Annotated in this window: 45 protein-coding genes and 1 tRNA gene (2 of these 46 cut by a window edge); 16 read left to right on the top strand and 30 right to left on the bottom strand. The window is 45.8% G+C overall.

Translation table 11 applies throughout. The features are described from left to right. The 3 genes from NBH16_RS04270 to NBH16_RS04280 all read right to left on the bottom strand — a co-directional run. Positions 1-451: the 5' portion of an oligosaccharide flippase family protein gene (locus tag NBH16_RS04270; protein ID WP_250788162.1), read on the bottom strand. It extends 812 nt beyond the left edge of the window; the window shows 451 of its 1263 coding nt (coding positions 1-451); the start codon lies at positions 449-451; its stop codon lies off the left edge, out of view. A 17-nt stretch (positions 452-468) separates the two neighbouring features. Next, a complete protein-coding gene (locus NBH16_RS04275; protein WP_250788163.1) occupies positions 469-2286 on the bottom strand; it encodes an aminotransferase class I/II-fold pyridoxal phosphate-dependent enzyme in 1818 nt (605 codons plus the stop codon). Positions 2287-2431: 145 nt separating this feature from the next. Continuing rightward, entirely contained in the window at positions 2432-3379 is a 948-nt protein-coding gene (locus NBH16_RS04280) for an ornithine cyclodeaminase (RefSeq protein WP_036629485.1), read from the bottom strand. 123 nt (positions 3380-3502) lie between these two features. Here NBH16_RS04280 and NBH16_RS04285 point away from each other — a divergent pair, with 123 nt between their 5' ends. Then, positions 3503-4819, top strand: a complete 1317-nt coding sequence (locus tag NBH16_RS04285) for a UDP-glucose dehydrogenase family protein (RefSeq protein ID WP_250788164.1) — start codon at positions 3503-3505, stop codon at positions 4817-4819. A 3-nt stretch (positions 4820-4822) separates the two neighbouring features. Here NBH16_RS04285 and NBH16_RS04290 read toward each other — a convergent pair whose 3' ends face one another. Genes NBH16_RS04290 through feoB form a run of 3 tightly spaced genes read right to left on the bottom strand, consistent with a single transcriptional unit; the run spans position 4823 to position 8807 of the window. Then, positions 4823-6067 carry a metallophosphoesterase family protein gene (locus NBH16_RS04290; RefSeq protein ID WP_250788165.1) on the bottom strand — a complete coding sequence of 415 codons (1245 nt, stop codon included), beginning with the start codon at positions 6065-6067 and terminating at the stop codon, positions 4823-4825. Positions 6068-6111: 44 nt separating this feature from the next. Continuing rightward, complete coding sequence (locus NBH16_RS23265; RefSeq protein WP_270616621.1) at positions 6112-6267, bottom strand: FeoB-associated Cys-rich membrane protein; 156 nt, start codon at positions 6265-6267, stop codon at positions 6112-6114. A 50-nt stretch (positions 6268-6317) separates the two neighbouring features. Then, complete coding sequence (feoB, locus tag NBH16_RS04295) at positions 6318-8807, bottom strand: ferrous iron transport protein B (RefSeq protein ID WP_009017843.1); 2490 nt, start codon at positions 8805-8807, stop codon at positions 6318-6320. Positions 8808-8944: 137 nt separating this feature from the next. On the opposite strand from feoB, the gene NBH16_RS04300 reads away from it, so the two are divergent. Then, a complete protein-coding gene (locus NBH16_RS04300) occupies positions 8945-9430 on the top strand; it encodes a hypothetical protein (RefSeq protein WP_008771835.1) in 486 nt (161 codons plus the stop codon). Between the two features lie 16 nt (positions 9431-9446). Next, on the top strand, positions 9447-9857 hold the full coding sequence (locus tag NBH16_RS04305) for a 2-amino-4-hydroxy-6-hydroxymethyldihydropteridine diphosphokinase (RefSeq protein WP_081031975.1): 411 nt from the start codon (positions 9447-9449) through the stop codon (positions 9855-9857). On the opposite strand, the gene NBH16_RS04310 is transcribed toward NBH16_RS04305, so the two are convergent. The 9 genes from NBH16_RS04310 to NBH16_RS04350 are packed head-to-tail and all read right to left on the bottom strand — an operon-like array spanning position 9801 to position 18868. Further along, a complete protein-coding gene (locus tag NBH16_RS04310; protein WP_121962718.1) occupies positions 9801-10814 on the bottom strand; it encodes a class I SAM-dependent methyltransferase in 1014 nt (337 codons plus the stop codon). The genes NBH16_RS04305 and NBH16_RS04310 overlap by 57 nt on opposite strands. Next, complete coding sequence (locus NBH16_RS04315) at positions 10798-11931, bottom strand: glycosyltransferase family protein (protein WP_005868137.1); 1134 nt, start codon at positions 11929-11931, stop codon at positions 10798-10800. The genes NBH16_RS04310 and NBH16_RS04315 overlap by 17 nt, the downstream gene beginning before the upstream one ends. A gap of 4 nt (positions 11932-11935) precedes the next feature. After that, positions 11936-13171, bottom strand: coding sequence for a glycosyltransferase (locus tag NBH16_RS04320; RefSeq protein ID WP_121961289.1), 1236 nt, complete (start codon positions 13169-13171; stop codon positions 11936-11938). Positions 13172-13185: 14 nt separating this feature from the next. After that, positions 13186-13821 carry a PIG-L deacetylase family protein gene (locus NBH16_RS04325; protein WP_005868139.1) on the bottom strand — a complete coding sequence of 212 codons (636 nt, stop codon included), beginning with the start codon at positions 13819-13821 and terminating at the stop codon, positions 13186-13188. Between the two features lie 38 nt (positions 13822-13859). After that, entirely contained in the window at positions 13860-15167 is a 1308-nt protein-coding gene (gene vimE, locus NBH16_RS04330) for a UDP-2,3-diacetamido-2,3-dideoxy-alpha-D-glucuronate deacetylase VimE (protein WP_172618154.1), read from the bottom strand. Continuing rightward, complete coding sequence (locus tag NBH16_RS04335; protein ID WP_008771840.1) at positions 15158-16111, bottom strand: GNAT family N-acetyltransferase; 954 nt, start codon at positions 16109-16111, stop codon at positions 15158-15160. Before NBH16_RS04335 ends, vimE begins: the two co-directional genes overlap by 10 nt. Before the next feature lie 41 nt (positions 16112-16152). Then, a complete protein-coding gene (recA, locus tag NBH16_RS04340) occupies positions 16153-17205 on the bottom strand; it encodes a recombinase RecA (RefSeq protein ID WP_087343863.1) in 1053 nt (350 codons plus the stop codon). A 9-nt stretch (positions 17206-17214) separates the two neighbouring features. Next, positions 17215-17673: a thioredoxin-dependent thiol peroxidase gene (gene bcp / locus NBH16_RS04345; RefSeq protein WP_250788166.1), complete on the bottom strand. Its 459-nt coding sequence runs from the start codon at positions 17671-17673 to the stop codon at positions 17215-17217. A gap of 1 nt (position 17674) precedes the next feature. After that, entirely contained in the window at positions 17675-18868 is a 1194-nt protein-coding gene (locus tag NBH16_RS04350; RefSeq protein WP_250788167.1) for a saccharopine dehydrogenase family protein, read from the bottom strand. A 195-nt stretch (positions 18869-19063) separates the two neighbouring features. Here NBH16_RS04350 and NBH16_RS04355 point away from each other — a divergent pair, with 195 nt between their 5' ends. Both NBH16_RS04355 and NBH16_RS04360 read left to right on the top strand, forming a co-directional pair. Further along, positions 19064-21349 carry a sensor histidine kinase gene (locus NBH16_RS04355; protein ID WP_008771843.1) on the top strand — a complete coding sequence of 762 codons (2286 nt, stop codon included), beginning with the start codon at positions 19064-19066 and terminating at the stop codon, positions 21347-21349. Positions 21350-21355: 6 nt separating this feature from the next. Next, positions 21356-22543 (top strand): THUMP-like domain-containing protein, encoded by a 1188-nt coding sequence (locus tag NBH16_RS04360; protein WP_250788168.1) that lies wholly within the window; start codon positions 21356-21358, stop codon positions 22541-22543. A 137-nt stretch (positions 22544-22680) separates the two neighbouring features. On the opposite strand, the gene NBH16_RS04365 is transcribed toward NBH16_RS04360, so the two are convergent. The 3 genes from NBH16_RS04365 to NBH16_RS04375 all read right to left on the bottom strand — a co-directional run bounded on the left by NBH16_RS04365 (position 22681) and on the right by NBH16_RS04375 (position 28218). After that, positions 22681-23511, bottom strand: a complete 831-nt coding sequence (locus NBH16_RS04365; RefSeq protein WP_009276759.1) for a hypothetical protein — start codon at positions 23509-23511, stop codon at positions 22681-22683. A gap of 34 nt (positions 23512-23545) precedes the next feature. Then, the gene (locus NBH16_RS04370; protein ID WP_122143721.1) at positions 23546-26467 is read right to left on the bottom strand and encodes an ATP-binding cassette domain-containing protein; all 2922 of its coding nucleotides are present in this window, start codon (positions 26465-26467) and stop codon (positions 23546-23548) included. A gap of 83 nt (positions 26468-26550) precedes the next feature. Next, the gene (locus NBH16_RS04375; protein WP_008771847.1) at positions 26551-28218 is read right to left on the bottom strand and encodes a putative transporter; all 1668 of its coding nucleotides are present in this window, start codon (positions 28216-28218) and stop codon (positions 26551-26553) included. Positions 28219-28315: 97 nt separating this feature from the next. On the opposite strand from NBH16_RS04375, the gene NBH16_RS04380 reads away from it, so the two are divergent. Both NBH16_RS04380 and NBH16_RS04385 read left to right on the top strand, forming a co-directional pair. Then, positions 28316-28669, top strand: a complete 354-nt coding sequence (locus tag NBH16_RS04380) for a DUF8478 family putative metalloprotein (RefSeq protein WP_044545916.1) — start codon at positions 28316-28318, stop codon at positions 28667-28669. A 140-nt stretch (positions 28670-28809) separates the two neighbouring features. Next, positions 28810-31116: a TonB-dependent receptor gene (locus NBH16_RS04385; protein WP_250788169.1), complete on the top strand. Its 2307-nt coding sequence runs from the start codon at positions 28810-28812 to the stop codon at positions 31114-31116. A gap of 23 nt (positions 31117-31139) precedes the next feature. On the opposite strand, the gene NBH16_RS04390 is transcribed toward NBH16_RS04385, so the two are convergent. From NBH16_RS04390 to NBH16_RS04420, 7 genes are all read right to left on the bottom strand, one after another. Next, positions 31140-33020 (bottom strand): B12-binding domain-containing radical SAM protein, encoded by a 1881-nt coding sequence (locus NBH16_RS04390; protein ID WP_250788170.1) that lies wholly within the window; start codon positions 33018-33020, stop codon positions 31140-31142. 17 nt (positions 33021-33037) lie between these two features. Then, a complete protein-coding gene (yihA, locus tag NBH16_RS04395; RefSeq protein WP_005856199.1) occupies positions 33038-33640 on the bottom strand; it encodes a ribosome biogenesis GTP-binding protein YihA/YsxC in 603 nt (200 codons plus the stop codon). Between the two features lie 45 nt (positions 33641-33685). Next, on the bottom strand, positions 33686-35149 hold the full coding sequence (locus NBH16_RS04400) for a sodium:solute symporter (protein ID WP_250788171.1): 1464 nt from the start codon (positions 35147-35149) through the stop codon (positions 33686-33688). A 41-nt stretch (positions 35150-35190) separates the two neighbouring features. Beyond that, positions 35191-36774 carry a bifunctional metallophosphatase/5'-nucleotidase gene (locus NBH16_RS04405; protein ID WP_250788172.1) on the bottom strand — a complete coding sequence of 528 codons (1584 nt, stop codon included), beginning with the start codon at positions 36772-36774 and terminating at the stop codon, positions 35191-35193. A gap of 225 nt (positions 36775-36999) precedes the next feature. Continuing rightward, a complete protein-coding gene (locus NBH16_RS04410) occupies positions 37000-39378 on the bottom strand; it encodes an ABC transporter permease (RefSeq protein WP_250788173.1) in 2379 nt (792 codons plus the stop codon). A gap of 148 nt (positions 39379-39526) precedes the next feature. After that, positions 39527-40840 (bottom strand): SpoIID/LytB domain-containing protein, encoded by a 1314-nt coding sequence (locus tag NBH16_RS04415; RefSeq protein ID WP_250788174.1) that lies wholly within the window; start codon positions 40838-40840, stop codon positions 39527-39529. A 17-nt stretch (positions 40841-40857) separates the two neighbouring features. Then, positions 40858-42855: an OPT family oligopeptide transporter gene (locus tag NBH16_RS04420; protein ID WP_250788175.1), complete on the bottom strand. Its 1998-nt coding sequence runs from the start codon at positions 42853-42855 to the stop codon at positions 40858-40860. A gap of 484 nt (positions 42856-43339) precedes the next feature. Between NBH16_RS04420 and recR the strand changes: the two genes are divergently transcribed. From recR to NBH16_RS04435, 3 genes are read left to right on the top strand one after another with little or no spacing between them, the layout of a single operon-like run. Then, positions 43340-43966, top strand: coding sequence for a recombination mediator RecR (gene recR, locus NBH16_RS04425; protein WP_005868175.1), 627 nt, complete (start codon positions 43340-43342; stop codon positions 43964-43966). 26 nt (positions 43967-43992) lie between these two features. Beyond that, positions 43993-45159 (top strand): glycosyltransferase family 2 protein, encoded by a 1167-nt coding sequence (locus tag NBH16_RS04430; protein WP_008771857.1) that lies wholly within the window; start codon positions 43993-43995, stop codon positions 45157-45159. Between the two features lie 17 nt (positions 45160-45176). Then, positions 45177-45692: a GNAT family N-acetyltransferase gene (locus NBH16_RS04435; protein ID WP_122145117.1), complete on the top strand. Its 516-nt coding sequence runs from the start codon at positions 45177-45179 to the stop codon at positions 45690-45692. On the opposite strand, the gene NBH16_RS04440 is transcribed toward NBH16_RS04435, so the two are convergent. Both NBH16_RS04440 and NBH16_RS04445 read right to left on the bottom strand, forming a co-directional pair. Further along, positions 45684-46280 (bottom strand): YqgE/AlgH family protein, encoded by a 597-nt coding sequence (locus NBH16_RS04440; RefSeq protein WP_005856219.1) that lies wholly within the window; start codon positions 46278-46280, stop codon positions 45684-45686. The two genes, NBH16_RS04435 and NBH16_RS04440, sit on opposite strands and share 9 nt — an antisense overlap. A 120-nt stretch (positions 46281-46400) precedes the next feature. After that, positions 46401-47714, bottom strand: a complete 1314-nt coding sequence (locus NBH16_RS04445) for a pyridoxal phosphate-dependent aminotransferase (RefSeq protein WP_250788176.1) — start codon at positions 47712-47714, stop codon at positions 46401-46403. Between the two features lie 144 nt (positions 47715-47858). Between NBH16_RS04445 and NBH16_RS04450 the strand changes: the two genes are divergently transcribed. Together NBH16_RS04450 and NBH16_RS04455 are read left to right on the top strand one after the other, a co-directional pair. Next, positions 47859-47932 (top strand) — tRNA-Asp (locus tag NBH16_RS04450). 145 nt (positions 47933-48077) lie between these two features. Next, positions 48078-48980 carry a helix-turn-helix domain-containing protein gene (locus NBH16_RS04455; RefSeq protein ID WP_005868179.1) on the top strand — a complete coding sequence of 301 codons (903 nt, stop codon included), beginning with the start codon at positions 48078-48080 and terminating at the stop codon, positions 48978-48980. Between the two features lie 13 nt (positions 48981-48993). Here the strand turns inward: NBH16_RS04455 and NBH16_RS04460 are convergent, their stop codons facing one another. Then, complete coding sequence (locus NBH16_RS04460; RefSeq protein ID WP_250788177.1) at positions 48994-49557, bottom strand: DapH/DapD/GlmU-related protein; 564 nt, start codon at positions 49555-49557, stop codon at positions 48994-48996. A 125-nt stretch (positions 49558-49682) separates the two neighbouring features. Further along, a complete protein-coding gene (locus NBH16_RS04465; protein ID WP_229033163.1) occupies positions 49683-50927 on the bottom strand; it encodes a family 20 glycosylhydrolase in 1245 nt (414 codons plus the stop codon). 100 nt (positions 50928-51027) lie between these two features. On the opposite strand from NBH16_RS04465, the gene NBH16_RS04470 reads away from it, so the two are divergent. Together NBH16_RS04470 and NBH16_RS04475 are read left to right on the top strand one after the other, a co-directional pair. Beyond that, positions 51028-51525 carry a hypothetical protein gene (locus NBH16_RS04470; RefSeq protein WP_008780436.1) on the top strand — a complete coding sequence of 166 codons (498 nt, stop codon included), beginning with the start codon at positions 51028-51030 and terminating at the stop codon, positions 51523-51525. Then, a complete protein-coding gene (locus NBH16_RS04475) occupies positions 51522-52433 on the top strand; it encodes a ThuA domain-containing protein (protein WP_250788178.1) in 912 nt (303 codons plus the stop codon). The genes NBH16_RS04470 and NBH16_RS04475 overlap by 4 nt, the downstream gene beginning before the upstream one ends. Positions 52434-52949: 516 nt before the next feature. Here NBH16_RS04475 and NBH16_RS04480 read toward each other — a convergent pair. After that, complete coding sequence (locus tag NBH16_RS04480) at positions 52950-55772, bottom strand: DUF8487 domain-containing protein (RefSeq protein ID WP_250788179.1); 2823 nt, start codon at positions 55770-55772, stop codon at positions 52950-52952. Between the two features lie 84 nt (positions 55773-55856). Between NBH16_RS04480 and NBH16_RS04485 the strand changes: the two genes are divergently transcribed. Then, positions 55857-56792, top strand: coding sequence for a tyrosine-type recombinase/integrase (locus tag NBH16_RS04485; protein WP_011966452.1), 936 nt, complete (start codon positions 55857-55859; stop codon positions 56790-56792). A gap of 525 nt (positions 56793-57317) precedes the next feature. Beyond that, on the top strand, positions 57318-57671 hold the 5' end (the start) of the coding sequence (gene nusG / locus NBH16_RS04490; RefSeq protein ID WP_250788180.1) for a transcription termination/antitermination protein NusG. The gene runs 750 nt beyond the window's last position; the window shows 354 of its 1104 coding nt (coding positions 1-354); the start codon lies at positions 57318-57320; its stop codon lies off the right edge, out of view.

Below are 57671 nucleotides of genomic sequence, written 5' to 3' on the forward strand. Positions count from 1 at the left end.
TGATGTATTTCATGTTCTCCATGCCCTGAAAGAACCACATAGGAAACATGACATTTCCCATGATAATGCCAAAATAGAAGAGATAGAATGTTGATTCCATTTTGAATTTATCAAAACATGAGATCAAAATTAATAATATAGCTAAACTAATTCCACATAGGATAAAACGCCCGATCATGGCGCTATTTAAATAAGAGTTTATTTTTTGTAGATCGTTCCTGTGCTCAGATATGAACTTTGTAGCAGAGAGGTTAAATCCGAAATCGGTGAACATCACAAAGTACTGCATCAATGAGTAACCGAAAGTGACTAATCCCCATCTTTCTACTCCCAATACCCTGAATAGAAATGGAAAAGATAATAGCGGTAATAAATAATTCACTCCTTGGAGCAATGCCAAGGAGATGAAATTTATAACCATAGGGTTCTTAAGTTTCTTTCTTATTTCCATATAATATATTGGATTTCTTATTCATTCAATGATTTTAATGCTTCTGTTAGCTTATCATTGTCCTCCTTGTTTCGGATAGCGATTCGGATATATTGTTTTCCTTCGAACCCGGCTTTTGTTCCACAATTTTTTATCAAAATATTATTTCTCGACAATAAAAAGCTACAAAGTTCCTCCGATGTGTAAGTATCGGTTACTTCACATAAGAAATAATTTGCGGCGGAAGGAATAACCCTAAGATATGAGACTGCCTGTAGATTCTGGAAGAAACGCTCTCTTTCGTTTAAGAATTTATGGCAGGCTTTGTCGTAGTCATCACTGTATTTCACGAAAATCTGCATATAAAATTCAGCGAAGGAGTTGATGTTCCAAATCGATATGTCTTTTTTCAACGCTTTTATGAGATCTTTGTTTCCCGACGCTAAGAAACCTAATCGTAATCCGGGAACACCGTATGACTTTGATATGCTCTTAATGACAATCAAATGTGGATATTTGTTTAAAAGCTCTTTATCTAACAGGGAAAGTTTATTTTCAGGATTTGCGAAATCAAGGAAAGATTCATCTATGATTAAACGAATCCCTTTTCGTTCGGACCATTCGACTAGCGCAAATATCTCATTTTTAGATAATAAATTTCCTGATGGGTTATCAGGGTTAATTATCAAAAGTTGCTCAATCGGTTTGTTATCAAAGAAAGATATAATGTCTAAAGCAGTATAAGAGAAGTCTCGGTTGCTGGGAGTATAATACACCAGCTGCTTAGGGGCCAAACGGTTCGGGTATTCCTCGAATGTTGGTAATATAACTCCTGTGGTATACTTAGAGGTCATACGCATATAACCACTGATTAACTCGGCCGCTCCGTTTCCTACGATGATTTGTTCGGAGGATATTCCCGCATAACGGGCGGCTAGTTGAGCGTTTTCTTGCATACCAGAAGGATATTCGGTGAGGAGAGTATCGAAATTAGCTTTCATTTCTTCCTTCAATCGGGTATTTGGGAAATAAGGGTTGACGAGATAGCAGAAATCCAATAACATAGGGAAACGCCAGTATCCACCATAACGTTTGCCGTATAAAGATAAAGCTTGCTTGCCTTCCGAAAATAAGGCTTCCGCATTATTTAAGTCCTGTTGGTCATCTATCTCATACCATTTTTCGGTTGTAATCGTCAAGGCCTTTAAATCCGGTCTGTCTAATAAGGATATTACCTTTAGAACTTGTTCGTAGTATTCATTATTACCGAGGGCTTTACAATAAGCTTCCAAGAACGGAATATACTTATTAGTGGAAAATTCCTTACTGAATTTATATATATTTACGGTCTTGTAATAAGACTCCTTTTGGCAAAATTGAAACGCTTTCTTTGAGATGAAGTTCAATATATTGTTATCCTCATCCAGCCGTACGACGGTACCATCCATCCAACTTTGGTATTTGGCAACTACTACCAAATTTGGATAGGGATGGTTTATCAATTTGCTGAGAATGGAGTTCTCAAAAATTAGATCGGATTCAAGTAGAATTGTCTCGTCCTCCACCAGATAGTTTTTAGCGAGATATAGCGAGTATATATTATTTGTTTTATCATATACATTGTTCTCTACATAAAGAACAGGAGTGTTGTTTATCTTATCTCCGATAAGCTCACGTACCTTTTCCCCTTTATAACCTATCACGATAATTATACGTTTCAGGGATAGAGCTTCCAGTTGTTTAAGCATACGTTCGATTAAGGTTTGATTATGTACCTTAATCATGCATTTTGTGTTGTTTTTTGTCAACTCTTTAAGGCGTTTGCCCATGCCTGCCGCTAATATGATCGCTTGCATATCTTATTCTTTTTTAATTGTATAAACAAATACCCCTGTCGATTTTACTGTCAAAATATCAATTTGACTGTACATAATCGAGAAGGGGTTGTCATCTATAAGATGATTCTATTATCTAAAACGCTGCATATAATGTAAACCGATATCATATCCAGAATTTTGATACCTCTCTTTCTATCTTAATCTCTGGAGATTGCGCAGATAAACTATCATAAATTTTACTTGCGAATAGAATATCATGTAGACCAAGACCTATATTGTAACTTAATATCCGTTCATGGTCATTTTCTCTGCCAGCCGTTCTACCTGATAAAACGTCTTCTAGCTCGGCATATTGTTTGAATTGGGAAAAATAACGGAACCCCTTCACATGATCGGTATCATCGCCATATACCTTGTCGAAAAAGAGATCGCAATTTTGAAATCCTCTCGTATGTATCGGCACGACTAGGCATCCTTCTTTAAATAGGTCATTTTTCGGACAGATCAAGGTGCTTGCGTCTGTTATACAACTGATAATAACATCTGAGTTGGATATGAGATTCTCTATATTGTCTATGATCGAGAATGTAACATTGGGATAAGCCCCGAATCTCTCTATAAAGGAATCCGCTTGATCCTTATATTTTAATAGCTGAACTGTATGATGCGTATTTTTTTGGCTATCAAGTAAACATAACATAGTTGCTCTAGCTGTATTTCCTAAGCCGATGAAACTGTAAGTAGTGGCATCGGTCGCTTTTAATGTTTGGATAGCGAGAGTGGCGACAGCTCCTGTACGCATAGCGGTTATCCAATCTCCACCCAATAGGGCTAATAGTTCTCCCGTATTGGAATCATAGAGTAGGATATCGCTTCCTAAAGCAGGTATGCCACCTACAATACGATGAACCACCTTGATTCCAAACCTAGAGAATTCTTGGGGTAAGAGGCAGGGCATGGAAGTGAAAAAGTCATTACCTTGGGGGTGTACACTTATTTTTGCGGGTAATTGAGCCTTGTTTTTTATAGAGAAACTTTCTTTCGCCCAATCTACACAGGTCGCAGGCGTAATTCCTAAATCCTTAATCTGATTTTCAGAGATAATTTTCATATTGACTTCCTTTTTTAGTTCATGCTTATGCCAAAAAAGCTTCCAAAGTTATGTATAATTCTTGAAATAGTCTTACTTTTGTATCTCTTTTAAATGCACTATAAACATAAGTAATAGATATATATGAAAATAGCGATTGTAGGTACAGGCTATGTCGGGCTGGTAACGGGTACTTGTTTTGCGGAAATGGGGACTGAGGTCTTTTGTGTGGACGTGGATAAGGTAAAGATTGAGAATCTAAAGAAAGGCATAGTTCCTATCTATGAACCGGGGCTAGACGATATGGTGGCACGCAATTCCCAAGCTGGTCGTCTTCATTTTATGACTGATTTAAAAGAATGTTTGAATGAGGTCGAGGTACTGTTTTGTGCGGTTGGTACACCTCCCGATGAGGATGGTAGCGCAGACTTGAAGTATGTGCTTGAGGTTGCCCGTACGGTAGGACGCTATATGAATAAATATATCTTGGTTGTTACGAAAAGTACGGTTCCGGTAGGCACTGCCCAGAAAATCAAGAAAGCGATCAAGGAGGAACAAGCCTTGCGAGATGTGAGTATTGAATTTGATATCGCTTCTAATCCTGAATTCTTGAAAGAAGGTGCGGCTATCAAGGATTTTATGAGTCCAGACCGGGTTGTTGTTGGGGTTGAGTCTGATCGTGCTCAGAAGTTGATGGCGAAATTGTATCGTCCTTTTTTGTTAAATAATTTCCGTGTAATCTTCATGGATGTGCCATCTGCGGAGATGACAAAATATGCGGCGAACGCTATGTTGGCTACTCGCATCAGTTTTATGAATGATATTGCCAATTTGTGTGAGATAGTTGGGGCGGATGTTAATATGGTACGTAAAGGAATCGGTACGGATGCCCGTATAGGTAGTCGTTTCTTATATGCGGGTTGTGGATACGGTGGGTCTTGTTTTCCTAAAGACGTTAAGGCGCTTGTGAAGACCGCAGCCAACAGTGGTTACCAAATGCGTATTCTAGAAGCGGTGGAAGCCGTAAACGAGGAGCAGAAATCGATATTGTTCCGTAAATTAATGAAACATTTTAGAGGAGATATACAAGGTAAACGAATTGCTTTATGGGGATTAGCATTTAAGCCGGAAACGGATGATATGCGAGAGGCTCCTTCGCTAGTCTTAATCAAAAAGTTGAAAGAAGCTGGATGTGTAGTTTCCGCCTATGATCCGGTTGCAATGCCCGAGGCTCAAAGACGTTTACCTGTGGGGGTGATTTCATATGGCAAAGATATTTATGAGACCGTGATAGATGCAAACGCTCTGTTGCTTGTTACGGAATGGAAAGAGTTTCGTATGCCCTCTTGGTCTGTTATCAAGAAATTGATGTCCACGCCTTTAATTTTAGACGGACGTAATATTTATGACAAGACAGAGTTAGAGGAAGCCGGCTTTATCTATCATTGTATAGGTCGGTAAATTTTAATTATACGAGATTGTATGAATCTCCGGATAGTTACGATCATTAGAAGGTTTATAGGCACCGAAATAGGTGATGTAAATCTTCTTTTCTTTTGTATCTACGGCATAGATACAAAAACTGTTACTTGATAGGCTATCTTCTTCACGTATGACCCTGTTGTATACCACGCCTTTTTCACTTGGAGCTTGATTGGTACAAAGGATCATTTTTTGTGGAACGAGTTCCGCACTTTCGTTTTCTAATCCAGTCACGTCAAAATAGGCGTTGCAGTGGATATGTCCACCTAGATAGCAGATAAATTCTCCTTTACTATCGCTGAAATCAGCCTTGATATTGATGGGTTCTAGGTTGAATTGATTTGGATATACTTTCTCTAATGAGGAGCGAGTACGAAAAGCTTCGATGATTTCGGGGATCATATTCCACGAATGAACGTAATCCCCATCACATAAATAGGTATTATAATTCGCATTATAAGGTTGAAAAGGAAAATGAGTTAGAATAATGATGCTATGATGATTAGTCATTTGTTCTTTTAAAGCTATATTAATTAGCCAGCTAATTTGTTGTTGGGAAAAATAGGCATAAGTTAAAGTATTGTATTGAGAAGCAGGTTGATCCAACATGTCAAGGGCAATGAAGCGGATAGTACCTCCTTGAGGGTTTGGCAGATCTGAATAATAATAATTTTCGGAATGTTTGCGATTCTTTGAATAGTTATTGTTGGCAAATAATATTTCGTTGATCTCGTTCTTATATAAGAAAGTGCTGCCTATCTCTTCCTCGGAATTGCTGTCATGATTTCCTGTACAAATAAAAGTGGGAATATGGTTTTCATCATAAAGATGATGAATAAATGAACGCATACTTTCTTTCGCTTTCTTTTTCTTATCAAAGGAAATAAAATCACCTGTAGCGGTTATCGCATTGATTCGCAGTTCTTGTTGATTGGCGAATTGGATGGATTGTCGTAGATTTATAGGTAACTCGTAATTATTGCTCGGAGACCAAGAGGATAAATGAGAATCCGAAATATGGACGATCTTAAAACGTTCATAACTTCCACTATCTGTTTTATTGTACATGATTTTCGCTAGTCTCTGAGCTGCGAGCTTATTGTTTTCCCAATAAAAAGGTTCATTCTCTCCGCTACGCAAGTTGAGGTTTTTCCAATCATCTTTACAGCCTACTGATAAGATCAGCAGGATAAAAAGGGCATATATTTGTAAGGTCGTGTTATTCATAACCTATGTTGTATTAGAATAACGCGAATATAAAAAATATTTTGTTATTCCTTCATTCTAAACTCTTTTTTCAACGAACACCCACTACACCCGCTGCAAGGATCACTGGATTTCGGTTTCGTAAGCATTCGATAAACCTTATATGCGATATATCCGATAACCGAGATACCAATAACGCAAACTGCTATATCTTGCCACATACCTATAAATTTACCTCCTATATATAACTAAATAAAACATAGGAAAGTTCTTAGCTGAATAAACCCACAAAGAAATTCCCCGTTTGATAAACAATGAAAGAAACGATCCATGCTAGGACACAAGTATAAATGATAACGAATATACCCCATTTCCATGAGCCAGACTCGTTGACAATAGCCGATATAGTTGCTATGCACGGAAAATAAATCAAGACGAAAAGCATTAAGCTAATCGCTATGAGCGGTGTGAATACCAAATTACCTTCTGCGTTACGGTCTTGCTTCAAACGCTCCGACAGGGCTTGGCTGTCATCATCGGCATTCCCCGTGTATAATACGCTTAACGTGCTGACAACAACTTCTTTCGCCGCCATACCGGTAAGTAGGCTTACACTCATTTTCCAATCGAATCCTAAAGGAGCCAAGATCGGTTGAATCGTCTGGCCGATACGCCCGATATACGAATTTTGTTGGTGGTCGATTGCCTTCAAGCGTTCTAACTCCTCTATCGTATCTGTTTTTTCTTGAGAATCCAACTCCGTATTTTCGATCTCCGCTATCTGGCGATCAAACTGATCTCCGCTCTCCGAATGTCTGGGGAAATACCCAAGGAACCAGATGATGATAGAAGCGACCAAGATGATACCTCCCATCTTGTGCAAGTATTGTTTCGCTTTCTCCCACATATGGATCATGATGGATTTGCCGGTAGGCATCCGATAGGGGGGGAGTTCCATTACGAAAGGAACATCCTCCTCGTTAAACAGGAAGCGTTTGAAAAGACGGGCCATGATAACTGCCAGCAAGATTCCGGATACATATAAAGCTAATAACACAAAGCTGGCGTTCTTCGGGAAAAACGCCCCGGTCAGCAATACATAAACCGGCAGGCGGGCGCTACAGCTCATCAACGGATTTACCAACATCGTTATCATCCGGCTATTACGGCTCTCTATCGTACGGGAGGCCATGATAGCAGGAACATTACAACCGAATCCCATCACTAAAGGGATGAACGACTTTCCATGCAGTCCCATCTTATGCATGATCTTATCCATGATAAAAGCCGCACGTGCCATATATCCGGAGTCTTCCATGAACGATATGAACATATACAGAATCAAGATATTCGGCAGGAACACGATAACACCTCCCACGCCACCGATGATACCATCCACGAGAAGATCCTTCAAAGGTCCTTCCGACATATGGCTGCGCACGAAATTACCGATCACCTCGACCAATGCCTCTATCCATTCCATCGGATAGCCTCCCAAACGGAAAGTGGCCTCGAACATGATCCACATGAATAGGATAAAGATAGGGAAGCCTAAGACTTTATGCGTGACGAATAGATCGATGATCTGCGTACTCGTTGCCTCTTTGATCGTATTTTGTTCGTAAGTCTCACGCAACGCTCCGGAAATAAAGCCATAGCGTGCGTTCGTGAATGCGGTCTCACAATCCTCTTGCAATAACTTTTCTATTAGGGCTGTATTACGGTCTCTTTCTTGGAAGATCGTTTCGGCACCGGGCAGCGTTTTTATAAATGTCTCTATCTCCCGGTCTCCCTCTAATAGCTTGATAGATAGATAGCGCTTTGACAAGCTTTTGGGTATATCCACGCTATTTTTCAAGGTCTTCCTAACGTTGCTGATCCCTTTCTCTAAAGACTCTCCGTAATTAATATGGATATGACGGATGACAGGATCTTCTTCTTCGTATACCTTGATTACACGGTTAAACAAATCCTCTATGCCAAAGCCTGTTTTACTTACGGTCGGGATAATCGGTGCCCCGATCATTTTCGCTAAGGACTCATGATCGAATTTATTACCATGGCGTTCCAGCTCATCATACATGTTTAAGGCGATTACCATGCGAACGTCCATATCGATCAGTTGGGCGGTCAAATATAGGTTTCGCTCCAGATTGGATGCGTCGATAACATTGATCACCACGTCTGGTTGCTCTTCATTCAAATGCTTACGCACGTATAATTCTTCCGGCGTGTAAGCGGATAGGGAGTAAGTACCCGGTAAATCTACGATGCGGAATGTATAGCCATTCTGTTGGAAGGTTCCTTCCTTGGCATCTACGGTCACGCCGCTATAGTTACCCACATGCTCATGTGCTCCGGATGCGAAATTGAAAAGAGAGGTCTTTCCGCAGTTCGGATTACCAACCAAGGCTACGTTAATTGTTTTTCCTTTATGTAATGCGATGGCTTGCAATTCATTGCCGGAAGGCAGGATAAAAGAGTCTGCACTCCTGTTCGTATCTTGTACCGAGGTAGCTTGTTCCTTCTCGAAATCCGCCGCGCTAACGACTTCGATCAATGCGGCGTCCGAGCGTCGCAATGAGACATCATATCCCATTACACGATAGTGAATAGGGTCTTTGAGCGGAGCGTTTTGTATAACGATCACTTCTTTCCCTCTGATAAATCCCATCTCGATAATGCGTTTGCGGAAAGCTCCGCGACCCATTACCTTTACTATAACACCTTTATCGCCTGTGCGAAGTTCTGATAATCTCATGTCCTATTAAATGTTACGCGAAGGTAGCTTGAAAACTTCGTACCACCAATACCAACTAATAGGTATTTTTTTATTTCCATGGGTTGTTTTTCGAGTATTTTATGTATGTTTGTGCCACAAATTTCAACTTTAGACAAATGAAACTACGAATTACTTTGTTCGCCACCTTATTGGTTCTTCTGTCTGCTTGTTTTACAGGCTGTAAAAAAGAATTGAAGGATTTCTCTTTTAGTTATAGTATGGAAAGTGTAGATAACTACAAACTAATGGTTCTGTTTGATAGTGACAAGACATTCCGTATCGAGGAGTATAATTATTATATGGATAATTTCGCCAAGAAACGAGATCCTAAAATTATGGAGGGGACATTGACTGACGAGGAGTTTGCTTCTTTAAAACCGATTCTGCAAAAATGTAATTTCTTTAAGATGAAAGACTCTTATGGCTTTGAGGAGGAGACGAACCGGGATTTAGGGGATATCATGTATCAGGTTTCATTTACCACGGAAGGTAAGGAGAAATTTATCTCTATCCGTAATAGCGATACCGGACAATTTTCCGCTTCTTTCGTGAAGTTGATCGGTTTTATCAATACATTCTTGAATAATCATAAGAATGACTAAACGCTTTTAGCCGGAGATGGAGAATAAACGAAACCGGGTTCTATTGTGCTTAGGCTCTAATTGGGATAAAGAGAAAAATATGGAGCGCGCGGCGGAGATGCTGCGTGCTCATTTTGTTTTTATACAGTTTTCTCAGCCAGTTTATACGGAACCGATCGATTGTCCATTATCAACTACATTTTTGAATCGAGTGGCTGTTTTGTATAGCGAGGAGAGTCCGGTGCGAATAAAGGATGTCTTGAAAGATATAGAATGCTGCATCGGCCGTAAGCCGGAAGATAAATCTTGTGGGCGTGTGCCGATAGATATTGATTTATTGCAGTGGAACGACCAAATCTTGAAAGCTGAGGACTTGACCCGTGAATATGTTCTAGATGGCATCTGCTCGCTCCTTGCCGCAGGAGAGAATGATGAATGGTGCCAATAGAAAACCAAAGGAGCCGCTGTTGCGGATCAATGCGTTGATACCTTTGCATATCAAAGAAAGAACTGGGTTGCTTCGGTCTGCGTTATAAAATCCTTTCTCTACTTTAAGCTTGAACTGGTAGGGTGCCAATAAGTCCTCATAAGTCTGTATGGGAAGGATTCGTTCGGCCCAATTACCTGTAGCCGGATCGCAAGTATTGTATGGGTCTTCCGGGCTTGGTAAACTCTTTTTCTCGATCGCTTTTTGGATGTCGGGATAGGTCAAGCCTCTAGTCTGCCGGGCCCATGTCTCTACTTCTTTTGGGGAGAAAGCCGGGCAAAGTTTCGTTATGAATTGCTCTCGTAATGTATAATAGTTGGGGGATTCCAAAGATCCACTTTCGCATCCGACCATCATCTTATGTAACCGTTGTTGGACATACGGGTTGAATGGTGTAGAGGCTGTCGTGAATAGTAGATACATGGAATCGTTTATATGGATTAAATCCTTGAAGAACAAAGATAAATCATAGACATGCTCTATCAGGTCCGTAGCGATTAAAAGTTGGGGGTAGACTTTGTTCCTTGCGCACCAGTCCGCAAGAACATCTGAATCTCCATGGAGTATGATATCGGGGCCTATTCCTATTATTTGTTTCAATAGCTGGATCGTCTCCACGGAAGATGGGTTAAGATCAATATAAATAACTTGTCCTATTCCTATGGATTTCGCCAGAATACTAAGGAAGCCGGTTCCTCCTCCATAATCGATTAGCGTGACATCGGAGATAGGGGTTTGTATCGCTTGAAGTCCTCTTTGTAGGCAATCTGCGTATATATGCATGAAATAGCTTAACGCCGGCTTTAAGTTGCCGATGTATCGCTTATTATAATCGCTGATCGGTAATTTATTATAGTCGATCGCTTTCAAACGTTCGGTTAATGTATGTAATAAATCACTTCTATTCTCTTTCATCATATATCATCTTGTATAAACGTATCCCCTGATCTTCATTAGAAAAAGCAGGGAACAATAATTGTTTTCGTTTATCTATCACCTCTTTATCTATAGGTAGGGCCATTAATTGTTCGCAAGCCCGTATCATCTCATCCGGCGTATCGGCGATATGGCATAAAGGATCTAATCCGCTACCCGCTAGCATGAGATGATTGACAATCGTATGCCTTCCGGCGAATAAGCTGTTCAAAAGCTTTAGTTTTAGGCCGGTATCTTGAAATGTGATTAGCATATGAATTTGTGCGTTGTGGATCAATGCGTCCATACGTTCCTTACTGGGATTTGCTTCTACTTTTATATGTGGGTAAGGAGCGGCTGCCTCTCGTATCAAACGGGTCGGGTTCATGCCCGCTATTATGCAGGTATGTTTTAATTGGCTGAAAACATGCTTGGTGAGAAATAACACGGCTCGTTCATTCTCGATAACGGATAACTTGCCATGATATAAAATATAATCGGATTTTCCCGGTTCGGCCGTAATCCGGTTATTCTCGTGGAAACAAGGAACGAACTCGATCCTTTGATTGGGAAATTGTTTTCGTAAATAGTCTGCGTCTGTCGTGGATACGGCGATTATCAGATTTGCGTACCGTGCTACTTTCTGATAGGCTTGGAAGCGCATGGCCTCGATCTTGAAAAAGGCATTGCGAACCAATCCTTTGCCAGACTTTGCCAAGTGGCGATAATAATCGTGCTCGATATTGCACTCCCGGAATATCTTCATCCGGTTTCTTAAACGGGGATCGTCCATATAATAGCAGGAGTGGAGGCCCTCAAATAAGATCGGGTAATCATTTTGTAAAAGATTCTCGATCAAGCGATGATCTTTACGGCTATATACATTGTAAGGGAGCCATGTTAAATTAGCGATTACCCCGGTACGGCGTTTATAATAGAAAACCTTGTCGCAAATGCTTTCTAATTCCGGTGCATGCGGACGTTCATATTCGAAACAATGTAATATGAGTTTCACGCCGCAAGCACGCAAGGCTTCCAGTTTATAATACACATCAATAACCCCTCCGTAATTGGCGGGATAAGGTATATTGAACGATACTATGTTGAGGTATTTATCCATCTGCTTAAATTTCCTCAAATATACGCACAAATTGGCTAGCTTGTTCTTTCCGGGAATAATTCGATAGCTTATCCCGATTGACGGGCGAGGTCGTATATCCTTTTTCCTGCCATTCCTCATAGTAATGTTTCAAGAAATCGTACACCTCGTCTACCCGGGTTGCGGCCAGTCCGGAATGGGTCTCCTTGATGGCTTCGGCGAGGTAGGCCTCGTCACTTTGTACGCATAAGATGGGTTTTTCTACCGCAAGCGATTCAAAGAACTTAGTTGTCATGAAGCCTTTTGGACCAGACGTGTCAAACTTATTCGTCAAGGAAAGCAGCACCGAGCTTTTGTTCAAGATGAGGGGAATATCGGATGCCGGTACATACTCATGGTAATCCATGAAAGATTGCACCCCATGTCGTTCGGCCTCTTGGCGGATGATGGAGCGGGACTCTTGATCGGTATACCATACAACTCGAAAAGTTTCGGGGATAATGACCTTGTCCTCCGTAAGACGGGCGATGGCTGCAAATAATAACTCCGGATTTCGGATCGCTAAACTTAACAACCGTCCGGTATAGGTAATGATAAACCGGGAGGTCTTGATTTGTTGCGGATAGAACAACTCAGGATCGAATCCATTATAAATCAGTCTTACGTTGGGATTATATTGTTTGAGTACCTCCACATGCCAAGGCGATACGGTCGTGACACAATCCGCTACCTCCAAAGCGTTATTTCGCTTTCTAAGTAACCGTTTGCGAAATCGCTTTGTGATGAATGCGTCTAACCATGAAAATGTATGGAATTTATGCGATATATATTCGTTGGAGGCGTATTGCTCGATAATATCTCGTAAATCCACGACGAAAGGGAGGTTGGTATGGATCGCTAACGTCTTGGCGGCGGTTAAAGGAAAGGTGCGGTATGTGCTACACAATATCCCCTTGTATTGGTTGGTCTTTATTAAGGGGATGCATGCGTTGATTATTCTCATGTCTTTATAACCAAACAAGATGTCTAGAAACATGACCCACATCCATTCGATATGCTTTGAGATCTTTCCTGATGCTTTGTAGTAGCGGACGCAATACACGTCCGCATACCCCGTAAGGAATTCGAATGTATTGTCTTCTATGTATTCTGTCACTACGGTAACTTCCCATCCCATGCGTGTCAAATATTTGCATAGATATCCCATTCTGGGGGCGAAAGCGGGTGGGAACATATCACATATGATAAGAAGTTTATTCATGGATTCAATCAGTGTTATAAGAATAGACGAACGACTTCAAACGCTTCCGCATAGGTACATCCCGCTTGGACACCCCGTGCTCTCGCTAATGAATAGATAAAGTCCTTGGATAGATAATCTCTCGCTCCTTGCGATTTATAGGCTTTCAATGATTCTACCTTTGCGTCGATATGGCGCTCTTCCAGCCTTACAAAACATTGTGTATTGAATGTCAGGTTGTTCCAGATTAACTCATAACCTAATATATTCGTGTTTTTGAACGCCCGTAGACCCTCTTGGGCGATCGTCGTATGATCTTGGTGGATGTCGTGCAAGCTAGGGATGAAGACTAGGTCAAAATCGGATACTTTTTTCAGGCGTATTAACTCCTCTAATATCTCTTGTCTTGCGTATCCCAGTTTTCTTACTTCGTAATTGTATATGATTAGGTTTTCCGGTTCTATACCTAAGGTCTGGGTCGCTTGCTTGACCTCTGTCTTCAAGATATCTTTCGGAAAACCCTCGGGAACCGATTGCTGTGCGGTGGAGAAAGCCACATAGGTCACTTTTTTACCATCTTCTATCAGGCGTGAGATAGTTCCCCCCAACCCAAGTTCCCCATCATCCGTATGAGGGGCGAGGACTAAAATATTTTTACAATTAGTAATCATTCTTTCTGATTTATTTGAATACAGGGATTTTATTGTTTTCACTGCTTCGCTAATTCTTTTAATAGCTGGGCGTATAATTTACGTAAATAACTTCCGGACCCTTCTTGTACGGAGTCATTATGCCATAGTAAAACCAATTCACCTCCTACATTATTTACTTGTTCCACTAAATTCCGGCAATAGGTTAAAGCCCTGTCAAAATCCAGTCCCATATATTTCTCCTCCTCTAGGGTACAATCCATTATAATAAGCGGATGTAGTCGGAGAGGAGATAGCCGGCGGGTGATCGGATTGATCCAACGAACCGGGTAGCAAGTCCCTAACCGGAATCCGGAGACATCGGCGTACCCCATGGTGAAATCGTCCGTAACCCCAGCAGCCTCTATTTGGTCCATATCTTCCGGTTCCCGGATTGCCAAGAAATGATGACGGTTGAACCGAACATTTTTACCGATATGATCTTCCAGACCGGTTTTCTCTTTCCGGATAAGGCTGGGAGTCGTACCCGCTTGGTAGCTACTATGCAAACCAATAGTTACATTATGCTCTAAAGCACTTTTTATCAATTTACGAATATCTTTATTCCTCAAATCGTAATGAGGTTTGTCGTGCTTGGCTTTCCCCCCGTTCCGGATAAATAGGATAGGGTGACATTGTTCCTTCCCTATCAAGTCCTGAAGGATACTATTCTGGCGGAAAAACCAAGGGAAGGTATAAAACGGGTCTTTCTCAAGGGAACCGAATTTACCTTGAAAGGATTTATATAAACCTCTTCTATCTCTAATAGACCGTATCAAACCTTTCCACGAACGATATAGAGTCGGAGAATCTACGTCGTGCGTGAGGTAGATCTTCCGGATTTGCTTTTTTACCTCGGGTACACGTAACCGGGATTGGCGCAGCCAACGATGAAGCAGCATGCGATATTCATCCACGATCGGACGATGCAGGAAACCGGCCCGGTAGGGCAAGGACTCTTTACCGGGAAATCTTCCATGCTCATCCCGAAGTCCACGCCGTACCATCTCCTCGTATCTGGAAATGAGAAAATAAGTACTTGCGATGATATCGGCATGAACCACCCATGTATCTCTTATCCATTCCTCTTTCGGCGAGCCGAATAACAAGGGGATACCTTGAACCTCTCGCAAGGGGAGTTCTGGTAAGGAAGCGGGAGTCCCGTATGTTTGTCCATCAAAGAAGCCGGATGGAATGATAACGACGTTATATCGGTCGAATTTATTGGGATCAGCCGTGTACCCGATCGTTTCCACCAGTTCGCTAGGGACATCATCTCCTACAAGAAAGCGTATTATATAATGTAAAGTGCGATTTTTCATACCCATTTGCTTAGTTTAATGCGTGCTCTGTCTAATAAACTCAATTTCCCCCTAGATATTGTGAAAAATGGGGTTTGGATAGCTCCGAACTCGCGGAAGAAACGTTCTACTCCGGGTAACATAGACCCTTCGAAATCAAAGACCGTCGTAAATTGAGAAACGAAATGAAGACATTCCCACAGGACGTAGCTTTGCGCTCCGGAACCTCTATAGGCCGGATTTCCTCCTCCTGCGAGATAGTAAGCCGATCGATCTTGCCATACGATGAAAGCGGCCGCATGTAAATGGCCTTGCTCGTCATAACCTCCCCATAAATCACCTTGTCCTCTTTGTCGGCAAGTGGCGATCAAGTCTTTCAGTACATTCGTGTCTTCCTTGATTCGTACATGCTGGCGGTCAAATGTTTGGGTTTGTACAGCTAGGAACTCATTCAAAGGAATCCCTTTTTTTACGGATATATGGTATTTATTCTGCGCTTTCGTAATATTTCGCCGGATATTGGGGCTCATATTCTCCCATACCGCTTGATGATCCCGGATATTTTTTAATAAATAGGTATAACGTGTCGTTTGGTTATATCCCGCCCAATAAAACGGAAGCCAATCCGTAATGTCATAATTGAAATTTTGCAGGAAGTGCGGATAGCGTTTTAGTTCTTCCGTGAATTGTTTGCATAGTTCTTGACGTCGTCCTAACTCGGTCGTATATTTCGTGTCGGAGGAACTTGCGGCGAACCAAGGGCCCATCGTTTGGGTGTAAGAAGGCATTGAGACAATATCGGAATGGGGGACGTAAAGGGGGAGGGTTGCCTGTATCCTTCCCTTTTGTTCTATAAGCAAGACATCCCATTTTTTTTCTCCGCAAACCGTATCCAACCACCAGTCATGTGAGAAGATCGGTATATTTTTTTCAGTATTGCAAAGTAAACGATATTTGTCTTTATTACTCATTACAATTTTGTATAGGGGCGGGGTTTGCCCGCCCCCGCAAATTACTTGTTGGCTTTTAATGCGTCAAATATTAATTCGGATAATTCGTCTGCCAATTCGGGATTGTCCTCGACACATTGTTTTGCCGCATCACGACCCTGTCCCAATTTGGTATCATTGTAGCTGTACCATGAACCGCTCTTCTTGATGATATTCAGTTCAGAACCAAGATCGATGATCTCTCCGGAACGGGAGATACCTTGACCGAACATGATATCGAACTCTGCCTTGCGGAATGGAGGAGCCACCTTGTTTTTTATAACTTTCACACGCACTTGGTTTCCCTTGATCTCGTCACCATCTTTCAGCTTTCCAATACTACGGATATCCAAACGGACAGAAGCATAGAATTTCAATGCGTTACCACCTGTCGTCGTTTCAGGGTTTCCGAACATTACACCGATCTTATCACGCAATTGGTTGATGAAGATACAGGTCGTATTCGTCTTATTGATCGCGGCCGTCAACTTACGAAGGGCTTGCGACATTAGACGAGCTTGCAGACCCATCTTGCTGTCTCCCATATCGCCCTCAATCTCGGCTTTAGGAGTCAATGCGGCTACGGAGTCGATAACAATGATATCTACGGCGGATGAACGGATCAATTGCTCGGCTATTTCCAAGGCCTGCTCACCGTTATCCGGCTGGGAGATCCATAGGTTCTCTACATCAACGCCTAGCTTCTCGGCATAGAAACGGTCAAAAGCATGCTCCGCATCGATAAATGCGGCGATACCTCCTTTCTTCTGCGCCTCGGCGATCGCATGGATCGCTATCGTTGTCTTACCAGAAGATTCCGGACCATAGATCTCGACGATACGTCCTTTCGGATATCCACCTACGCCCAGCGCTGCGTTTAAAGCGATAGAGCCTGTCGGTATCACCTCGATATCCTCGATGCTTTCATCGCCCAGTTTCATGATCGAACCTTTTCCGTAGTTCTTCTCGATTTTATCCATTGCCGCACGTAAAGCTTTTAGCTTATCCGTGTTAGCGGCTGGTTTACCACCTTCTTCTTTCGCTTTTTCTTCGAACAAATTTTCTTCTTTTGCCATATGTGTCCCTTATAAATTAAGGATTTGATTTGCATGGTCTTTTGTCTTCACCTCTTTCGGCCCGATGATATTGGTAACAATACCTTCCTCGTTAATGATAAAGGTGGTCCGGAGAGTCCCCATGTATGAACGTCCGTACATTTTTTTCTCAGCCCACACACCAAACTGTTCTTGTAAGGCCGTGTCTGTGTCCGCTATTAAACGGAAAGGTAAGTTTTGCTTTTGTATAAAGCCTTGATGCGATTTGGCGCTATCTTTGCTTACTCCGATGATCTCGAAGCCTTTCGCTTGTAAGGCTTGATAGCCGTCACGTAAGCTGCATGCTTCCGCCGTGCAACCGCTTGTGTTATCTTTCGGGTAGAAATATAGAGCTACTTTCTTTCCTTGATAGTCACTCATCTTTACCTCTTTACCGTCTTGATCGGTTCCCAAAAACTCGGGAACCTTATCGCCTATTTGTATTGCCATATTACAATTCTAAGTCAATGTTAAACAATTCATGCCAAGGCAAACCTTGCTCATTTAGCTCTTTCATGAATGGGTCCGGATTGAATTCCTCCACATTCCATACACCCGGTTTCTTCCAAATGCCTTGCATAAATAATTTGGCGCCGATCATGGCGGGAACACCGGTGGTATAACTAACACCCTGCGCTCCTGTCTCTAGATAAGCGGCATGGTGGCTACAGTTGTTGTATACGTAATAAGTTAATTCCTTACCGTCCTTGATACCACGGATGCGGCAACCGATGGAAGTCTCGCCAGTATAATTCTCTCCCAGCTCACCCGGGTTCGGCAGTACGGCTTTTAAGAATTGGATCGGAACGATTTCCTGCCCGTTGTAAAGGATCGGGTCGATACGAGCCATACCGATATTTTGGATGACACGTAGATGAGTCAAGTATTCCTGTCCGAAAGTCATCCAGAAACGAGCCCGTTTGAGGGTCGGGAAGTTTTTGGTCAAACTTTCCAATTCCTCGTGATACATCAAATACGATTCTTTCGGTCCTACATTCGGATAATTCAAGGCTTTATGTACGCTTAACGGATCGGTCTCCTTCCATTCCCCATCCTCGAAATATTTGCCACGTTGAGTAATCTCACGGATATTGATTTCCGGATTGAAATTGGTAGCGAATGCCTTATGGTGATCTCCTGCGTTGCAGTCTACGATATCCAGATAGTGTATCTCGTCGAAATGATGCTTTGCCGCATAGGCTGTATATACGCCGGTAACCCCCGGATCGAAACCACATCCCAAGATAGCGGTAAGACCGGCTTTCTCGAAACGATCTTTATAGGCCCATTGCCAGCTGTATTGATATTTGGCTTCATCAAGCGGTTCGTAGTTGGCCGTATCTAAATAGCTAACACCGTATTCCAGACAAGCATCCATGATATGCAAATCTTGATAAGGTAAGGCCAGATTTACCACCAAATCCGGTTTGAAGGCGTTAAACAAGGCAACAAGCTCTTGCACGTTGTCTGCGTCTACCTGTGCGGTTTGCACTTTCACGTTCTTGATATCGGCGGCGATCTTGTCGCATTTACTTTTCGTACGGCTAGCTACCATGATATCCGTGAAGACATCCGCATTCATCGCTATTTTCTTAACAGCAACGGTACTTACGCCCCCTGCACCAATAACTAATACTCTTCCCATTTACTAATAGAATTAATCTTGTTAATATACAGTTTACAAGGTTTTCAACCAATGGACAAATATACGGCTTTTCCTTGACAATCCCTATATATTTATTCATTTTAGAACGGAAGAGGGAAAAGAAAGATACAGCTAATGAATGTGAATAATGAAAATAGTCGTACTTTTGTCACATTTACTGTTTAAAGTTTGGACATGAGATTCTTAAATAATGTCGGGGGTGTTTTTATTCTGCTTTTATTAGCGTTGGGGTGTAAACCTGAGGCGAAGCGGAGCCGTGTGCTTGTGATCCAATCTTTTCGGTGGGATGATAAGAACTATCTGGAATTAAACTCAGATATCCGGAAAGAGCTGGGAAAAAATCGGGTGAATGCGGACATCCGTACGTTTTATCTCGACTGCGAGTGTTATATGGCTGAGGAGGAAGAGGAACGGATGTATAACTTTATCGATACGATCCGTCTTTGGAAGCCCGACATCATATTGGTGAATGATGATCAGGCTACCTATACGTTGATGAAATGCGGCCATCCTTTTGTAAAGAAAGTTCCGGTTGTTTTCTCTGGCGTCAATTTCCCTAATTGGGATTTGCTGGAAGAATATCCGAATGTAACAGGTAGCTGGGATAAGATTGATTATGAGGAGAACCTTCGTTTGATCGATCGGCAAATGGGAAAGTCTCGCATTTATATCAATTATGATAAGACCTCCTTAGGGCAGTTGGCTTTCCGGGAGTTGATAAAAGCGGTCGATACGAGCCGGTATGTGTTGGATTATAATCAATTGGCTTTCCAATTAAATGATCCGGACTTTAAGGTGGATTCCATGATGTTTAGAACCGAGATGAGAATGAAGGCGATACGTCCTTCGAAAAATATAATCCATTTCATGCCTTTTCGTAAAGCCAATGGGGAGTTTTTATTGAGTAATATTAATGGTACCTATCCTTATTGCGTATTTTTCAATATCCGTTATGACTATACATCCGCAGGCTTGTCTAAGATGTTCGTGACTCCTTCATTTACGGCAGTGCGGGAAATCTTTAATATAAACGTGGAAGTTCTGGGAGGCTATTTTTGCTCGAACCGCATACAAGCGGCGGAACAGGCTAGGTTGGCGGCTAAAATTCTTTCCGGTACGCCTGTCTCTTCCGTTCCGATCGTAGAGAGTCCCAAAGAGTATCTGTATGATTGGGTAGAGATGCAACGTTTAGGTATTTCAAAGGAAGAGGTCCCTACTAATGTTCATGTCATAAATATGCCTATTTCCGAACGGTATAAGATAGAGGTTTTTATCGCCTCTTCCTTGGGTGTGATCTTATTGTTGGCATTGATCGGTTATTTGTTTTATCTCTATTGGCGGGAAGCAAGACGAAGGAAAGAGGTGCTCGCTAATTTAAAGCAGGAGAAAGAGCATCTTTCTTTAGCGTTGGAAGGGGGTAATATATTCGCTTGGAAATTACAGTCTGGAACTTTCCGGTTTGACAACGAGTTCTTTAGCTATGTGAATACTTCTCCTCGGGAAATTCCTTTGGATGAGCTGTACGAGATGGTCCATCCGGACGACAGGCAGAGTTTGCGATCCTTAATTGATTTCATTTGTACGGGTACAATCTCTCATCATATCCTTCAATATCGTTGCGATTTTAACGGGAAAGGTTACCAATGGTGGGAATTTCGTTACGGAAGCTTAGAGGATGCGAATGATGGGTATGTAATCAATGGCTTATGTTTGAATATCCAAAATATCAAGGATACGGAGGAGGTATTGATCTCTGCGAGGGAAAAAGCCGAGGAGTCGGATCGGATGAAGTCGGCTTTCTTGGCGAATATGAGCCATGAGATCCGTACGCCGCTGAATGCGATTGTCGGTTTCTCGAATTTAATGAACTCGGAAGAGGTCTTGGAGCCGGAAGAGCGTGAGCAGTTCGTGAAGTTGATTAATACGAACTCCGACTTACTATTGAAACTGATCAATGATATTTTAGATCTTTCCCGTATGGAATCCGGAAAGATGAGTTTTGTTTTCGATCGCCATGATTTGAATGTCTTGATCAATGAAATCTATTGTACTTTCCAATTGATGATGCCCGAGGGGGTAGAGCTACGCATGCGTGTCCCCGAGATCCCGGTGGTTGTGGCGGTAGATCCTTATCGGCTGAAACAAGTATTGTCTAATTTTATCAATAATGCCATCAAGTTCACGACTTCGGGCTATATAGAAGTTGGATACTATTTCTGTACGAAAGGCGACTGCCTTCATATCTATGTAGAAGACACTGGTATCGGCATCCCTGAGGAGAAACAGAAGCAAGTCTTTGATCGTTTTTGCAAATTGGATGAGTTTGCGCAAGGCACCGGACTCGGACTGGCGATTTGCCAAGTGATAGCGCAGCGTTTCGGCGGTGAGATACAATTGAAGTCAGAATATGGTAAAGGTAGCCGTTTTACGCTAACTTTGCCTAAAGAACGTATAGGTTGACAAAGCATGGAACAAATAGAGGAACTTTCACGATTTATCAAGGAACATGCGTCGGATGATTTGAATCGTCTGTTGCTTTCCGCCTCTCGTTATCCGGGGATCGATATCCCTTTCGTGGTGGATCAATTAAAATCTCGGCGGCAGATCAAGGATAAACTACCTTCATGGTATCAAAACGATCGACTGGTTTTTCCGGCGAAGATAGCGGCGGAGCAATGTTCCTCGGAACAGACTGCCTTGTACAAACAGAGGTTGGTAGATCCACAGGCACATGTATGTGATTTGACTGGTGGATTGGGGATCGATAGCTATTTCTTCTCCCGGAAAGTACGGCAGGTTACCTATATCGAACGCTTTTCCGCTTATTGCGAGGCGGCTATCCATAATTTCAAGGTGCTAGACGTTGGTAACGTAACGGTATTGAATGGTGATTCTACGGAGTTGATAGATAAGATCGATGGAATAGATGTGTTTTATATCGATCCGGCTCGTAGGGGAGAGGGGAATAAGCGGGTTTTTGCGCTGCAAGATTGCGAGCCGGATTTGACAAAGTTGGTTCCTGTCTTGTTTGGTCATGCCTCTAAGGTGATCGCTAAATTATCTCCGATGGCGGATATTCATATGACGTTGGATTTGCTTCCGGATGTGACAGCCATACAGGTGCTTTCGGTGAAAAATGAATGTAAGGAGCTTTTGTTTGTGTTGGAGCGAGGCTCGAAAGGCGGGAGTCCTCAAATCTGTTGCGTGAATTTCACTTCGGAGGAAGAGCCGGAATTGTTTGTGTTCTCATTGGTGGAAGAACGGGAAACTGTCGCTTCCATCCGTGGAGAAGTCAAGCGTTATTTATACGAACCGAACGCTTCCATCTTGAAGGCGGGTGCGTTTAAAGCGGTCGCCACTCGTTTTGGATTGAATAAATTGCATGTCAGCAGTCATTTATATACGTCGGATGAGGTTGTCCCTAGTTTTCCGGGACGTTCTTTTGTGGTAGACGAAGTGATCCCCTTTACGAATAAACAATGTAAGACCTTGTCGAGGCAGATTCCCCAAGCGAATATCACAGTCCGTAATTTCCCCCTCTCGGTGGATGAGTTACGTAAGCGAACTAAAATTGCGGATGGAGGAACTATCTATCTTTTCGCTACTACTCTGGAAAATGGGGATAAGGTACTTATCAAAACTCATAAGATATAGGATACTGCATGGGCGTTGCAGTGTTACTGCATAGGTGCTGCAGTACTATTGCTAGACCTGTTGCAGTGATATCCGAAGGGATATAAAAAAAGTGTATGATGTTATCACCATACACTTTTTATGATATGAGGTTTATATTACTTCAATAGATTCGCACGCATTTCCTCAATCTTAGCTTTTGACTCACGAGCCGTATTTATGGTTGCTACCATTCCGCTTAACGGAGCGATTGTAGTTCCTAATTGCTCCAAGTCAGGATAATATTTAGCTAAGTCGGCTGTGATCTGCTGGATGATACCGATACGTTTTTCCATATTCTCGCTCAAACCGGCGGAAATAGCGTCGCCTTTAACAACCAAGCCCGGGTTTGCGTATACAATGGCATATTCTACAGCCATGCCCCCTAACAACTCAAGCTCAACGTCAGCCTTATCATTTTCCATCATAGCGTCGATCAATTTGTTTTCTTGGTTTTTCATGAATTTGCTTAACTCCTCTTTGCTGGCGTTAGCGGGAGCGGACTCTTTCATGATGTCGATAGCGAATGGAATGTCCAGATCCGTAGTCAATTTAACCAATACGTTCTCGATATCTGTAGTCGGCTTTTTCATAGCCTTCAATACGTTCAAGTCTGCGAAGTAGATACCGCAAGCACGTGCTTTCTGGGCTTGTGTGTTCAATTCGGAAACCTTGCTGACCGGCAACATAAAATCAGTATTAGCGACAGAGATCGTAACCTCGCCGGTAGATACTTTGTAAGGCAACTCCGAATCCGGCATATCTTTCAAGAAACGAGTAACCTCGTCTTTCAACTCGGCAGTAAGCAGACCTTTAGATACTTCTCCTGCGATAGCTGCTTCTTCCTCTACTTTTTGCTCAGCGGCGTCTTGTTTTTTACTGCTGTTGCAAGATACCATTCCAAATGTAATCGCTGCTATGGTTAGCAGGCTAACAAAACTCTTTTTCATGTTATTCTTTATTTTTAGATTATATATTTTGTCATTAATCGCTCCCTTTGTTTAAATACTTGCCGGGAAACTCTGCGAAGATAGATATAATTACCAATAAAGCAAAGATTCCTAACATTAATAAATTAAATGTAAAAGTAGAAAATGTATAACCGGCGAATTTTTTCTCATGACTATAGAAAGGCGCACGTCCCCAATTATTGTCCGGTTCCAGATAAATCTGCCCGATTTTAGGATAGATCCGGTTGTGAGCCTCCTTATAGAATTGGGTACTGGTTGAGTTAAGTACCAGTTCCTCAATGGCCGAGTTATGGTGCTCTTTTTTCAAGGTGTTCAACCATTCGGAGCCATGTTCTTGAATGACCTCTTTCCGTTTTTTCTCTAATAACGCCGTGAAATTATCGCTACGGGTATGCAGGGCTTTTTCCACTTTATCCATATAGCTCTCGTAACTCTCTTTGGACGTATAGGGGGCGATACGGGCGGCACGGGATAGTACGGCCAGTTCGTTGTGGATCGTCCGGGTGTTTTCTTCCCGTTTATTCGGGATCAGGTTGAGGCTGTTTATGAGGCTGCGCACCTCGTCGGCATGGACATTCCGGTAATATTGCGCTAGGAACTTTTCTTTTTCGACCGTGAAAAATAGGCGGTTGTAGCTGTTGTTCCGGAATTGTTCCGTAACCAACGCCTCGAATGCCCAACGTGAGGGGATAACCTCACCGATAAGGGGCACTATGTTCCGGCTGGATGCGCTCCTGCTCAAATCGTCGAACTTGACAACTAAGCCGCAAAGTAAAATCTGCGGGATTAAAAGCAGCGGTATCGTTATATAGATCGCTACGATCGAGTTTAAAGATTGCGATAGTATCAAACCTGTCAGGTTGGCGAGGAATGAGGTTGCCCATAGCGTGATCCACCAAGTAAGGAACATCTCGCTTCCGATGCCTATCAATAAATTTCCTACCACTATGAATAGCAAACTTTGGATCGCTGAGATACAAAGCAGGTAGAACATCTTTGACGAGAGATAACTGCCTCGGCTCAATCGCAAGAATCGTTCTCGCTTTAGGAGCGTCCGGTCCTTGATGATCTCTTCGGCGCTGATGCTTAATCCCGTGAAAGTAGCGACAATCACCGCCATGAAAATGTAGGATACCAGATTTTTGTTCGCCAGCAAAGAATACCCGTCATCGGGTACGAAGCGGGTGAGCAGGGCCACGATCACCGCCAATAAAGGAGTCTCCAGTAAGGCGATGCACAAATACTGCTTATTGGTCAGCTTGGTTTTTATGTTTCTTTCCAAGAAGATACAGAATTGCTTCCAGATCGAGGGCTTCTGCTGATGATTCGGGGGCAGGGGGGTAGGCTTAACCTCTTGGAACTTCGGGCGGGAAGCTACATATAACTCATGCCATTCTTTTGAAGTTATCTTCCGGATGTTTGTCTGGTTTCCGCTATCGTCTATCTTTTTTGCGTCGATAATAGTTAGGATTAATTCTGGATTGATATTTCCACAAGTGCCGCACACGCTGATATCCTGATCGGTGTAATTGGCGATCCGTTTGAAATAAGTGATCGCCTCGATCGGGTTACCGTCGTAAATCGGGTAACCGCCGGTATCTAATAACCACAGGCGATCGAACAACTTATAGATCTCGGACGAAGGTTGATGGATATTGACAACCACGAGCCGTCCCCGGTGCGTTTGTTCCTTTAACAGCATGATGACCTTCTCGGAGTCGGTGGACGAGAGGCCGGAGGTTGGCTCGTCCAAATAAAGGATCGCCGGCTCACGGATAAGTTCCAGTGCTATATTTAAACGTTTACGCTGCCCTCCGCTGATCGTTTTCCGGATTGGAGACCCGACGGCCAAATCCCGGATCTTGCTCAGATCCAAATCCTCCAGTATCGTATTGACACGATCCTCGATCTCCTTTTCGGTCAGGTTCGCGAAACAAAGGCGGGCGGTATACCATAGATTTTGGAATACGGTCAGCTCCTCGATCAGCAAGTCATCCTGAGGCACGAAACCGATCAATTGCTTGCATTCCGGATCACTCAGCGGATGTCCATTCAAGCATACACTTCCCTCACCGGGGATAATATTCCCATTTAAGATGCTTAACAAGGTAGACTTACCAACGCCGCTTCCTCCCATGATGGCTACCAACTGGCCGGATTCAAGGTTGAAAGAGAAATTGTGCATACCGTTCTCGCTATTTTTGAAGCTGAACTCGATATCCCTCCCGGTTAATAAAATACGTTCCTTATGCTCATTCTGATTGAATACATCGAGGACATCACTATAATAAACCGGCAAGAATAGCGGGCTTTTGATTACGCTGCTACGTTGCCAGCCATAGAAGATACCGGAAGTAAGCGGGATATCGTTCATGAATACCCGTCCGCTGCCTTGGTAGATAAAGACCATTCGGTCGAACCGGGTCAGTCTCAACACCCGTATCTCGCCCTCCAACCCCCTTCTGTAGATATGGTTGACGTCTTTATCGCTATCATCAGCGTTGATCGTAAGTATGGAGGGGGATTTTTTACCGACAACAAAGGCGTATAGATTGTCGAAGGTATCCGTGTCGATATTAAATATCGTAGCGATCTTATGGAAAATGGCTAAGTTCTCGTTCAATCCTTCATTGTTGCCATGGGCGAACTCCATGAAACGGAGAAGAAGCAATAGCTGGTCTTCCGCAATCAATTTGGGCTTGAGCTGGTTGCATACGTTGATAATAACACTCTCTCTATCGATATCGAAGTCCGGATCATCGTAAACACTTTGTATCTCATCAAATAGCTCCATATATTCTTTATGGGAGCGGATACCAAAGTGACTGGTTAAGTAAGAATTGACGGCCTGACGCGCTTGGTCACTTTCTATTTTTGCCAACGAAGCAAATATAGCGAACAAGTTCAGTAGCCCATTGAGTATAGTTTCATTCATTCATCAAAGTATTGTTTCAAATGTCTTGCAAAGATAAGGTAAGTGAAACAAAAAACAGGTCGAATGTTAGACTTTTTAAGCAGTCAAGTGAATAACATGATCAATAATTGGGCAGAAATCACCCGGATGAACATGGATAACGGGTAAACCGTAGCGTAAGATACGGAAGGCTCGTCACCCTCGACGGTCGTATTGGCATAACTCAAGGCCATCGGATTGGCCATGCTTCCGCATAGCATACCTATGTTGTGGGCGTAATCTAGCTTGAAGAATTGCGAGGCGATGAACCCGACGATCAAGACCGGTACGATCGTCAATAGGAAACCGAGGCCGATCCATAACAATCCTTCGGCACGGAAGACGGTCTCGAAGAAATGAGCTCCGGAGTCGATTCCCAGTCCCGCCAGATAGATCACTATACCAAACTGCCGCATCATCAGGTTCGCGCTCTGGGTGGTATAAGTCGTTAGGTGGAAACGGGGGCCGAACGCACCCATCAAGATTCCAACGATGATCGGTCCTCCGGCGATACCCAGCTTGATGGGGGTACTCATTCCCGGTATGGCAATTGGGATCGCCCCGATTAATACGCCCAGCGTAAGTCCTACGAATATGGCAAGCAGGTTGGGGTTATCCAGCCGTTTCAGCTCGTCTCCCAAGATCTTACCCACGTTATTCACGGAATTGGCCTCGCCTACGATCGTTAGTTTATCCCCGATCTGTAGACGGAGGTCACGGGAGGCCACCAGATCGATACCCGCACGGTTCACTCGGGTGATGTTGATCCCGTATAGGTTGCGGAGCCGGAGCGAACCTAGCTTTACCCCGTTTACCCGGTTGCGGGTTACGACGATACGGCGGGAGATCAATTGGCTGTCGATAGCGTTCCAGTCAATATCTTCCTTATTCCAGTCCGTAGTCTCTTGTTCTCCGAAAAGTACCTTGATGGATTCGACATCCGCCTTTACGGATATGATAAGCAAATGGTCTTTTTCCTTTAAGATGGTTTCAGAGGTAGGGATCGTCACCTTTCCGTTCCTCCAGAGGCGGGAGATCACGAAATGTTTCTCTGTCAATTTCATGACTTGCTGGATGCTCTTATTGTAAATAGAGGGGTTTAATACCTGAAATTCCGCTACGTTTGTTGTCGTGTCTTGCTCCTTATGCGTGTTCTGTGTCTTTTTAGCGAATAAGGACCTCAAGATGATAATAGCGAGAATTACGCCTACGACACCTAATGGATAAGCTACGGCACAGGCCAGAGCCATATCCGTTACGTTCCTCGTATTTTCCGGATCCATCTGTAAGAGCGCTTGCTGGGCGGCACCTAGGGCCGGGGTATTCGTTACGGCACCGGATAGCAACCCTACCATAACGGGGACGGAGATTCCTGTTATCCAATGAAACACCAACGTCAAAATCAGTCCTAAAGCGATCACCCCTAATCCCATCGTATTCATTTCCACCCCGCCTTTTTTTAGGGAAGAGAAGAAACCGGGACCTACTTGCAATCCCAAGGTATATACGAAAACGATAAGCCCGAAGTTCTGGGCGAAGTTCAGCATGTCCTTATTTACGGTAATGCCCAGATGCCCTGCCATAATACCGGCGAAGAATACAAAAGTAATGCCTAATGAAATGCCGAATATCTTTAGCCGCCCTAAATACACACCAACCGCCGCCACGATAGAAATGACAGCCACGGCCTGTATCATCGAGGGTTCTGCAAGCGTCTCAAGTAACCAATTCATAAGAGTTTCTTTTTTGCTTTAGAAGCGCGAAAATACATAAAACAAAGCAATTAAAAAAATTGTAGTATCTTTGCCCACGAAATAACGATGATACAGGGTGAGGGAAACGATGGTTAAATATATAAAGTGGTTGCTGCCGGTACTTTTTATCGCATATTATAGCAGCGTCTCGCTTTTTACGCACGTCCATGTGGAGCATGGTACGACCATCGTGCATGCGCACCCTTTCAAGAAGACGGCGGACGGTACTTGCCATCATCATGCCTCTCTGGCGGAGATACAGTTGTTTCATATGCTCTCGTCTATTCATGCGATGGACGGGGCGATCCATCCGTTTCGTTTGCATTTCTATTCATCACAGATATCCCATCTTTCCGAGTCTCCGGTCTATCCGGATTATGTCGCTTCCGTTGAGGGAGTGCGATACCTGCGGGCTCCCCCGGTTGTTTGATTACATATCCAGAAATCAATATCCGTTTGTAGAGGTGGGGCAGGCCCTATCTCTATATCGGGCATTGGGCGTGCGGTAATTTATGCCGTTGATTCAAATATTGTATTTATCTAAATATTCAAACAACTATTAATCAAGCAATGAATAAGTTTATTACACTTATACTATGCCTGTGCTGTATCTTTACGTCAGCGTGGGCAGAGGGAGACGATCATGTTTCCTTGAATCCTTCCGACGCTAATATCGTAGGTCATATCCTCGATAAGAAAACAGGAGAGCATCTCTCTTTTATCAATGTCTATCTCCACGGTACGACAATCGGTACGACTACCGACGCTACCGGTCATTATTATATGAAAAATCTTCCCGAGGGGAAATACACCTTGGTCATGAAGTCTATCGGTTATAAGACCGAGGAGAAGACGGTGACTCTTAAGAAAGGGAAAACCTTGGAGATTAATTTCAATGCCGAGGAAGACGCTGTCTCCTTGGACGGAGTTGTCGTATCGGCAAACCGTAACGAGACGACCCGCCGTCTGGCTCCTTCCTTGGTAAACGTGCTCGACTCTAAGGTGTTCGAGACCACACACGCCACTTCCTTGGCCGACGGCTTGAATTTCCAGCCCGGCGTGCGTGTGGAGAATAACTGCCAGAATTGCGGTTTCCAACAAGTGCGTATCAATGGTCTGGAAGGCCCTTATACCCAGATCTTGGTGGATAGCCGGCCGATCTTCAGCGCCCTGACCGGCGTATATGGCTTGGAGCAGATCCCGGCGAATATGATCGAGCGGGTGGAGGTGATGCGCGGAGGAGGCTCGGCCTTGTTCGGCTCGTCCGCTATCGCCGGTACGATCAATATCATCACGAAGGAGCCGATGCGCAACTCTGCCCAGATCGCCCATTCGTTGACGATGATCGGGGGAAGCCGCCCAGATAACAATACCACCGTGAACGCCTCGTTGGTGACGGACGATCATAAGGCGGGTATCTACCTCTTCGGGCAGGGCCGTCACCGCGCCTCTTACGACCATGATGGCGACGGCTACTCAGAGCTTGGTAAGTTGGAGGCGAAGACCCTCGGATTCCGTTCCTACCTAAAGACCAGCAATTACTCCAAGCTCACTTTCGAGTACCATAACATCAGCGAGTTCCGCCGGGGCGGTAATTTATTGGATCTTCCGCCTCACGAGACGGATATCACCGAGCAGACCGACCACCAGATCAACGGGGGAGGCCTGAAATTCGATCTTTTCTCTCGTGACTATCATCATCGGCTGAATGTGTACACCTCCACCCAGCATACGAAACGCCAGAGTTATTACGGCGCCGGAAAAGACCCGAACGCCTATGGTAACACGACGGACATGACCTTTATCGGTGGCGCCCAATACTCCTACGAATGGGACAAATGCCTTTTTATGCCCGCTACCTTTACGGGAGGTGCCGAGTATAGCTACGATGATTTGCAGGACGAGATGCTTGGTTATAACCGTACGATCGCCCAGACCGTGCATATCGGTAGTGCTTTTGCCCAGAACGAGTGGAAGAATGATCGTTGGAGTTTCTTGATCGGTGGCCGTTTGGATAAGCATAATATGATGGATCACGTGATCTTTAGCCCTCGTGCGAACGTGCGTTTCAATCCGACGAAGGATATCAACCTGCGTATGTCGTACTCCAGCGGTTTCCGGGCTCCTCAAGCGTTCGACGAGGATTTGCATATCACCGCCGTGGGTGGCGACGTGGCGATCATCCAGATCTCCCCGGACTTGAAGGAGGAGAATTCGCAGAGCGTGAGTGCTTCCGTAGATTTCTATCATCGCTTCGGCCCGGTTCAGGTGAATTTCTTGGTGGAAGGTTTCTATACGGATTTGCGGAACGTGTTTATCTTGGAGGAGATCGGCCGTGACGAGGATAATAACCTGCTGATGGAACGCCGTAACGGAAAGGGTGCCCGTGTGATGGGTATCAATCTGGAGGGTAAGATGGCCTATTCTTGGATGCAGATACAGGCGGGCGCTACCTTGCAACGGAGCCGTTACAAGGAGGCGGAGCAATGGAGCGAGAATCCGAATATCACTCCGCAGAAGAAGATGTTCCGCTCTCCGGACGTATATGGTTATTTCACTTCTACCTTCACGCCGGTCAAGCGTTTCTCCGCTTCCTTGACGGGTACATATACGGGAAGTATGTTGGTGCAGCACTTGGCGGGTTATATCCCGGAAGATCGTGAGGAGAAGACTCGTGATTTCTTCGACTTGAATCTCAAGCTGGCTTATGACTTCCCGATCTTCAAGTCCGTGACTTTACAGGTAAATGCTGGAGTCCAGAATATCTTCGACTCCTATCAAGATGATTTCGACAAGGGAGCGCACCGGGATGCCGGGTATATCTATGGCCCGGGGATTCCCAGAAGTTATTTCGTGGGGTGTAAGATCAGTTATTAAATACTCGGCGAGCCTCCGCGGGGCTATTCCTCCACTATTCTCTCTATATAATTTGGCGGCAGGGTGGTGCGTGGCACTTTCATGCCGCCAAACCATTTATGCAAAGGCAAATCGAAACCAGTTCCATTCATGTAATTATAGAGGGAAACGCGAAGCCCCTCGCTGAAAAGCTCCGGATCGCAGCCGGATAGCGCCTCGAACTGTACGTCATTACGGGCGAATCCGCCAAAGGGAGGCTCCGTGACACGGCAACTGTACTCGGCGGGGTGCAACCCCACAGGGCTATGCGCTGTCATGGCGAAACGATGCCAAAATCCGGATTGAATCAGCCCAAGCTCAAACATTTGCCGGACCGTTTCTAAGGAATCTATGGTTTCTTGAGCGGTTTGGGTCGGGAAACCATACATCAAATAGGCATGGACCATGATGCCTGCCCCGGTAAAGTTGTTGGCGACCCGTGCCACTTGAGCCACTGTCACCCCTTTATTTATCAGCTTCAGGAGTCGGGGAGAGGCTACTTCCAGACCTCCCGACACGGCGATGCAGCCACTTCGTTGGAGAAGGTCGCATAGCTCCTCGGTATAGCTTTTCTCAAAACGGATATTTCCCCACCACACGACGGTCAGCCTGCGGCGGATGATCTCCTGCGCCATTTCCCGTAGCAAGGCGGGTGGGGCGGCCTCGTCCACGAAATGGAAACCGATCTCGCCGGTTTGCTCGATCAAGCGCTCCATACGGTCTACCAAGGTCTTGGCCGTATTCGGCTCATACCGTTTGATGTAATCTAGCGAACCGTCGCAGAAGGCGCATTTCCCCCAGTAGCAACCGTGTGCCAAGGTCAGTTTGTTCCAGCGGCCGTCGCTCCAAAGCTTGTGCATCGGGTTGGCCATTTCCATGACAGAGATGTATTTGTCCAGTGGCAAGCCTTCGTAATCCGGGAATCCGGTCTCGTTTTGCCGGCAAGCGGGATAAGCGGGGTTGTCTTGATAAACGACCCGGCTGCCGCTCTCGTCCAAGGAGAAGGTGCGTACCAGTTCCTCTTTGGGGATCGCCCCGTCCAGATAGCGCAACGTTTGGTAAAGCGGGTCCTCTCCATCATCCAGCAAGAGGTAATCGATGTATTTGAAGAAGCGGGTATCCGTGATGGAGCGAAGTTCCGTATTCACGAAACCGCCTCCCATAAGGATCGGGATATCGGGATGTGCCTGCCGTAGCCATTGGGCGAGCCGGAGGGAACTGAATAAATTCCCCGGGAAAGGTACGCTGAAAGCGATCGCCTTAGGCTTGCTCTCGGCGATGTGCTTTTCCAATAGCGGTTGCGTCAGGCGGTCGATAAAGCCGAAAGTTTTTTGGAGGGCTTCCTCGATCTCGTCGAAGGAGGAGGCGCAGCGGCCTAGATGCTCGGCATATCGGCTGAAACCGAAATCCGGGTCGATCGTTTCCCGGATCAAGTCGCAGAGATCCTCCAGATACAAGGTTGCCAGATAACGGGCTTTATCCCGTAATCCCGAAGTACCGAACGCCCATTCCAGCTCCTCCTCGTTTTGGCTCCCGCGATCGCTTTCTGGAAGGTAATTTTGATTACAGATGCGATAAGCGAGAGGATCGTTCTTTCCTTGAAGGAAAGCGACAACGGCGGTTATCGTGTCGATATACCGTTGCTTATTAGCCAGCATCCCCCGGACTTTAGCCGGATATTTACCTTTCCGTCGCTCGATCTCGGCGAATAACTCCCCGAGACCCTGCGTGGAAAACAAAGTCAAGATTGTCTCGATACCCAGATCGGTCTGCCCGGCACGTACACCCTTTGCCTCCAAATAACCTTTTAGGTAAGCCGTGGAAGGATAAGGCGTATTGATCTGCGTAAACGGAGATAAAACCAGAAGAACCGAAGCTAATCCCATATCAACTCAACTAATTTTCAATTATTCAAGCTATTGTTGATAGACTCGATATAGTCCAGAATCTCATCCCGTCCCTCTTTCTTCTCTGAGGAAGAGAGGAAGATCGGAGGAAGCTCTTCCCAAGTCTCCAGTAATTTATCCGTATAGACTTTTAGGTTCTCTTTCAAGCGTCCCTTGCTGATCTTGTCGATCTTCGTGAAGATGATGGAGAAAGGAACCCCGCTCTCACCCAGCCATTCCATAAACTCCAGATCGATCTTTTGCGCCTCGTGGCGGCAGTCCAAAAGGACAAATAGGTTGGTCAGTTGCTCGCGATCGAGGATATAGTTCTCGATGATACGTTTCAATTGCTCCCGGTTCTCCTTGCCTCGTTGGGCGAAGCCATACCCCGGAAGATCTACCAGATACCACTCGTTATTGATAAGAAAATGATTGATAAGTAAAGTCTTACCCGGTGTTTGCGAAGTCATCGCCAAGCCCTTCTTGTTGGTAAGCATATTGATCAAGGAGGATTTGCCTACATTACTTCGTCCGATGAAGGCATACTCCGGCTTATTACCCTCGGGGCATTTCCTTACGTCTGTGTTACTGATAACAAATTCTGCGCTTTTAATTTCCATAAAATATAAATTAATGAATAATGAGTAAATGAATAATGGCGAGACCTAATTCTCAATTTTCAATTTTCCATTTTCAATTGCCGAAAGCCACAGCCCGGCGAACGTGATGCCTCCGTTTACCATAAGCATCTCGTAGCCGAACGTATAGCCTGCGTATTGTTTCACCAAGAAATCCGTGGCGAGGCAAATCAACGGGGAGGCTATACAGATATAGGGCACGTATTTGTCACGGGGGTTCCGCTTCGTGAAAAGCCCGAAAACAAACAGCCCCAATAGAGGACCATACGTGTACGACGCTATCATGTAGATCGCGTCGATAACACTCCGGTTATTTACGGCCTTGAACGCCAAGATGATCAAGACGAACAAGACGGATATCATCACGTGTACCTTTAGGCGGGTACGTTTCGCCCTTTTCGCTTCCTCTCTCTGCACGCCGAGGATATCCACGCAAAAAGAGGTGGTGAGCGCTGTCAACGCCGAGTCGGCGCTACTGAAAGCCGCCGCTATGATACCGATCGTAAAGAAGATCAAGATACTCCCGCCCAAGATCCCCGAGGTACAAAACATCGGGAGGATATCGTCGTTGAGGGTTGGCAACTGGATGTTCCGCTGTGCCGCCAATGTCAGTAGCAGTACCCCCAACGCGAGAAACAAGAAGTTGACCGGCGTGAAGGCGAAGCCATATGTGTACATGTTTTTCTGGGCATCCTTCAAGCTCTTGCAGGAGAGGTTCTTTTGCATCATGTCCTGATCCAGCCCGGTCATGACGATCGTGATAAAGATACCGCTGAAGAACTGCTTGAAGAAGTTCTGCGTACTATGCCAATCGCCAAACTCGAAGATACGGAAATGAGGACTTTCCACCAAGGTCTGCGCCATACCCCCGAAATCCAGTCCCATCTTGTCCTTCACCTGCCAGATGATCACGATCAACATTGCCACGAGACAAAGGGCCTGCAACGTATCTGTCCAGATGATCGTCTTGATGCCGCTTCGGAACGTATATAGCCATACCAGCAGGATACTGAGGATAGCGGTCACGGCGAATGGGATGTTCCAAGCGTTGAACACGTAGGTTTGCAAGATCAAGACCACCAGATATAAGCGTGCGGCCGCCCCTACGATCTTCGAGAGCAGGAAGAATGAGGCCCCTGTCTTGTACCCCCTTCTCCCGATCCGGTCATCCAGATACGAGTAGATGGAGGTAAGTTGCAACTTATAGTATAGCGGTAGCAATACCTTGGCTATAATGATATATCCCACGAAGAAGCCTAATACAGTCTGCATATACGTCATATCGATCGCCCGCACCATGCCGGGTACCGATACGAACGTCACCCCCGATAAGGATGTCCCTATCATACCGATAGAAACGATATACCAAGGTGATTTCCTGTTCCCGAGGAAGAATGCCTCGTTGCTGTTATTACGTCCCGTGATCCATGCTATCAGCAGCAAGACGGCGAAATAGGCAGCGATAATAAAAAGGATCATATAGCTGTTCATGTATTGCTAACTTCTGTCTTCTTCTGCGCAAAGATACGGCTTTACTTTGAAATAACCGGCATATGCGTGGATTCTACCGTGATGGGTTTCTTGAAGCCCTTTAGGTAGTCCATGAAAGCGTCGGTCGATATGATACCTAAATTATCGAATTCCGGGATCTCGTAGCCCTTGAATAAAGAGGCGTCGTACCCGTCTCCGCCATCGGTGATGAAAGCGTCTAGGGTCACCACGCAAGGGGTATTGTCCTCGATCTCGGTCTTTTGCTCGTCTCTCGTATAGACTATTTTCTCGATCTTATTTCCGCTTAGGGTAAGCGTGAGGTCGGAGGATTGAAGGAAACCGTTCGGATTCTTCCGTCCATCCTCCAATAGCTTCTTCAACCGCTTGCCGTCGAAACGATAGGCAACGATAGCGGAGCCGAAAGGCAGGATGTTGCCGGCACGCAGTCGGGTGATATCCCCTTTCGGGAGGGCCGCACGGATACCTCCGTAATGGTTTACGCCGATCACCGGCTGATCCTTGTAAGCGGGCATCTCTTTTTGGAAACGCTTGGCGTAAGCGGCCGTGACCAACGCCCCGATAGGCGTATAGTCGAACTTATTGATGGTACGGTCGTGGATCAAGGCCTCTTTTGCCGTGGCAAGTTTCTCGTTCAGCCGATATTTATCCATGATCTTCTCCACGGCCTCTCGCATCTCCGGGTTCTCCTCGCAGGCTACACGCACGGTATCCCCTTGGATGAAAGAGATATCCCGGTGTCCGTTGAAATCTTGTATTTGGAACAGCAGTTTCCCGATATGGGTACCGTTTACGCCGGCTTGGATGATGGGGATGTTATTGATTTTATCGAGCACCAGCTCATGCGAGTGGGCGGATATGATGGCGTCTACCTTATCGATGAACGGCAGTCCTTGGGCGTTCTCCTCGGTGATGCGGTAAGGCATTTTCATATCCGTGCCGATGTGCATCAAGAGGATAATCATATCGATCTGGCCCTCTTTCTTTAACTGGTAGACGGTTTGTATGCACGCCGCTCCCAGCGGATGCGTGAACTGAAGCCCTTTCAGGTTCTCCGGCTTGGTCTTGACGTAGGTGTCCGTCGTGGTCAGTCCGATGAAGGCTATGCGCAGGGAGGAGCCATCTTTCAACTTACGCTCTACGATACGGTAGGGACTCAACCAGTCGGGGTGAGTATATCTCTTCTCTTCGGTGATATTGGCGGCCACATGGGGGATATTCAAGGCGGCGGTGTCCACTAGATAAGGAAGCCCCCAGTCGAACTCGTGGTTACCGATGGCGGACATTTCCACGTCCATCGCCTCGTACATCTCTTTGATAGGCTCGCCTTTCGTGATCTTGGAGAAATAGCTTCCGCTGAAATTATCTCCGCCTGAGACAACGATGGAATGCGGATAGCGTTGCTTCTCGTTTTGTGTCATTTGTACCAACCGGGCGGCTCCCGGCGTGATCCCGTCAGAGGCGAAAGCCCCATGGAAATCGTTGAATGAGAAAATGGCTAAAGTGTCTATCGAGCTGGACGGGGTGGCGATATCTTGTGCGAATAGGGGAGCGGTTAGCGCGCTGCCTAGCAAAAACGCCGATACGAATTGTTTTTTCAGTCCCATGGTTGTATGTATTAATAGGGACAAAAGTAGGAAAAATAACGGGATTCACCGAGGAAAACGCCTGATTCGTCGAATTCTTTTTGATCGTTTTAAACCTTCGGCCTACCTTTGTGTCATAGTAATAGCTCGTGAGAGTGAAAGCGAACCGGTTGTTCATCATAACCGGGAAATAGGTAAACATTAAGTCAAAGGGCCGCCGTCCGGATAAGATGCGGCCCTTTTGATTTATTCGGACTTGAGGTTGTTTACGGGATTGTCGTGGGTGGTACGGAATACGTTATATCCGGAAACCGCCAGTATGACGGTGAGTACCAATACGCCTCCTCCCACGAATAGATACCAGGATAGCTGGATCTTTTCCGAGAATTGTTCTTGCCATTTTTGGGAGATATAGAAAGCGATACCGCAACCTAGTAAGATGGCCGGCAATGCCATGGTGATGATATCTTTCAAGAAAATATGGAGTATGTCTTTTACCGTGGCTCCGTTAATCTTGCGGATCGCCATTTCTTTCCGGCGACGGTTCACCTCGTCGTTCGTGTATCCGATCAATCCGATGAAGACGATCAGCAAGGTGACGATGCCACCGATCATGACGGAGTCACGGAATTTCCGGGAGGAGGTGTATCCTTCCAGCATCTCGCTCTTGAAGGAGATCACGTTGAGTTCTTTATCCGGGATGAGTTGCCCCATTAGATCCTGTGTCTTGCGTAGGGCCTCGGAAGAAAGGCTATGGTACCGAATGACCATATGTTGGGCTGCCCCTTTCGTATAGAACATGATCTTGGCTCGCGGATCTTCTGCCGCTATGGAACCTAGGCGGAAATTCTCGAATACGCCCCGGATCGTGAAGAGAGGCATCGACTCGGACTTGGTATCGTGTCCGGTTATTTGTACCGTCTTGCCCACGGCTCCATCCTTCCAGTCGGCAAAAGGTTTCATGTATTCAATGAAATCGCGGCTCACCAGTATCTCTTGCGAGGAGGTGGTATTCTCTGTGAAGTACTGTCCTTCTACGATCGGGATTTCCAATACGTTCAGGTAATCGTTTCCTACGTCGTAGAGGTCGGCGATGTTGAATAGTTCCCGGTCGTCTCCCGGAAGATAGACGTTATTGCCCGAGGCTCCCCAGAAAGGAAGGTTATAGCAAGTCGTGATGGCGTCTACCTCGGGCAATCTCTGGGTTTCCTCGATCAGTTTGGCACGCCCCGTGGAGTCTACGGCGCCGATATACACATAGGCGAGGTTCTCAGGATTGTATCCCGGATGATCATTCACCATATGGTCGTATTGCTTGCCTACCACTAGCAATAAGGAGGCGAGGAAGCTGATTGCCGTGAACTGGAAGAACAAGAGTCCCAGTTTCCAAAGGCGGCGTGCTTCACGAATACTCCGGAAAACAGCCGCTACAGGAATGCGTCCTAAGAACCAGCCGGTAGCTATGCCCGTAGAGATAAGTACGACTATGACCGTGAGGCATATCGCCCACATACCCGTGGATAGGAATAACGATCGGACTCCCGTGCCGATCAGCTCCTTTATAATTCCTTGAAATCCTAGGATCAAAAGTACGACCAGCACTAGTGCGACGGTGACGTGGGTCCCTACCTCGGACAACGCCATACCTTGGATATCCTTACCGCTCGCCCCGTAACATTTGCGTACGGCCATCTCTTTCGTGCGGTTCACGATGGAGGAGATCACGATCAATATATAGTTCATTACGGCGGTGAAGATCAATACGAAGGCGATGAACGAGAGGATCAAGGCCATACGTTTGGCCATATCGTCCTCCATATGTACGTTGAGTAGTTTGTGGAAGGTGAAGGTCAGTTCCACGCCGGCTTTCTTAAGGTCGTTTACGGGGAAATGCTTGTCGATCATCTGTCTCATTCCCGCTTCCAACTGGGCCTCTGTCGTACCCGGCGATACCTTGACATAACTTTGGTAGCGGTCATTTCCGGTTAACATATGGGTTCCGTCCCACATGAACTTGCTGATGGAGGAAAGGGATACGATAATGTCATAACTCTGTTCGGTGTTGTCCGGTAGTTTCTTGAATACGCCGCCTATCGTGAGGGCTTGTCCCGGTGCGTCGTCAATCTCGAAGCGTTTTCCCATCACGTTACCGCCGATACGTTCGGCGATCTCGTCGGATACGAGCACGTACATGGGTTGGGAGAGAACTTGCTTAGGGTCTCCGATGAGCATGGGACGGGGCAATACGTCGAAAAGACAACTGTCCGCTAGGATGAAGGTCGCTTTGAGCCGATGCTTGTTGTCGGACATCGTAAAAGGGGAGCTTCCCCGGAAGTACGTATAGCGTGTGGCGGCCTCGATCTCCGGTGTCTCTTGTTTCAAGAGGGGGATTACTCCGGCGGGCGTTTGCCCGTGGTCGCCCACTTCTCCGTTCATGAAAAATTTCTCATATACTCGATAGATCCGGTCTCCGTCCGGATAGAAGTTATCGTAGGTGTTCTCGAAGTGGACTTTAGCGATCAGCACCAAGCCGATGGTCAGTCCTATACCCAAGGAGATAATCTTCATTACATTGTGTTGCCCTCTCTTAAAAAGGGAGCGAATTGCGATCCCGATGTTTTTCATATTGTTATTGTATTATTTTCCGGTAAGATAAAATCAAATACCGTGCCATTGTGTTTATGTGGTTGAAAAACAGAGGGGTGAGTAGCGTACGATTGTTTATGAGTGTCCAATAATTGGACAAGGGTGTCCAAAATCTGGACACCCTTGTTTAATACCTTTTCTCAATAGAGGCTCCGGGGAAATAATGCGTGAGGATTTTCCGGTACGAATACCCTTTGGTTCCCATCACGGCGGCTCCGATCTGGCAAAGCCCTACGCCATGTCCCCATCCGGCTCCTGTCAAGATGAAGCGGGAGGGGATATCGAGGCGGATATCCTTTTTGTCGACAACAAAGGCCGAGCTGTATAGATGCGTCTCGGATAATGTCCGGCGTATCTCAAGCTCTTTGCCGATGGTGAACGAACGGCGTACCCCTACGATCTTGAGTTTCGTGATACGTCCGGACGAACCTCTTTCCAACGGTACAAGATCGATGATCGGCCCGAAATCCATACCCGTTTTCCGGTGGATCAACCCCGATAGTTCTTCTTGCGTGTATTCTACTTTCCAACGGTAGAAATCCGTGGTCTCTTGATCGTAGTTGTTTAGCACTTGGCTAAGGATCTCCTTGTCCGTCGTATTACAGAAGGCTTCGGGTGAGGTACGTATCCATTGTTCCGCTTCCCGCTCGTCCGTCAAGTCGGGATAGGCGGGAGTCTCGCCGTCCCTCAATGCGGTAAGATAGGAGTGGGGAACCGGTTCCCAGCAATTCTCGAATTTCTCGGTCACGCCTCCGCAGCATTTCGAGAAGCGGGCGTCGCAGATCGTATCGTTATCCATCAATACCTCTCCACGGGTCTCTTTGATCACCTCCCTGACTATCGGGTTCGATGCCCGGGTAATACCTTGGTAACGCTGGCAATGGTCGTCGGCACAGACATCGAACAACTCATGGTCCTCCCGGTCGTACCAGCGGATCAAGGTCTCGTTGTCGCGGTAACAACTTTTATAGGGCGTAACCGATCCGTTCAAGTTGAAATTCTTCTCGACCTGTGCCAAGAGCCAGCTTCGCGAGATCACGGCATGGGCTTTCAGCAACTCTTTGGAGGCGTTGGCGCTCATCTCCGAGGAGATTACGCTGGTAAGGTATTCCTCCACGTCCACTTGGTTGATCGTGACGATACCTTTATCGGTCGCTACGAGGTTCAACGCCCCCTTGAAGCGTTGATCCTCCTGTCGTTGCCAGTGAAAATCCACGCCGATCGTGACTGCCCTCAAGTCGAAAGAGGATTGCGGGTTGGTCGGCTCGAAGAATAGCTCCTGATAAAGCTTCCCATTGTACACGATCTTGCCGTTTACCCAGAGGGCACGTTGCTCGCCTATGGTGAACGTGCCGGTTTCCGTATGTACATACTCTTCGTTAAAAACAAATGAGACCGCTTTGTGGGTCATGATTCCCACATTGATTACAGGTGCTTCCATATCCTTATTCCTTTATTCTATTCTTTTTTCGCGTTCAGGGAATTAAATGTGAGGTAAGCGATCATGACAAGGTACATGACAACCGCTAGTATCTCGGCGGCATTGCTAGATGCCCATTCCTCGTTCATCAAGTTGATTCCGCCGAAGCGTAAGGCCGCGCTGACCACCCCCATCAAGGCACCGCCGGCGATAAAGCCGGAAGCCAGTAACGTACCTTTCTCCAAGCGGGCTGAGTTCAAGCTTTGGTCTTTGCTACGGCTTCCTACATACCAACTGATCGCTCCACCGATCAAAAGCGGCGTATTCAGGTCCAAAGGAATAAACATACCCAAGGCGAATGCCAACGCCGGTATCTTGCAGAAGTTCAATACGATGGCGAGGACGGCTCCGATCGCGTATAAAGCCCAAGGTGCCCCCGAACCACTCATCAACGGCTCGATAACGGCGGCCATAGCGTTCGCTTGCGGAGCGGCCAATTGTCCGGTCGTGAAACCGTACGTCTGGTTCAATATCAAGATCACGCCTCCTACCGTAGCGGCAGAAACTAGTGTGCCTAAGAATTTCCAAGTCTCTTGCTTGGCGGGTGTGCTCCCCAGCCAATAGCCGATCTTTAAGTCGGTAATGAAACCTCCCGCCATGGAAAGCGCCGTACAAACCACGCCTCCGATAATCAGGGCGGATACCATGCCGGCCGGCCCTTTCAACCCTACGGCGACCAAGATGATGGAGGCGAGGATCAACGTCATGAGCGTCATGCCCGATACCGGGTTCGTCCCTACGATAGCGATAGCGTTTGCCGCTACGGTCGTAAACAGGAAAGCGATCACCCCGACCAGCAATAAGCCGATGGCGGCATGGAACCAATTATGAAGTACGCCGAACTGGAAGAACAGGAAGGTGACGATCAGCGATACGATGATACCGATCGTTATCACTTTCATCGACAAATCCTTTTGCGTACGTATAGTATTACTCTCCACAGCGTCTCCTTTTCCTTTCAACTCGTTCGCCGCCAAGCCTACGGCTCCCTTGATGATTCCCCAAGAGTTGATGATGCCGATCACCCCGGCGGTAGCGATACCTCCGATACCGATGTGGCGGGCGTAGGTGGTGAAGATTTGCTCGGCGCTCATGCTCCCGACGGTCGCCGTGATAGCGTCATTGCCGAACGTAAGTACGTCGGCGCTGAAAATGGCGGACATGGCGGGGATGATCACCAGCCATACCAAGAATGAACCGGCGCAGATGATCAAGGAGTATTTTAATCCGATGATGTAACCCAGACCTAGCACGGCAGCGCCCGTATTGATTTTCAATACAATCTTGGCCTTCTCTGCCAGCATCTCACCGGCTCCGACGATACGGGTACTGATCGTCTCGCCCCACCAACCGAAGGTGGCGATGATGAAGTCGTACAAACCACCGATTAATCCGGCGAATATCAAGGGCTTCGCTTGGCTTCCGCCTTTCTCGCCGGAGACGAGTACTTGCGTGGTTGCCGTAGCTTCCGGGAAGGGATACTTACCGTGCATATCGGATACGAAATATTTACGGAACGGGATTAATAGCAAGATCCCGATGATACCTCCTAACAAGGAACTCATGAAAACCTCGAAGAAATTGACCGTGATCTCCGGATATTTGTCTTGCAGGATATAAAGGGCGGGCAAGGTGAAAATGGCCCCCGCTACGATCACGCCGCTACTGGCCCCGATAGACTGGATGATGACGTTCTCTCCCAAGGCGTTCTTTCGCTTGAATCCGCTGGACAACCCTACGGCGATGATTGCGATCGGGATGGCGGCCTCGAATACTTGACCGACCTTCAGGCCCAGATAAGCGGCCGCCGCGCTGAATATCACCGCCATGACCAATCCCCAAAGGACGGACCAAGGCGTAACCTCCGGATAGTGTTTGTTGGGAGACATAAGAGGCTTGTAGCTTTCCCCTTCTTTTAATTCTCGGTAGGCGTTTTCTGGCAGCCCGGTTACCTTTTCTTCATTTTCTGGTTTCACGATATTAAAATGTTAGATTATTAGTTCGTAATAGCTCCACCAAACGGGTGTTGGGTGACAAATTTATGTTTTCTGGCTGAGACATGCAAGGATTCTTTAGAATAGTTAGGGCAACCGTACCCAAATTATCTATATGAATTCTTGCCCAGTAGCGTATGAATTCTTGTTCGCATGCTGTATAATTCTACAAACCACGGCGTGATCTGTACAGACCAAGTCGTGGAATATACAAATCACGTCGTGGTCTGTACATCCCACGGCGATCATTTGGAAATAGATCAAGTAGTAAGTATGTTTGTATATGGCAAAAAGAATGTTTATTACTTGAGGACATGAACAATTATACCTAGAGCAGTTATAGTTGTACATATCAAGCAAGAGATGTGCGACTTGAATGGGATGGGGGAGAAGCCGAGTAAATAATTTGAGGTTTATCGTTAATTCGTAAATTCTTTCTATTTTTGTAGTCAAATACAGAAAGTAGATGAATCAAAGATATCCTTCAGCCTTGTTGGAAAATGCCGTGAATGAATTGGCTTCCTTGCCGGGGGTGGGGAGGAAGACAGCGCTCCGGCTAGCGCTTTATATGTTGCGCCGGGACGTCGGCTATACGGAAAACTTCGCCGCGGCCTTGGTTGCCCTCCGTCGAGACGTGAAGTACTGCAAGGTCTGCCATAATATATGTGATGATGAGGTTTGCTCTATTTGCGCCAACCCCAGCCGTGACCATTCCTTGGTTTGCGTGGTAGAGAATATCAAGGAGGTGATGGCGATAGAGAATACCGGGCAATTCCGTGGCGTATACCATGTGTTGGGCGGGATCATCTCGCCGATGGATGGTATCGGACCGGGCGACTTGCGTATCGACAGTCTGGTGCGACGTGTGGCCGAAGGTGAGGTGAAAGAGATCATCTTGGCGTTGAGCACTACCATGGAAGGCGATACGACTAACTTTTTTATTTACCGGAAGCTATCCGGTTACGATGTGAGGATCAGTGTCATCGCACGTGGCGTATCTATCGGTGACGAGATCGAGTATGCCGACGAGATCACCTTAGGACGATCCATTATCAATCGTACCGAGTTCAATCTCACCTCTTCTAATTCATAAATCATAACTCATAATTAATATCCGGAATGACCTACGAAGAAACCAAGTTGTCCGTTATCATCGTTAACTATAATGTGAAGTATTTTCTGGAGCAATGCCTCTATTCTGTCCGTGCCGCCGTAACGGGGATGGACGCCGAGGTGTTCGTGGTGGATAATAACTCGACGGATGGATCTGTCGAATATCTCCGGCCTAAATTCCCGGAGGTGGTTTTCATTGAGAATAAAGATAATCCCGGTTTCGCCAAGGCTAATAATCAGGCGATTCGCCAGTGCACAGGGGAATACGTGTTATTGCTGAATCCCGATACCGTGGTGGGAGAGGAGAGCCTCCGCAGCCTGTGCTTCCAGATGGATGAGGATCCGGAGATCGGAGCTATCGGCGTGAAGATGCTGAATGGGCACGGGGTATTCTTGCCGGAGAGCAAACGGGCTTTCCCTTCGCCTTGGGTGTCGTTCTGCAAGATATTCGGTCTTTCAAAGCTGTTTCCTAACTCTCCTGCATTCGCACGTTATAGCCTGCCGTATCTGGATAAAGAGCAGACGCATAAGGTGGAGGTGCTGGCGGGTGCGTTCATGTTGCTTCGCCATGAGGCGTTGGATAAGGTCGGCTTGTTGGATGAGTCGTTCTTCATGTATGGGGAGGATATCGATTTGTCTTATCGGATCGTGTTGGGAGGCTATAAGAACTTGTACGTGCCGGAACGGATCCTGCATTATAAGGGGGAGAGTACGAAGCATGGTGACTTGAGGTACATAAGGGCTTTTTACGGCGCCATGTTGATTTTCTATAAGAAATATTATCCGGGGTCCGGTTGGTTGATGCGGATACTGATCCGGTTGGCTGTCCTGCTGAAAGCTTGCTGGGCGACGATTTCAGCCCCTCTACGCAAGAAGGCTAAAGCGGTTAAGCATCGCCGCCTTTTGATCTTGTGTAGGGAGGATCATTTTGAGGAGGTAAAGGCCGTTTGCCTGAAAGCTATGCCGGATCTGGAATTCGTGAATCTCTGGGATTTGGACGTGGAGCGTGTGATGGATGCTATCTGTCGCAAGAACCAGATGAAAGGCTTTACGGACTACGCTTTCTGCTTCCCCGATGCCCGTTACGAGCAGATGCTCTTGTTTATGGACAAGCTCGTGAACAAGAAAGCGGTTTTCCATATATATACGAAGAAGAGTGGTCGGCTTGTTTAAGTAATCCTTGGGTAAATATGTTGTTGTCGAATGATAGAGTCCGTTTGAGGGCATTGGAACCAGAGGATCTGGAGTTGTTGTATCGTTGGGAGAATGATCCGGAGTTATGGGAAGTAGGGAATACCTTGGCTCCCTATTCCCGTTATATATTGAAGGAATATATAGCGGGTAGCGACCGGAGTATCTATGAGTCTCGCCAACTTCGCTTCATGATCGAGGATTGCGATACGGGGACTTCCGTGGGGATCGTGGACTTATTCGATTTTGAGCCGCATCCGAACCGGGCGGCTTGCGGTATTATGCTGGACCGTAGGTATCAAGGACGTGGCTTTGCTACGGAAGCGTTAAGACTATTGATGGAATACGCTTATACGTTTTTGAAGCTTCATCAACTTTATGTGCATATTCCCGTGGCGAACGAGCCTAGCAAGAAATTATTTACCCGTCTGGGATTTGTCGAGGCGGGGACGCTTAAGGACTGGATCAGGACACCGGATGGTTATTCCGATGTCTGCATAATGCAGTTAATTTAAATACGGGTCCTTCGGATATTTTGTCCAAGTTTTATAATCATTGCCTAATAATTCTACGGAATCTTTCCAATAGCCCTCCCCATCGGCAGACAGGATATTATCGGTGGTGATATGGCTTACGGCCCACGAGTTCCGTTTGATTTCATGGTTTAATTGCCCTTCGGTCCATCCGGAGTATCCCAAGAAAAACTTCACTTTCCCATCGATTGGGTGCCCGTTGAGGATGTATCGTTTCAATGCGTTGAAATCCCCGTCGAAATATAAATAATCATTGATCTTTAATGCGTCCGGAATGATATTATCCCCTAAGGAATGAATAAAGAACAAACGGTTGGGGCTGACCGGCCCCCCCAGATAAATCGGTATCTCCGGAAATTCGGCAAACTCCTTGAAAAAAGAGTTTACGATAAGATCCGTTTTTTTATTCAAGACAAATCCCATCGATCCGTGTTCCGTATGCTCTATTAATAATACGACGGAACGTTGGAAATAGGCATCTTGTAAAAAAGGCTCGGCAATCAGAATACTTCCTTGAATAGGAAGGACATCGTTATGTGTTATTTTAAATATATTTTTATAAGATGCCATGATCGTGAATGTTAGGTTGTTACTAATTCACCGACAATATAAGGCGTTTTTTAATAAGAAGCAAATGAAAAGCCCGGGATTCAAGTTAATAAACGTGAACCGACCGGGCTTATTGTTAATTTATGCTTGATGATTTTCCTCGAATAATCTCAGTCTTTCGTCCAGCAAATCATATTGGTGATCTTTTATGAAAGAGGTACAAGCCCGTAGTCCTTGTTGGTTACTACCTGTGGTACTTAATGATATGGCGCTTACTCCGTAATAAACCAGCTCTTCCATCAATTGTCCGCCGGTCATTCCCGGGTAACCGATCGTGAAATAGAAACCGTCGGCTATCGGTTGGTCCAGATCGTGATCATAAACGATTGTGAAACCATGATCCGTAAAAATCTTCTTTAGTTTCTCCGCACGACGTCCGTATTCTTTCACTTGCGAGACAAAGTCGAACGTACCGTCCGCGGCGGCCTTGAACATGGCGGCTAAGGCGAATTGGGCCGAGTGGCTGGTTCCGGAAGATAGGGCGTATAAGACACGGTGGATATATACCGTACCGAACGTACCGCCTCCATAACGCTGAGTCAATCCCGGATAGGAGCGATGGTAAAGTTTATTGGAGATCGCTGTCACGCCGATACGCTGTCCGGCATAGCTGAACGCTTTGGAACCGGATATCTGCATGATATAATTATCGGTATAACGGGCTACGCTCGCTTGGTAAGGAGGCTCGAAAGGACATCCGAGGTCCTTGCGGAAATCCATGGCAAAATAGGCGAGATCTTCTATGACAATCACGTCGTATTTGTTGGCCATATCGCCGATGATCTTCAACTCCTCATCGGTGAGGCAGAACCAAGCCGGATTGTTCGGGTTGGAATAGATCATCGCGGCAATGTTGCCTTTGGAAAGATGCGCTTCCAAGGCCTCACGCAATCGCTCGCCACGGTATTCGTATACGTCGAACGACTCATATTTATAGCCCATAACGGCTATTTGCTGTTTCTGCACGGGGAATCCGGGGTCGATAAACAAGATGGTGTCTTTTCCCGGCGTACATTGTCCGGCCGTAAGGAAAGAGGCGTATGTGCCCTGCATGGAACCGGTTACGGGTACGCAACACTCCGGGTCTATATCTATATTTATAAACGCCTTGATAAAGCGGGAAGCTTGCTTTTTCACTTCGGGAGTTCCGTTGATGTTCGGGTAGATAGACGCTATACCGTTACGAAGGGCTTCGATCTCAGCGTCTACGCCTACTTGAGCGGCTTTCAAGCCCGGTACGCCCATTTCCATATGGATGAACTCGGTTCCCGTTTCTTGTTCCAATTGCGTGGATATGGCAACTACCTCCCGGATAGTCGCTTTCCCAAAATCGGGAAGTCCAAAGCCATCGATAATCCGTCTGGCTGTCTGATAGTCTACAGGAGTATTTTTCATGCTAGTGTTAATTATATATGGGGGACAAAAGTATGAAATTTATCGATTTGTTCTAATTTTTTCATCCTAAACTATTGCTAATTCAAAAAATCCACCTATCTTTGCACCGCAATTCAACGGAATAGCGATAAAGAATAACACTTTGGTCTGGTAGTTCAGCTGGTTAGAATACATGCCTGTCACGCATGGGGTCGCGGGTTCGAGTCCCGTCCAGACCGCTTTTTATTTCTCCTTCCTCTTTTTAAATTTTCCTTTAATACATATTTTAGTACGATATCATCCGGTTCGATGGATTTTGCCTGATGGCATGAGGTTGTTATATTGGGAATGTTTATCTTTGAGACCAATAAAACAGATAGCCTTATGGAGAATCTAATAAAGATCGATACCGTTGATCAATACAACAAGATGTTTGGCTTGGAGACGTTGCACCCATTGGTGAGCGTGGTAGATTTATCCAAGTCCGAGACATGGCCTACTAATTTCCGGGTTAATTATGGTATATACGGACTTTTCCTGAAAGATACGAAATGCGGGGATATTCGGTATGGGAGGCAATATTATGATTATCAAGAAGGAACCGTAATAGGATTCGCTCCCGGGCAGGTGACGGGTATTGAGCTTAAGGATGGGACCCGGCCTTTGGCGCATGGGTTGCTTTTCCATCCGGACTTGATCCGTGGTACGGCTTTGGGACGGGACATCAAGCGTTATTCTTTCTTCTCCTATGAATCAAACGAGGCGTTACATCTCTCTGAGGAAGAGAAGGGGATCTTCGTGGATTGCCTGAGGAAAATCCAGATCGAGTTGGAGCACTCCATCGACAAGCATAGCAAACGGCTGATTGCGATGAATATCGAGTTGCTGCTCGATTATTGCCTGCGTTTTTATGACCGTCAGTTTACGACCCGTGCGGAGACGAATAAGGATGTGTTGGTGAGGTTCGAACGATTACTGGATGAATACCTGCAAAGCGATCTGTTAAGACAGGAGGGGCTACCTACTGTACGGTATTTCGCCGAGAAGATTTGTTTGTCCCCGAACTATTTCGGTGATCTGATCAAGAAAGAGACAGGGAAAACTGCCCAAGAAAATATACAAGACCGGATTATTTCCTTAGCGAAAGAATGGATATTAGGGACAAACAAGACCGTCAGCCAAATCGCTTACGACCTAGGATTCCAATACTCCCAGCACTTCAGCCGCATATTCAAGAAGACCGTGGGGTGTACCCCGAATGAATATCGGAAATCCCAGATGTCGTAATCGGTGTTACGGGTTATTGGATGTATTTTATGACCTTGGCGGGAACACCTCCCACGATGGCATTGTCCGGTACATCTTTAGTAACTACCGAGCCGGCTCCGACTATAGCGTTCTCGCCAATGGTTACGCCGGAGAGGATCGTTGCGTTCGAGCCTACCCAGACATTCTTTTTCAGAACGATCGGGGCAGGGTAGGTAGTGCTCCGGTCTTCGGGGGCGAAGCCGTGGTTGAGGGTGGCAAAGACCACGTTATGCCCGATCTGGCAACCGTCGTCCAGTGTCACCCCGCCAGGATCTTGAAAATGACAGCAAGCGTTGATGAAAACGTTCTTGCCTACCGTGATATTCTTCCCAAAATCCGTATAGAACGGGGGGAATACACGAAAAGACGGATCGACCGGCTTATTAAACAAGCGGGATAACAGCTCACGGATTTCCTCGGGATCGTGATATGAGCCGTTTAACTCGAATGTCATGCGTCTGGCCTCATCGCTCATCTCGTTCATAAACTGATGGACCTCGTCTCCTTTAAGAGGCTTTCTTGTCTCTACATACTTCAAGAATTCGTTTAGTGTCATAATTGCTATTTTAATAAGTTCTACTTCTTGGTTTGTTTATCCCTTTTCGATTGCAACGGCAAAGATCGATGAAATCCGGAGAAACTTTTGTAGATGGATTACAGGTATTATGACCTAAATTACATTCACTGATTCTCCAAAGCCTTATATTTCTCGATTAGTTTCTTGACCGTGACAGCGTCTGAGACCTCTTGCTTATAGGTAGTCGGGTTATAATAGGCCTCGAGGAAACTGTCTGCACCGGACCAGACTGTCTCGATAATTCCTTGGAAATGGCGAGACATTTCCGGATTTGAATGCTGGCGGAAATGGATCATATCATCTACCTGTTGAAGCGCTATCTGAGGTTTACGCCAAGGGCATGTAGCAACGTCGAAGCCTTTCATGGCAAAGTAAACAGCGGTCTGCTCGGCACGCTCATAATGCCAGTCGCAGATAAAGACATCTTTCGGGATCAAGTCGATCGCACGGTAGGTATTGTTCATGCTAGCTTCCCAAGCGCCGATCCCGGTAGTCTTGCCATCGATCAGGCGGTCTCCCCATATCATCAATCGTTTGCCTTGTGAGGCTAAGTGGTTTTGTATTTTAGTGACCTCACCGGCATATAACTCAGCCTTGTCATGTCCGCCACAACGGACGCAACTATCATGTCCGATATAAAAGACCTCGTCCATCCCTGCATGGAATAATTGAGTCTCGAAAACATCCGTCAACTCGTCTACTAAAGCGAATACGATTTTATGTACTTCCGGATGAAGTGGGCAGTAACTTTTACAATAAAGCCCGTCTGAGTTGGGCCAACCCGTATAGTTCTTGGTATCCACGTGTGGCGTCTCGTCGAACTCCGGATACTCACGTAATAAAGCGTAGGTAGTCTCAGCCCATGATTGATGCCCCAAGAGATTGATCTGGGGAGCGATACGTATTCCGTTATCCCGGCAAACCTTTACGATCTTTTTCACATCCTCTCGTGTGAGTGGGGTCGGATCCCTCAGTTCTGGATGGGACTCATAGGCATAATTCCAGTCTACCCGTAGAATCAACAAGTTGAAATGACTGGGAGCCAGTTCCTCTTGGACGAACTTCAAGAATAGATCCAACTTCTGCGCGGATGGAGCGGCGATGGCCAAGCCTCGTACGGGCATGATACTATCTAAACGGTTTGTCTCTGATTGGGCGGAAACTTGGGCCGAACCTATGGCCCATATAAGCAAGAATAGTCCGATAATCTTTTTCATATAGTGATATGTTTTAATGTTTAAATTTTTAATTTGATGTACGCTTTCGAAGATCATCACGCATATCGTGACGGCCCGGAGGATGTCGATGGCTATGTTACGTTGCGTAAAATCTATTGGTTGATCGCTCATAATATATTTAGACTAAAGGTGAATTTAATACAAGACAAATATAATCAATAAGAGACATATCATTACATTTGTGCCTTATAAATATGAATAATAATTAAAAATGATAGACATGATAAGACGATTGATTTATTGGGTTCTCCTACTTTTCGTTTGTATGGGCGCCCATGCCCAATTCCGGGTGACAGCCCATCAAGAGGGTTGGGACCGGATTCCTCCGCAAGCGCAAAAAGACGGCTTTTGGTTTCAACAATCCGTTTTAGCGAATATGGATGATGATGCCGCTATGGAAGAGGTCATGCTTTTCGGGCGGGATAATGGGCATTACCCTACTTTCGACCTGTTTAAGTTTTATTACGTGATCGTGGATAATTATACGAAAGAGATCCAATATATATCGGATGAGATCTATGTGACGGATAAATATGCGCTTACAGTGGAGGATCGCAATAATGACGGGATCTCCGAGTTATATATCGATTATTTCAAGGATGGGAAGTTTACGGTTGATGAGCGAGGATATAATTTGCGAACCACCCGTTGCTACGACCGTATCGAATGGAGCCCCGAGAGTGAAAAATTTAACCCCCAACAACCATGAGAAAGTATATCTATTTTATAGCGCTTATCTGTTGCGCCTTATCAGCCTCAACCTCTTACGCCCAGAAAAAGGTGATAAAAACGATGATGATCGCCGGGCAAGATGGTAGTCATTATTGGCGAGGTGCTTGCGAGGCCATGAAGCAGATTTTAGAGAACAGTGGAATGTTTAAGGTGGATTTCGTCTTTACCCCGAATTTCGGAGGAGATATAAATACCTTTAAGCCCGATTTCGCTAAATATAACTTGGTTGTTGTTAATTACGGAGGTGAAGTCTGGCCCGAGCCTGTCCAAAAAGCTTTCGAGAACTATGTAGCGGATGGTGGTGGGGTCGTGATTATCCATTCCTCCGTGGTACCTATGGCCGGTTGGAAAGCGTACAACGAGATAATCGGCATGCGAGCTTGGGAGGGGCGAAACGAGAAAGACGGTCCTTACCTGTATTGGAAAGAGGGCAAATATGTATACGATTATACACCCGGTTATGCGGGTTATCATGGCTTGCAGCATGAGACGATCCTAGAGCATCGTGCGCCGGAGCACCCTATTTTGAAAGGTCTGCCTATAAGATGGAAACATTTTAAGGACGAGATTTATACCCGCTTGCGTGGTCCGGTACGGAATGTGGAGATATTGGCTACCGCTTATGAGCGTGGACGCCATGAACCGTTGATGTGGACGGTGAAGTGGGGGAAGGGGCGTGTCTTTGTCGATCTGTTGGGGCATTGCGGCAATGACCCGAATATGATTTACTCGATGGAGTGTACGGGTTTTCAGGTAACCTTACTAAGAGGGGCTGAATGGGCAGCCACCGGGGAAGTGACGCAAGAGGCCCCTCGGGATTTCCCATTGGAAGATACCTGTACGCTCCGTCCGGAATTCAAGGCTCCTTTCCATGCGACGAATTAAATGCCTTAATAAGATGGTGTCTTTCGACAGAATAATCAAATTGACAAATTGTAAAGTTAAGTCCCGGAGAATCGATTTTTCCGGGACAAAGTACGGCTCGCTCCTAAATACGCAAGAAAAAATCAGTAATCGTTTGTTAAATAGATAGATGTCAAAAAACAGCCTTTCATTCTAGCGAAATTAGTTCATCGTAATTCATATCTTATGGGTTGTTTGGGCTATCTCATAGGGTTACGCTGGGGAAATGATAGGGTTATGATGCCTATTCATGACAGTTCATAACCCTATTCATGACTGCTTTCGATGCCCAACGTGACTATTGGCGTTGCCTAACACGACTAGTTGCGTAGGCTTTCATGACCTATCGTGTATAAAAAGCGGCCTTTTTGAGTAAAAAGCGCCATATATAGCTATCCTCTTTCCTCTACTTGGCAATCTCTCTCAAAAGGTTGTGTTACAAGATACGCCTTATATCTATTAAAAAGACAGGATTAGATCGTATATTTGTCATCTCGCTTACTCGTCATACGAGATATTCCCTAATTCCTTAATCTTCGAATCTCCGACTTGATGCGTGAATAACTCGATCAATTGAGCGGGCGTTAATGTCATCTGAGGCGAGAACTCGGAGGAATCCATATAACTTAATAAGCTATGGTATAATTGACGGGCCTCCGGGTATTCTTGTTGGGTTTCCAAGTCTGTCATACAGATTAATAACTTGCCCGGGCCGACATTGAATTCTTGGATCATCCCTAATTTATGGTTACGCTCCACGTTATCGATCACTTGTACGATCGGCCTGTAATTATTCGGAAGCTGGTCTAGTATCAACGGATGGCTATTCTTTATCATCGTGAACCATTGCCAGTTTGTATGGAAATCCGTCGGGAAATGAGCGAAAACCGGATGAGAGGGATTCATTAATAATCCGAGGGTACCCGGAGAGACCGGTTTCTTTACCCATTCGCAGATGGACTTAAACATCCGGTAATTCCAGTAATCTGTCTGGAATAATCCTTCTACCGTCACGTTCTTGTAAGTCTTGGCATCCGGGAACCACAATACTTTCGCCCCGTTCGCCAATAAGTTCTCGGCCTGTTTATCCCATTTCTTAATAACATTGATATCCGTAGGGATTTGCACGTTATTATGTTCCGGATAAATCCATAACGGATAATGATTGTGATAATCCGTGCCCTCGATCGCCAGCCGTAAAGTATAGGTCTCAGCCTCTTGAATGGCAGGTAAAGCGATATTTAATGGGCCTACCTCGGCCAACGTACCTTGATTGATTTGCAGCGGTATGTTGTTTTGGGCGATTACTTGATCTTGACTATTCGTCAAGGTCCAAGTTAGATGTTTCCCTTTTAAAGTGGTAGGTGTATAGTTCGCTACCTTGATGGAGCCTTTGAGCGCCTCATTCCCAGAGTAACAGAATTTAGGAAGGAGAGCCAGTAATACGACATCATCGCAAGACTCTTTCCATTCCTTGGCGGTTATCAAGCCCTTATTATCCATAAAAGCGTCCAAGATACCGACTAACGCCGTGCCCTGTCCCGGATAATCCTGTAAATCCAATAATTGGAAGCCGGCCATTCCCGGAGTACGGAACGCCATTTCCATCTCGGCCCGGTAAAGTTGCGCCATCCATTTACCGGAAGCCTTGAAGAAATCATCCGCTTGTCCGGCCATACCGGACTCGCCCAGTCGTTTGCGGAATATCTCCAGATTCCAAGGTTTTAGTGCCCCGGTATATTTCTTGATTTCCTCATAATTCGGATAACATTGGAATTGCCCGGTCTCATGTCCGATGATAGGCAATGAACATTGTTCGATAGCGGATTCGAAATTCATGACCGAGTTTGGATAGGTATGGTTGATATAACCGCCATCCTCCGCATCTGCGAAAGAGAAGGAACCCCGGGTATGGTTGCTGAATACGTTAGCGCCGGGGACTCGACAGGTCGTGAAGTAATCGTCACCCGCCGCAGGGCCGTTGAAGCCTAGATAGTCATTCGATCCAGATGCGTATAAATGCCGTCCGTTCTCACTACGGAAACGGGCGATCATGTCTACCATCGCTTCTTGATCCCCGGAAAGCTCGTTGCCGATCGCCATCATGACGAAAGAGGCGTGATTCCCGTAAGCCTCCTGTATTTGTAATCCTTCTTTGGTGAGGAAATGGATCAAAGTGGTATCGCCCTTTTCCATCTTTCCCCAGAAAGGTAGTTCCGGTTGGAGGTAAAAACCTTCGATATCGGCCGCCTCGAAACAAGCTTTAGGAGGACACCATGAATGGAAACGGCAATGATTGATACCGTATTCCTTGGCGATGCGGAAATAGCGTCTCCATGCTGCGGTATCCATCGGTACATGGCCTGTAAGCGGAAATACGCAAGCATCGTGTTTTCCACGAAGGAAGGTGGTCAATCCGTTGATGTTGAATTGTGTTCCTTCTGCTTTGAAATCTCTTAATCCGAAAGTAGTACTTTGGCTATCTTGGATATTCTCTCCTTGGATGTTCGCGGTCAAGCGATACAGGGTAGGGGAGAACTCGCTCCATTCCAAGGCGTCATCACCCATCGGTATTTGGAATATGATCTCGTCTTGTTGAACTACGATATTCTTATTGAATTGGATATGGTGCTCTAAGCCTGTGTTGAAAGCCTCCATCTCTATTTGAACGGCGGCTACGATCATTTGCTCGAATGGATTTGAAAGCTTTATTTTTACGTCCACCGTTTTTTGATCCGCATGTGGATATACTTGTATCCGGCGGATATGGAATTGTGGACGGGCTTCCAATTTCAGGTCTCCGATAATACCGTTCCAGTTTGTCTGCGTGGATTCCGTATAAGCGTGTGAATTGTCCAATAATTGGGGTGGAACGCTCAAACCGTTATCGACTAGAATAGTCAAGTGATGCTTCCCAGCCCGGAGATATGTGGACAGATCGTATTCTTGAGGGGTGGAAATATGGTCGGATGAACCGACATATATGCTATCTACCCATATTTGGGTCGGTTTTGTTCGCTCCAAGATTAACCAAATGCTCTTGCCTTCCCAATTCTCTGGAATCGTGATCTCTTTCTGATACCAAGCCTTACCTTGATAGCGGAAGGGCCTAGACAAATGAGTTGTCTCCTCCTTATCATTGTTAGGGTATCCTTTTTGGTTGGTGTCCGTGGTACCCGGTAATTGAACTTGCTCGGTGACATCTGTTGAATCCAATCGTAATTCCCAGCAACCGGCAAGCGATAATTCCTCTCTACTCTCTTTGGGAGTTTGGCATGCGAATAGCATGAGCATAAGTGGAATACTCCAAAATCTCTTCATGGTAATGTTTTTACTCTAAATATGGTTTACTTAATTAATAGTGTACAAAGGTAGTATTTTTGGCTTTTTTATTAAGGAGAAGATATGAAAAAAGAAGAAGATTTTGTTATGGGCCTGTCCATCTACATGGCTTGTCTGCGTGAGAAAAAACGGTATTCCACGGCGAAGAGTTATCAAGATGCCTTGAACTCGTTCAAGTGCTTTTGCGGTATGGAGGCGATTCCTTATGCCTATATTAATAGGAACAGGCTTTTGTGCTATCAGTCATGGTTGTTGGACAAGGGCCGTTCGTTGAATACGGTGTCCACCTATATGCGTCGGATTCGTCACATTTATAACTTGGCCGTGGAGGCGAACGAGGCTCCCTTTGTACCCAACCTGTTCAAAGATGTCTTCACGGGCGTTGAAAGCAAGCGGAAGAAGGCGTTGCCGCGAGAGATGCTGGAGCGTATGTTTAACGCCCCGTTGGGGGATCCGTCCTTGCGGCGTGTACAGTTGACCGTTCGGTTGATGTTCGCGTTCAGCGGGATAGCGTTTGTGGATCTCACGCATTTGAAATGGGAGAATATCCGGGATGGGATATTGCAGTATCACCGACAAAAGAGCGGATCTCTCATACAGCTGGAGATTCCCTCCGGGGCGTTGCGGCTGTTGGATGAGTTGTCCGCTTGTACGGCAAAGGAATCCTTTTATTTATTTCCTTTTTTGAGTGGAAGGAGAACCGGTGAGGCGGCCTACAAAGAATATAACAGGACCTTGTCCCGCTTTAACCGTGACTTGAAGTTGTTGGCGAGATCGACAGGCGTTACGCTTCCGGTCACCTCATATACGATCCGTCATTCATTCGCCTCGTTCTTGAAGGAACAAGATGTATCGATCGAGGTTATCAGTGAGTTGTTGGGGCATAAGTCTATTAAGACAACACAGATCTATTTGAAGAGCTTCTCGTTGGAACGTTTGTCGACAGTGAACCGGAATTGTTTTGAGAGCGTGTGTAAACCGATACCCAAAGTGGGGTAAGAGGCTTGCTACTTGGGAAGTAGCGTATTCTTTCACGGCGCAAAAGTAATAAAAAATAACAAATAACAAGCAATCATAAGGCTTAGTTTGTTCATTAGTTTGTGCTCCGACCTTGATTCTCCTTAAATCTTCGTTCTTATTCCTAGTGCATAGACATGGCAATAGAGACGAAATGATCTCGTATTTCCTACATCATCACGTCCCTTCCAAAAATCGAACATACATTCTTGTAGAGACGGGGCGTGCCCCGTCTCATCCCCTCAAGAGGGTAATTTAAAGATACTACCAGTCTGTGGGAGACGGGGCACGCCCCGTCTCTACAACTGGGTAATAACCATTCTCCTACCTTTTACGCTACTTCCCAAGTAGCTTAATATTTCAAGCGATGGTGATTTTCAGAAAAGCCATTTTTAAAGACATAAAGTGTTGTTTATCAGGAGTAAATACGGTGCTCTTGGTAGGGCTTTGAATTGTCGTGAGGCTTGAGTGGAGATCTTGATATAATCTTAGGAAAAGATAATCATAATGATGAATGTTTTGAGAGACGGTCGCTCGGAGAGGGGTACGGCGCGGGTTGGCAAGCGTCATGACCTGAAGACTGTACGCTGGTACGTGCTCACGCTTCCTACTACGGGTGTGGCACGACGCGACAGGATCAGCCCCGCTAAAAGCTTGGATGCCGAGCTTTCCCGGCGCGAGCGTCGTGGGGAGACGTTGTTCGAGTATTTCGCCCCCTCCTATGTGGAGGTGAGGAAGGTGGACGGAAAGATGGTAAACACGAAGCGGCCCCTGCTGTTCAACTTCGTGTTTATCCGGTCCTCCGTGGAGGAGATCTTCCAGATGAAGCGTACGCTTCCCCTATACAATTTCCTTCCCCGG

This window comes from Parabacteroides sp. Y3-G-102 (assembly GCF_023656845.1).
In the GTDB taxonomy this organism is placed as follows: Bacteria; Bacteroidota; Bacteroidia; order Bacteroidales; family Tannerellaceae; genus Parabacteroides; species Parabacteroides distasonis.

What these genes read in the sequence shown, in the direction of transcription:
- NBH16_RS04275 (WP_250788163.1), bottom strand. Translation starts at nt 2,286, where the DNA reads ATGCAAGCGATCATATTAGCGGCAGGCATGGGCAAACGCCTTAAAGAG.
- NBH16_RS04280 (WP_036629485.1), bottom strand. Translation starts at nt 3,379, where the DNA reads ATGAAAATTATCTCTGAAAATCAGATTAAGGATTTAGGAATTACGCCT.
- NBH16_RS04285 (WP_250788164.1), top strand. Translation starts at nt 3,503, where the DNA reads ATGAAAATAGCGATTGTAGGTACAGGCTATGTCGGGCTGGTAACGGGT.
- NBH16_RS04290 (WP_250788165.1), bottom strand. Translation starts at nt 6,067, where the DNA reads ATGAATAACACGACCTTACAAATATATGCCCTTTTTATCCTGCTGATC.
- NBH16_RS23265 (WP_270616621.1), bottom strand. Translation starts at nt 6,267, where the DNA reads ATGTGGCAAGATATAGCAGTTTGCGTTATTGGTATCTCGGTTATCGGA.
- feoB (WP_009017843.1), bottom strand. Translation starts at nt 8,807, where the DNA reads ATGAGATTATCAGAACTTCGCACAGGCGATAAAGGTGTTATAGTAAAG.
- NBH16_RS04300 (WP_008771835.1), top strand. Translation starts at nt 8,945, where the DNA reads ATGAAACTACGAATTACTTTGTTCGCCACCTTATTGGTTCTTCTGTCT.
- NBH16_RS04305 (WP_081031975.1), top strand. Translation starts at nt 9,447, where the DNA reads ATGGAGAATAAACGAAACCGGGTTCTATTGTGCTTAGGCTCTAATTGG.
- NBH16_RS04310 (WP_121962718.1), bottom strand. Translation starts at nt 10,814, where the DNA reads ATGATGAAAGAGAATAGAAGTGATTTATTACATACATTAACCGAACGT.
- NBH16_RS04315 (WP_005868137.1), bottom strand. Translation starts at nt 11,931, where the DNA reads ATGGATAAATACCTCAACATAGTATCGTTCAATATACCTTATCCCGCC.
- NBH16_RS04320 (WP_121961289.1), bottom strand. Translation starts at nt 13,171, where the DNA reads ATGAATAAACTTCTTATCATATGTGATATGTTCCCACCCGCTTTCGCC.
- NBH16_RS04325 (WP_005868139.1), bottom strand. Translation starts at nt 13,821, where the DNA reads ATGATTACTAATTGTAAAAATATTTTAGTCCTCGCCCCTCATACGGAT.
- vimE (WP_172618154.1), bottom strand. Translation starts at nt 15,167, where the DNA reads ATGGGTATGAAAAATCGCACTTTACATTATATAATACGCTTTCTTGTA.
- NBH16_RS04335 (WP_008771840.1), bottom strand. Translation starts at nt 16,111, where the DNA reads ATGAGTAATAAAGACAAATATCGTTTACTTTGCAATACTGAAAAAAAT.
- recA (WP_087343863.1), bottom strand. Translation starts at nt 17,205, where the DNA reads ATGGCAAAAGAAGAAAATTTGTTCGAAGAAAAAGCGAAAGAAGAAGGT.
- bcp (WP_250788166.1), bottom strand. Translation starts at nt 17,673, where the DNA reads ATGGCAATACAAATAGGCGATAAGGTTCCCGAGTTTTTGGGAACCGAT.
- NBH16_RS04350 (WP_250788167.1), bottom strand. Translation starts at nt 18,868, where the DNA reads ATGGGAAGAGTATTAGTTATTGGTGCAGGGGGCGTAAGTACCGTTGCT.
- NBH16_RS04355 (WP_008771843.1), top strand. Translation starts at nt 19,064, where the DNA reads ATGAGATTCTTAAATAATGTCGGGGGTGTTTTTATTCTGCTTTTATTA.
- NBH16_RS04360 (WP_250788168.1), top strand. Translation starts at nt 21,356, where the DNA reads ATGGAACAAATAGAGGAACTTTCACGATTTATCAAGGAACATGCGTCG.
- NBH16_RS04365 (WP_009276759.1), bottom strand. Translation starts at nt 23,511, where the DNA reads ATGAAAAAGAGTTTTGTTAGCCTGCTAACCATAGCAGCGATTACATTT.
- NBH16_RS04370 (WP_122143721.1), bottom strand. Translation starts at nt 26,467, where the DNA reads ATGAATGAAACTATACTCAATGGGCTACTGAACTTGTTCGCTATATTT.
- NBH16_RS04375 (WP_008771847.1), bottom strand. Translation starts at nt 28,218, where the DNA reads ATGAATTGGTTACTTGAGACGCTTGCAGAACCCTCGATGATACAGGCC.
- NBH16_RS04385 (WP_250788169.1), top strand. Translation starts at nt 28,810, where the DNA reads ATGAATAAGTTTATTACACTTATACTATGCCTGTGCTGTATCTTTACG.
- NBH16_RS04390 (WP_250788170.1), bottom strand. Translation starts at nt 33,020, where the DNA reads ATGGGATTAGCTTCGGTTCTTCTGGTTTTATCTCCGTTTACGCAGATC.
- yihA (WP_005856199.1), bottom strand. Translation starts at nt 33,640, where the DNA reads ATGGAAATTAAAAGCGCAGAATTTGTTATCAGTAACACAGACGTAAGG.
- NBH16_RS04400 (WP_250788171.1), bottom strand. Translation starts at nt 35,149, where the DNA reads ATGAACAGCTATATGATCCTTTTTATTATCGCTGCCTATTTCGCCGTC.
- NBH16_RS04405 (WP_250788172.1), bottom strand. Translation starts at nt 36,774, where the DNA reads ATGGGACTGAAAAAACAATTCGTATCGGCGTTTTTGCTAGGCAGCGCG.
- NBH16_RS04410 (WP_250788173.1), bottom strand. Translation starts at nt 39,378, where the DNA reads ATGAAAAACATCGGGATCGCAATTCGCTCCCTTTTTAAGAGAGGGCAA.
- NBH16_RS04415 (WP_250788174.1), bottom strand. Translation starts at nt 40,840, where the DNA reads ATGGAAGCACCTGTAATCAATGTGGGAATCATGACCCACAAAGCGGTC.
- recR (WP_005868175.1), top strand. Translation starts at nt 43,340, where the DNA reads ATGAATCAAAGATATCCTTCAGCCTTGTTGGAAAATGCCGTGAATGAA.
- NBH16_RS04430 (WP_008771857.1), top strand. Translation starts at nt 43,993, where the DNA reads ATGACCTACGAAGAAACCAAGTTGTCCGTTATCATCGTTAACTATAAT.
- NBH16_RS04435 (WP_122145117.1), top strand. Translation starts at nt 45,177, where the DNA reads ATGTTGTTGTCGAATGATAGAGTCCGTTTGAGGGCATTGGAACCAGAG.
- NBH16_RS04440 (WP_005856219.1), bottom strand. Translation starts at nt 46,280, where the DNA reads ATGGCATCTTATAAAAATATATTTAAAATAACACATAACGATGTCCTT.
- NBH16_RS04445 (WP_250788176.1), bottom strand. Translation starts at nt 47,714, where the DNA reads ATGAAAAATACTCCTGTAGACTATCAGACAGCCAGACGGATTATCGAT.
- NBH16_RS04455 (WP_005868179.1), top strand. Translation starts at nt 48,078, where the DNA reads ATGGAGAATCTAATAAAGATCGATACCGTTGATCAATACAACAAGATG.
- NBH16_RS04460 (WP_250788177.1), bottom strand. Translation starts at nt 49,557, where the DNA reads ATGACACTAAACGAATTCTTGAAGTATGTAGAGACAAGAAAGCCTCTT.
- NBH16_RS04465 (WP_229033163.1), bottom strand. Translation starts at nt 50,927, where the DNA reads ATGAGCGATCAACCAATAGATTTTACGCAACGTAACATAGCCATCGAC.
- NBH16_RS04470 (WP_008780436.1), top strand. Translation starts at nt 51,028, where the DNA reads ATGATAGACATGATAAGACGATTGATTTATTGGGTTCTCCTACTTTTC.
- NBH16_RS04475 (WP_250788178.1), top strand. Translation starts at nt 51,522, where the DNA reads ATGAGAAAGTATATCTATTTTATAGCGCTTATCTGTTGCGCCTTATCA.
- NBH16_RS04480 (WP_250788179.1), bottom strand. Translation starts at nt 55,772, where the DNA reads ATGAAGAGATTTTGGAGTATTCCACTTATGCTCATGCTATTCGCATGC.
- NBH16_RS04485 (WP_011966452.1), top strand. Translation starts at nt 55,857, where the DNA reads ATGAAAAAAGAAGAAGATTTTGTTATGGGCCTGTCCATCTACATGGCT.